The following is a 56510-nucleotide window of genomic DNA, read 5'->3' as shown; positions in this document are numbered from 1 at the left end:
TACGGCCGCCGGGTCGAGGTCCACCTCGCCCGCACCCCGCACCACATCGGCGTGATCCTGGACGGCAACCGCCGCTGGGCGAAGGCCGCCGGCGGCTCCACCGCGTACGGCCACCAGCGCGGCGCCGACAAGATCACCGAGTTCCTCGGCTGGTGCGACGAGACCCACGTCAAGGTCGTCACCCTGTGGATGCTCTCCACCGACAACCTGGACCGCCCCGCCGACGAACTCGTCCCGCTGCTCGGGATCATCGAGGACGCCGTCACCGGTCTCGCCGCCGCCCGGCGCTGGAAGGTGCACCCGGTCGGCGCGCTCGACCTGCTCCCGCAGCACACCGCCGACGTCCTCAAGCGCGCCGCCGAGGAGACCGCCGACATCGACGGCATCACCGTCAACGTCGCGGTCGGCTACGGCGGCCGGCACGAGATCGCCGACGCCGTCCGCTCGTTGCTCCAGGAGCACGCCGGGCGCGGCACCTCGATCGAGGAACTGGCCGAGATCCTCGACGTCGAGCACATCGCCGAACACCTCTACACCCGCAACCAGCCCGACCCGGACCTGATCATCCGTACCTCGGGCGAGCAGCGCCTCTCCGGCTTCCTGCTCTGGCAGAGCGCGCACAGCGAGTTCTACTTCTGCGAGGCGTACTGGCCGGCCTTCCGCAAGGTCGACTTCCTGCGGGCGCTGCGCGCGTTCGAGCAGCGGAACCGGCGGCTCGGTCTCTAGCCCGTCGGCGGCGGCCGGGGCTCCGGCCGCGGCGAAATGACCGCCGTAGGGCTGGCGTACCCGGGCGCCGGGTGAGGCCAAACGTTCACCGGCAATGATCCGTCAGTTCGCCGGGGGCGCGAATGCACCGCCCCTCGCCTGGGAATACTCCAGTCAGACCGGCCCCGAGGCCACCGGGGCAGCGGGGGCCGGCTTGCCGCGGATGACGCAGGGTCATCCGCTCTGGAGGCCTAGTGGTCAGTTCCAAGAGCCGCCGGACACCAGACCGGCGCACGTACGTTCTCGACACCAGCGTGCTCCTGGCGGACCCGCTCGCCATGACCCGCTTCGAGGAGCACGAGGTCGTCCTCCCGGTGGTGGTCGTCACCGAGTTGGAGGCCAAGCGGCACCACCCGGAGCTGGGCTACTTCGCCCGCCAGGCGCTGCGCCTGCTCGACGACTACCGCATCCGCCACGGCCGGCTCGACGAGCCGATCCCGGTCGGCGAGCTCGGCGGGACGATCCGGGTCGAGCTCAACCACTCCGACCTGTCGATACTGCCGGCCGGATACCGGGCCGGCGGCGGCGAGGCGGACACCCGGATCCTCGCGGTCGCCCGCAACCTTCAGGCCGAGGGCTACGACGTCACCGTCGTCTCCAAGGACCTGCCGTTGCGGATCAAGGCCAGCTCGGTGGGCCTGCTCGCGGAGGAGTACCGGGCCGAACTCGCCATCACCTCGGGCTGGACGGGGATGACCGAGCTGCACGTCCGGGCGGAGGAGGTGGACGCGCTGTTCGCGGCCGGCCACGACGCCGCGGTGGACGTCGAGGGGGTCGCCGAACTGCCGGTGCACACCGGGCTGGTGCTCACCTCGGAGCGCGGCCGGGCGCTCGGCCGGGTGACCGGCGACGGCCGGGTCAGGCTGGTGCGCGGCGAGCGGGAGGCGTTCGGGCTGCGCGGGCGCAGCGCCGAGCAGCGGGTGGCGCTGGACCTGCTGCTCGACCCGGACGTCGGCATCGTCTCGATGGGCGGCCGGGCCGGTACCGGCAAGTCCGCGCTGGCGCTGTGCGCGGGGCTGGAGGCGGTGCTGGAGCGGAGGCAGCATCGCAAGGTGATGGTCTTCCGGCCGCTGTACGCGGTCGGCGGCCAGGAGCTCGGCTACCTGCCGGGCTCCGAGACGGAGAAGATGAGCCCCTGGGCGCAGGCGGTCTTCGACACCCTCTCGGCCGTCACCACCCCGGACGTCATCGAGGAGGTCATCTCCCGCGGGATGCTGGAGGTGCTGCCGCTGACCCACATCCGGGGGCGTTCGCTGCACGACGCCTTCGTGATCGTGGACGAGGCCCAGTCGCTGGAGCGGAACGTCCTGCTGACGGTGCTGTCCCGGATCGGCCAGGGTTCGCGGGTGGTGCTCACCCACGACGTGGCGCAGCGGGACAACCTCCGGGTGGGCCGGTACGACGGTGTGGTGGCGGTGGTGGAGAAGCTGAAGGGGCATCCACTGTTCGCGCACATCACGCTCACGCGCTCGGAGCGTTCGCCGATCGCGGCGCTGGTCACGGAGATGCTGGAGGACATCCACCCGTGATTCGCCCCTAACGGGGACATAGTCGGACAATACTGTCAACTCTGGGCGTGGGGCCCGCTCCTGACGGGGCGGGCCCCTGCCCCTTTCATCACATCGAGTGCTTTCTGTCCGGAGAACTCCCGTGCGGTGAATGTGACATGCGCCACGCGGGCGGGAATTGCGTCGACAGCACCAGGTGCGGCATGGTGAGGGTTCTGTCAGGCCCCGCGTACGGCGCGGCAGGGCTTCCGGACCCCGGGAGCTCCGCTCGGATGGTCCGCCAACTCCGGTCGGTGGACGCACAATTGAAGACCGATGAGCCGTACGCCGCCCGATTCCAACGCCCGGTCGCCTCACCTCGACCGGACGCCGGGCCAGCACCTCCCGTGACCAGAGCACCGTGCGGAGGTCCGTGCCAAGGGGCATGTTGCGCCCGCACGGTCACGCGTGGGCGATGCTGGAAGGAATCCATGTGACTCGGATCTCGGTCCGGGGAGTTGCTGTGGCCTCCGCCACCGCCGTCACCGCCGTCGGTGCCGTCGTGGGCATGGCCTCGGGCAGCGAGGGCAAGACCATGCAGACGGTCGACGTCGCCGGCGCGACCCTGCTTGCCGAAGTCCCCTCTGGCGCCCAGGCGCAGACCATCAGTGACAACATCGGCCAGCAGGCGTCCGCCCAGCAGGCTTCCGCCGACGCCGCCGCCAAGGCCGCCGCGGAGCAGAAGGCCGCCGAGGAGGCCGCGCGCCAGAAGGCCGCCGCGGACGCCCAGGCGAAGGCCGACGCCCAGGCCAAGGCCGACGCGGCCAAGGCGGCCGAGGAGAAGCGGAAGGCCGACGAGGCCGCCGCCAACCGCTCCAAGGCCCGCTCGGCGATGGCCGCCACCGACAACACCGCGTCCGCCCCGGCGGTCTCGGTCAGCCCCGGGTCCGTCCAGGACATCGCCCGGCAGATCGTCGGCAGCGACACCCAGTTCCAGTGCTTCAGCCAGATCGTGAAGCGCGAGAGCGGCTGGGACTACACCGCCACCAACAAGAGCTCCGGCGCGTACGGCCTGGTCCAGGCGCTGCCCGGCTCCAAGATGGCCTCGGCGGGCGCCGACTGGCGCACCAACCCGGCCACCCAGATCCAGTGGGGTCTGAGCTACATGAACAGCCGCTACGGCAGCCCCTGTGGCGCCTGGTCGTTCTGGCAGGCCCACAGCTGGTACTAGGCCCTCGCTGGTCTGCGGAGTGACCGCCGCCCCGGCGGCGCACTCCACGGCCCCCGGCCGCTCGCCCGACGAGCGGCCGGGGGCCGTTCCGTTTCCGCCGTGCCGTTCCGCCGCGCCGAATCCGCGGCACCGCCCCGACGGAGGCGGGCCGCGCCGCCCGGGCTGCGCTGACCAGTGCGCCCGCGGGCGGTGCGGTCCTGGGTGCGGACGCGGGGCGCGGGAAGGGGTCCTGGTTGCTCCCCGCACCGGCCGGTCCGCCGACAGTTGGCTCTCGTGACGTCGGGTCTCGCCCGACTCCTCCCCAGCGCCCGGCGTCCGAAACCACGCGAAACCTTACGTTTGTCCCTTTTTGTTCAAGGGGGTCGATCAAGCCGAACCACCGGGTGCCCGGCCCCGGCGACCCCGCGCCCGGTAGCGTCATCCCTGACGGCCGTGGCGGGACCCACGGCGTACCGCCGGGCACGGCGGCCCAGCAGGGGAGCGGTGGTAGCGAGGATGGCGCGGGGCGGAAAGGCCTTCAAGGCCGTGGCCAAGGGCATCGCCGTGGTGGCGAGCGCGGCCGCCGTGATCGAACGACGCCGACGCGCCGCGATGGCGGCCGACCCGCACGAACTCTCCGACCCCGCGCTGACCGAGGCGCCCGACCTGGTCCCGGCCGCCGTTCCGGTGCCGCGGGCCGAACCGGCCCCGGCCCAGGCCCCCGCCCCGGCGGCCCCGACCACCCCCGCGCCGACCGTCCACGCCCATGCCGGCCTCGGCCGGGAGTACCACCCCGGCCGGCCGGCCACCCCTGCCGAGGCGGTGCCCTGGGGCCTGCGGGTGGCCGCCGAGTCGACCTGGCGGCTGCTGCTGCTGGGCGCCGCGCTCTACGTCGTCTTCAACATCGTCGACATGCTGCGGCTGGTCGCCTTCGCGGTGCTGGCCTCGCTGCTGATCTCCGCGCTGCTCGAACCCTCCGTCTCCTGGCTGCGCCGGCACGGGGTGCCGCGCTCGCTCGCCGCCGGCGGGGTGTTCCTCAGCGGCCTGGCCGGCATCGGCCTGGTCGGCTGGTTCGTGGTCTGGCAGGTGACCACCAACCTGACGGACGTCACCAACCAGGTCAAGAACGGTGTCAACCAGCTGAAGGACTGGCTGACCACCGGCCCGCTGCACCTGACCGACCAGCAGATCACCGGTTTCGCCGACCAGATCACCAAGGCGATCACCACCAACTCCGACCAGCTCACCTCGGCCTCGATAACCGGCGCACAGATCGCCGTCGAGGTGCTGACCGCGGTGATGATGACCTTCTTCACCACCTTCTTCTTCCTCCACGACGGCGAGCGGATCTGGAACTGGGCGCTGCGCGGCCTGCCCCGGCACTCCCGCTTCGCGATGGCCGGCGCCGGCCCGAAGGCCTGGGCGACGCTCACCGCCTATGTGCGCGGCACGGTCTGCGTGGCCTTCATCGACGCGGTCTGCATCGGCATCGGCATCGACCTGCTGGGCGTCCCGCTGGCGCTGCCGCTGGCCGTGATCATCTTCCTGGGCGCCTTCGTCCCGCTGGTCGGCGCGCTCGTCACCGGCACCGTCGCGGTGCTGATCGCCCTGGTCACCCAGGGGCCGTGGACGGCGCTGATGGTGCTGGTCGTGCTGGTCGCGGTGATGCAGATCGAGAGCCACATCCTCCAGCCGCTGATCCTCGGCCGCGCCGTCCGGGTCCACCCGCTGGGTGTCGTCCTCGGCGTCGCGGCCGGCGGCATCATCGGCGGCATCGGTGGCGCGGTCGTCGCCGTCCCCCTGATCGCCGTCACCAACACCGTGGTCACCCACCTGCGCCGCCGCAACGAGGCCGGCCAGGCCGTCTTCACCGCGCTCGAAGCCGCCCGCGAGGCCGCCGAACGCACCGCGGAACGTGCCGCCACCACCCCGGCGCCGAAACCCGCCCCGGCCGTGCCGGAGGACTGACGCCCGCTCGCGCCTAGAGGACGTCCGCGGCCGGGAGGAGCGCCTCGACCAGGGATCCGACGAACGGCATCGCCGCGATGCCCAGCAGGGTCGCCGAGCCGATCAACGTCGACTTCACCGGCTGCGCCCACGCGCGTGCGGGGGTGGCCGCGAGCACGGTCCAGCAGGCCAGGGCCGCGAGCAACGGCCCGGCCAGCGGGGACACGGCGAGCAGGACGTCGCCGAGGCCCGCGGTGCCGAATCCGGTCGCGAAGGCCGCGATCGGCAGCCACATGGCGAGGGCGATCACCACCAGGCCCCAGACGATCCACGCGAAGGTCGGCCAGGCCGAGCCCGGCGACGGCTTCCTCAGCTCGGCCACAATGCCCTCCCCCGGAGTTGGTCGTCCATCGTCTCGACGCCGTCCCCGGCCACCCGGTTCCGCGGACGCCGACGGGCCCCGCGCGGACGTGGTGTCCGGGCGGGGCCCGTCGGCATGTGCGGGGTGGTGCGGCGCGGGTCAGGCGTCGACGGTCGCGAGCGCGGCCTCGGCGTCCAGGACGCCGGCCACGGCCTGGAGGACGGCGGCGATCTTCATCGAGGCCTGGACGACCTCGCGGTCGACGCCGGCCTTGCGCAGGACGGCCTCGTGCGAGTCGAGGCACTGGCCGCAGCCGTTGATGGCCGAGACCGCGAAGCACCAGAGCTCGAAGTCGACCTTCTCGACGCCCGGGGTGCCGATGATGTTCATCCGCAGACCGGCCCGCATCGTGCTGTACTCCTTGTCGGAGAGCAGGTGCAGCGTCCGGTAGTAGACGTTGTTCATCCCCATGATCGCGGCCGCGCCCTTGGCGGCGTTGTACGCCTCGGGGGAGAGGTTGGCCTTGGCCTCGGGCTCCAGCTCGCGCAGCAGGCCGGCGCTACGGGTGGCCATCGCGCAGGACAGCACGGTGCCCCAGAGCTGCTGGGCGGGGAGGTCGGAGTTGCCGATGACCGAGCCCAGGTTGAGCTTGAGGTCCTTGGCGTACTCCGGGAGGGCGGCCTTCAGGTCGTCGAGAGCCATGGGTCAGCCCGCCAGCAGGGCCTGGGCGTCGAGGGTGTCCTCGCCCTTGTTCCAGTTGCACGGGCACAGCTCGTCGGTCTGCAGGGCGTCCAGCACCCGCAGGACCTCCTTGGGGTTACGGCCGACGGAGCCGGCGGTCACCATGACGAACTGGATCTCGTTGTTCGGGTCGACGATGAACACCGCGCGCTGGGCGGTGCCGTCGGCGGCCTCGACGCCGCAGGCGCGCATGAGGTCGTGCTTGACGTCGGCCAGCATCGGGAACGGCAGGTCGCGCAGGTCCTTGTGGTCCTTGCGCCAGGCGTGGTGCACGTACTCGGAGTCGCCCGAGACGCCGAGGATCTGGGCGTCGCGGTCGGCGAACTCGTCGTTCAGCTTGCCGAACGCGGCGATCTCGGTCGGGCAGACGAAGGTGAAGTCCATCGGCCAGAAGAAGACGATCTTCCACTTGCCCTCGTAGGACTTGTGGTTGATCTCGGCGAAGGCGTTCGCGGCGTCCAGGTCGACGCAGGCGTTGAGTTCGAACTCGGGGAACTTGTCACCGATCGTGAGCACGTTCGCTTCTCCTGAAATGAGACTGAGGGGAGTTTGTCCGGATTGCGGACACGTCCTACGTTTCCACATCGTGGACTGATCGGGGAAATAGCTACACTGGATGTGTCTGATCGGAGATGGCTATCAGTACCGAACCGCCCACGTCCCGGCCCCGCGCGCGTCGCAGCGCCGCCGCCAAGATCGACGCGATTGTGGCGAGCGCCACAGTCCGCGCCCCCCGGACGCCGACCGTCGCCCAGCTCAAGGCCTTCGTCGCGGTGGCCGAGCACCGGCACTTCCGGGAGGCCGCCGCCGCCACCGGGACCAGCCAGCCGGCCCTGTCGGGGGCGGTCGCCGCGCTGGAGGAGGCGTTGGGCGCGCAGCTGGTCGAGCGTACGACGCGCAAGGTGATTGTCACCCCACTGGGGGAGCGCGTGCACGAACACGCGCGCCGGGTGCTCGCCTCGCTCCAGGCCCTCACCGAGGAGGTCGAGGCCGCCCGCCGCCCGTTCACCGGGCCGCTGCACCTCGGCGTCATCCCGACCGTCGCGCCCTACCTGCTGCCCACCGTGCTGCGGCTGGTCCGGGACGGCTTCCCGGAGCTGGAGCTGCACGTCCACGAGGAGCGCACGCCCTCGCTGCTGGAGGGGCTGGCCGCCGGGCGCCTCGACGTCCTGCTGCTCGCGCTGCCGGCCGGCGGGACGGCGCCGACCCGGGACATCCCGCTGTTCGACGAGGACTTCGTGCTGGTCACCCCGCCCGACCACCCGCTCGCCGGCCGGGTCGACGTCCCGCGCGACGTCCTGCTCGACCTGGACGTCCTGCTGCTGGAGGAGGGCCACTGCCTGCGCGACCAGGCCCTGGACATCTGCCGCGAGGTCGGCGCCGATCCGTCCGGCTCCACCACCCGGGCGGCCGGCCTGTCCACCCTGGTCCAGCTGGTCGCCGGCGGCCTCGGGGTGACCCTGCTGCCCGCCACCGCCCTGGACGTCGAGGCCGGCCGCACCGACCGGCTCGCCGCCGTCCGCTTCGCCGCCCCCGCGCCCGGCCGCCGGATCGGCCTGGCCGCCCGCGCGGGCTCGGCCCGCAGCGCCGAGTACGACCGCTTCGCCGCCTCGCTGCGCGAGGTGCTGGCCGAACTCCCGGTCCGGATCGTCTCGTAGCGCCTCAGGACCTGTCCGTCGCTGGAGTCGCCGGCTCTTACCGGGTGGCCGCCGGGGCGCCCAGGCAGAGCCCGACGGTCGTGGCGACCAGCAGGTCCAGCCCGCGCAGGGTGTCCGCGTCGGGCCGTTCGCCGCGTGCCTGGAGCGCCAGGTAACGGTCGGTCAGGCCGTCGAAGCCGGTGAGGAAGTGGACGGAGATCTCGCGCGCGGGCAGCGCCAGGGTGATCCCGTGGGTGGCGGCCAGCGCGGTGAGCATCTCGGCGGCGGTGTTCTCGACCTCGTGCTGGAGCGCGCCCATGATCTCCTGGAGGTCCGGCTCGCGCATCGCCAGCGCCGCGAACTCGCTCAGCAGGATGCACCGCCCGTCCACGCCGGTGGCGGCCTCCCACAGGGCGTGCACCAGGGTGGCGACCTGCTCGCCGAAGGTGCCGTCGCCGGGGGAGACGCCGCGCACCTGGCCGATGAACTCGGCGGTCAGCTGTTCGACGACGGCCCGGTAGAGGTCCTTCTTGGTGCCGAAGGTGTAGTGCACCGTCGCCTGCGCCACGCCCAGTTCGGCCGCGATCGCCCGGGTGCTGCCGGCCGCGATCCCCTCCCGGGTCATCAGGTCGAGGGCGGCCTGGACCAGCTGGGGGCGGCGTTCGGAGGCGGGGACATGAGCCATCCAGCCAGGGTATCGCCATGGTCGGATAACTGTGTCGAACGATCCTGTCACTCGCACCTGTCGGTCGACTTTGTCACCTGACAAGGTTGCGCGTACGGTGGGATCGCGAGCTGTTCGGCACCCGCCCGCCCGCCTACCTGCCTGCGTGCCGACGACGGACCGACCGAGGGGTCACCCATGGCGACGTACCTGTACCGACTGGGCCACTACTGCTTCCGCAGACGGCGGGCCGTGCTCGCCGTCTGGATCGCCGTGCTGATCGCGATCGGCGGCGCCGCCGGGGCCTTCGCCGGCAAGACCAGCGAGGAGTTCAAGGTCCCCGGCACCGAGGCCCAGACCACGCTGGACCGGATCAAGGACACCTTCCCGCAGCAGGGCCACGGCTCCGCCCAGGTCGTCTTCGCGGCCCCGGCGCCCGGCGGCGCCAAGGCGCCCGAGGCCGCTCGGGCGGTCAGCGCGGCGGTCGCCCGGATCGCCGCCGTCCCGGGCGTCGCCGCCGTGCCCGACCCCTACGCCACTGGCGCCCTCTCCCCGGACGGCCGGGTCGCGATCGCCCTGGTCTCCTTCGACCACAAGCTCGCCGACGTCACCGACCGGCAGCGCGAGGCCGTCAAGGCCGCCGCCGAACCCGCCCGTGCGGCCGGGCTGGACGTCGCCTTCGGCGGCGACGCCTACAACCGGATGGCCCAGGTGGACGGCGGCGAGGCGGTCGGCCTGGCGGTCGCCGGGGTGGTCCTGGTGATCACCCTCGGCTCCCTGGTCGCCGCCGGACTGCCGCTGCTGACCGCACTGGTCGGGGTCGGCGTGGCGATGGCCGGGATCCTGGCCCTGTCCGGTTCGTTCGAGATCATCACCACCGCGCCGGTACTGGCCCTGATGGTCGGCCTCGCGGTCGGCATCGACTACGCGCTGTTCATCCTCTCCCGGCACCGCCGCCACCTGGCCGAGGGCCTGGAGGTGGACGAGGCCGCCGCCCGCGCCACCGCGACCGCCGGCAGCGCGGTGGTCTTCGCCGGCCTGACCGTGGTCGTCGCGCTCGCCGGCCTCGCCGTCGCGGGCGTCCCCTTCCTCACCGTCATGGGCCTGGCCGCCTCCGGCGCCGTCGTGGTGGCCGTCCTGGTGGCGATCACCCTGCTGCCCGCGCTGCTCGGCTTCGCCGGTCGCGCCGTCGACCGGCTGCCGGTCTGGAAGCGGGCGCTGCGCACCGGCGGTCGGACCACCCTCGGCGAGCGCTGGGCCCGCTTCGTGGTCCGCCGGCCGCTGACCGTGCTGCTCACCGGGCTGGCCGCGCTGGGTCTGCTCGCGGTGCCCGCCGCCGGCCTCGACCTCGGCCTGCCGGGCGGTGGTTCCCAGGCCGTCGGGACGGACGCGCGCAAGGCGTACGACCTGGTCGGCGAGAGCTTCGGGCCGGGCTTCAACGCGCCGCTGGTGGTGGTCGTCGACGCCCACGGCGCGCCGCAGCCGGAGCAGGCGGTCCAGGGCGTCGCGGCGAAGCTCGGCACCCTGAACGGGGTGCAGACGCTGCTGCCGCCCACCGTCGACCAGCCCAGCCGGACCGCGCTGCTGCCCGTCATCCCGAAGACCGGCCCCGACCACGCCGACACCAGGGCGCTGGTCAACGCGATCCGCGACCAGCACGACAGCCTGCGGGCCGCCACCGGCGCGGACATCGCCGTCACCGGCACCACCGCGGCCAACATCGACGTCTCCACCAAGCTCGGCCAGGCGCTGCCGCCCTTCCTCGCGGTGATCGTCGGCATCGCGGTGGTGCTGCTGGCGCTGGCGTTCCGCTCGGTGCTCGTCCCGCTCAAGGCGGTGGCCGGCTTCCTGCTCAGCATCACCGCCTCGCTCGGCGCGGTCGTCGCGGTCTACCAGTGGGGCTGGCTGGACGGCCTGATCGACGTGCCCAAGGTCGGGCCGGTGGTCAGCTTCGTGCCGATCCTGCTGATCGGGGTGCTGTTCGGGCTGGCGATGGACTACGAGCTGTTCCTGGTCTCCGGGATGAAGGAGCAGTACGTCCACGGCGCGGCGCCGCGCGAGGCGGTGGTGGCCGGGGTGAGGAACGGCGCCCGGGTGGTCACCGCGGCCGCGCTGATCATGGTCTCGGTGTTCGGCTCGTTCGTCTTCGGCCACGACCCGATCGTCCAGCCGATCGGCTTCGCCCTCGCGGTGGGCGTGCTGGTGGACGCCTTCGTGGTGCGGATGGCGCTGGTGCCGGCCGCGATGACGCTGTTCGGACGGGCGGCCTGGTGGTTCCCGAAGCGGCTGGAGAAGGTCGTGCCGCGGGTGGACATGGAGGGCGAGCAGCTGATCGCCCGGCTGGCGGAGCAGCCTGCGGCCAGGGAGCCGGTCGGGGTCTGAGCGGCCGCCCGGGGAGCCCGGGGTGCTCGGCGGGTCCGCCCCGCCGGGCGCCCCTTGCCGCTGTCGGGCACCCGTTACGTCTGGGCGGGCAGCCTCTGCTCGAACCAGACCACCTTGCCGGTGCCCAGCCGGGTCGCGCCCCAGCGGTCCGCGCACCTGGCCACTATCTGCAGCCCGCGCCCGCGTTCGTCCTCCGGCCCGGTCCGGCGCGGGCGCGGCAGCAGCGGGCTGTCGTCGCCGACCTCGCAGCGCAGCCGGGTGGTGCGCACCAGGCTCAGGGTGACCGGACGGGTCGCGTGCTGGACGGCGTTGGTGACCAGCTCGCTGACCATCAGCTCGGTCGCCTCGCTGAGCTCGTCCAGCCCCCAGCGGCGCAGCGTGTGCGCGGCCAGCCGGCGGGCCCGGCCGGGCGTCTCGTTGCGAGGTTGCAGGTACCAGTGGGCGACGTCCCCGGCCGGGATGCCGTCGAAGCAGGCGCCGAGCAGGGCGATGTCGTCGCCGCGGTCGCCGGGCGGCAGGATCCGCAGCGCCTCCTGGCAGAGCTGCTCGGGGGACTGCCAGCGGGCGGAGGCGATCCGGGTGCGGAGCAGCTCCAGGCCGTCGCTGAGCGGGCGGTTGCGGGTCTCCACCAGGCCGTCGGTGAACAGCAGCAGGGCCGAGCCGGGCGGCGCGGGCAGTTCCACGGAGTTGAAGTCCACCCCGCCGACCCCGATCGGCGCCCCGGAGTCCAGCTCGACCAGCTCGGCCGTCCCGTCCGGCCGGACCAGGACCGGCGGGACGTGCCCGGCGTTGGCCAGCACCACCCGGTTGGCGATCGGGTCGTACACCGCGTACACGCAGGTGGCCAGGTGCTGCTCGCGGCCGAGCCGCTGGGCCTGCTCGTCCAGGTGGTACAGCACCTCGTGCGGCGGCAGGTCGAGGGCGGCCAAGGTCTGGGCGCTGGTGCGGAGTTGGCCCATGATGGCGGCCGAGGTGAGCGAGTGGCCCATCACGTCGCCGACGATCAGGGCGACCCGGTTGCCGGGCAGCGGCACGGCGTCGTACCAGTCCCCGCCGACCTGCGCGCCGCGCTCGCCCGGCAGGTAGCGCTGGGCGAGCCGGACACCGTGCGGCTGCGGCAGGCGCAACGGCAGCATGCTGCGCTGGAGTTCGTTGGCTATCTCCCACTCGCGGGCGTACCGCAGCGCGGTGTCCACGGCCAGCCCGACCTGGGTGGCCAGGTGCGCGGCGGTCGCGGTGTCCGCGGCGTCGAAGCACGGCCGGCCGGTGCGTTCAGGAGGGCGGCGGATCAGCACCAGCAGCCCGAGGACGGCCTTGCGGCCGCGCAGTGGCAGGGCGAGCACCGAGGTGCCCGCCGCCAGCCGGGCCAGCCCGCGGGTGCCGTACAGCTCGCGCAGCAGCGTCTCGGTGCGCTCGGCGGCCGGCGTGCCGAGCACGGCCGGCTCGGCGGGGCGGCGGCTCAGCAGGGCGTGCGCGAGCGCCCCGCCGCGGGTGACCGGGGTGGCGGGCCCGGTGTCGGCGGTGGAACGGGAGCCGTACCGGGAGCGGTGCCGGTCGTCCGCCCCGCTCGGCCGGCCCCGGCGCCCGATCCGGGTGCCGGTGCTGTGGTGGATCCGCAGCTCGTCCGGGAAGCCGGGCTGCTGCTCGACGCTGGGCAGCGGATCGCGCAGGTGGATCACGGCGGCGTCGGCCAGGGTCGGGACCAGCACCCGGCCGATGTTGCGCAGCGTCGCCGAGAGGTCCAGGGCGCTGTTGATCCGCCGGGTCGCCGCGTCGAGGTAGGCGAGCCGGCCCGCCACGTCGTCGTGGTCCGGCTGTTGCTGTGGCCGCTGCGCCGGTGCCGGCTGCTGGTGGCGCTGGCCCGGGACGGCAGGCGGCTGTCCGGCCTCGGTCTTGAGCTGGTCGCGCACGGCTGCCTGTCCTGGATTCGGTGTGGTGGGTGAGCTGTTCTGTTCGCTGTCTCTTCTGTTGTCCGGTCCGCTGGTCCGCCGACCTGAGGGTTCCGGCCCGATCAGCCGACGCGTCGACAGCACAGGAACAGCTGTTCCTCCGGCGGCAGCGAGGTACTGGCCGGCGCGTACGGGTGTCCCGAGCACTCCTCGACGGTGAAGCCCGCCGCCACCAGAACCCGCTCCAGATCCTCCCTCAGATACCCACTGATCCGCAGCTCTCTGCCAAGGAACGGAAGCGGAACGTGATCCAGGTCCGCCTCGACCATGCCGAGCGCCAGCAGTCCGCCCGGACGCAGCAGTTCGCGCAGCCGGCCGAGCACGGTCGGGACCTCGTCCTGCGGCAGCAGGATCAGTGAGAAGAACGCGGTGACGGCGGCGAACCCGCCGGCGCCCGCCGGCCCCAGCCGCGGCACGTTCCAGGCCCGGCCGGCCCGCTCGGTGGCCAGATCGAAGAGGTCGATGCGGTGGAACTCCGGCGGGTACTCGCCCGGGAACCGGGCCTGCCGGGCCAGCGTGAGCATCACGTCCGAGAGGTCCACCCCGGTCACCCGCATCCCACTGGCGACCAGCTGCCGTACCGTCGGCTCCCCGGTGCCGCAGCCCACGTCCAGCACCCGCGCCCCGGGCTCCAGCTCGGCCAGCAGCCGCCGCCCGCAGGCCGACTGCCCGTCCTTGGCGGGGAACGCCTCGCCGTACCCGGTGCCGATGGTGTCGAAGGCGACCGCCTGGAGGGCGCGCGCCGCCCGGCGCCGCCGCACCTCGGGCTCGTCGTCCCCCGCGTCCTCACCGACGGGGAACGGGTCCGATATCTGTCCGGTCGTCACGATAGAGAGGCACCCTTCCACCCGTGGCCTCCGCCCGCACTGCGCACTGCCTCGTCTCGCCTGGACGAGCCGGTGGCGGTGCGTCACGCTCCCCGCATCACACAGACGGACTGCGTCATGACACGTTGCCGGCAGACACTTGTGTGTGTACCGGCATCTGAGAATATGCGTGATCACACGGTCATGGGGTCCCTTTCCGGCCAACTCGTCATACTTGGGCCGATGTGGCCCGGGTTGCGGAAGCACATCGGTGCGGGCCGGGGTGGTGCGAGCGGGCCCCGCACGCCGCACGGCGCGCCGGGGTGGCGCCGCTGACCTGCGGTTTCACCACTCCGCAGGCTGACAATAGGACGTTTATCAAACGTCAATCGCCCCGGTGCACAGTGGAGTCCAGCGCCGGGGAAGCGTTGAGGGCGCTCCCGCAGCCGGGGGGCTGCGGGAGCGCCGACGCGCAGAACGGGGGAGGTCGTCCGCTGGGGGGCGGAGGCCTACGGCGCGGGGGGAGAGGAAGGGAGAGGCTCGGTGTGCTGCTGAGCGATGAGGTCCGCCACGGGGGAGGCCTCAGGCACACCGAGCCGCGTGAAGATCGCGTGCGCCTCGCGCAGACACGCGAGCCCACGGGCCGGCTGCGCGAGCGCGAGCAGCGCCTCACCTAGCGCGGCGTTGGCGAGGCCCTGGCAGTAGGCCCCGTCGATCTCCTGGGCGATGGCCAGCGACTCACCGGCGGCCTCGACCGCCTCCGCCTGCTGCCCGGCGGCCAGGAGGGCCGAGGACAGGCGGGCCAATGAATAGCCCTCGCGGAGACGGTTCTGCTGGGAGTTGTAGAGCCCGTACGCCTCGCGCAGGTGGCCCGCTGCCTCGGCTGCGGAGCCGGTGGACGAGAGCACCACACCGAGCTGGTAGAGCGTGTCGGCGAGACACGGACCATTCGCCGATCGGCGCGCCGTGACGGTGGCTTCCTCGACCGACCGAACCGCGGCCGCACTCTGCCCGGCGTTGAGCTGTGCGCGGGCGATGTTGCCGAGCAACCGGGCCTCACCGATGGGGAACCCGATGACCCGGCTGATGGCCAGGGCCTGTTCGAAGAAGGGAAGCGCCTCGGCAGCACGGTTGGAGAGGCTGAGGACGATCCCGAGGAAGTTGGCGACCATCGAACGAAGGACCGTGACGTCTTCCGCACCCTGGAAATCGAGGCTTTGCCGGAGCGAGTGCTCCGCACCCTGGAAGTTGTTGGCGAAGTACTCGAGGGTCCCGAGAGCGCAGTGCACGCGGGCCAGAGCCTGGGTGTCCTCATGGGCCTCTGCGTTGGCGCCCGCGATCTCCAACATCCTGCGCGTCCGCGGGCCGTGCGTCGGGTCCTCGACGATGCTGTTCATCGCGATCAGCAGGTCCAGTGCCGGCCGGATCAGCGCGGGCGGTCCGGCGACGGCGGCATCCACCATGCTCAGCAGCACGCCGATCTCCGTGCGCAGCCACTGGTGGGCTGCCGCACTCGTGGCCATCGTGAGCCCGGGATTCGTCACACTGTTGAGCGGCTCCGGCAACTGGTCGTCGGGCTCGATCACCTGTGCGGCGTTGCGGATAGTCGGCAGGGAACGGTCCAGCAGGCGCAACACCGCGGCTTGCTGCTCGGCCACGTCCGCCAGCTTCTCGTTCTGGCGCTGCGCAAACAGGCGCAGCAGGTCGTGGTAGCGGTAGCGACCCGGCGTGAAGCACTCCATCATGTTGGCCTCGACCAACGACTCGGCCAACTGCTCGGCATGCTCCTGGCTCTCGCCGAGCAACGCGGCCACCGCGTCAAGCGGCAGATCCGAGGAGTCGACCAGCGAGAGCAGCCGGAACGCGCGTGCCTCGTCGGGCCGCAGTTGGCCGTAGCCCAGCCCGATGGTGGTTTCGACAGCAAGATTGCCCAGCTGCAGCTCGTCGAGCCGCCGCCGTTGGTCCGCTAACCGCCGAGCCAGGTCGGACACGCTCCACCGCGGACGGCTGGCAAGCCGGGCCGCGGCGATGCGGACGGCGAGCGGAAGGAAACCGCAGGAGGTGACCACCGCGAGCGCTGCCTCCGGCTCGGCGGCGACCCGTTGTTCGCCGACGATGGCCGAGAAGAGCGCCAGAGCTTCCCGGGGCGTGAGCTCCTCGACATCGACCAGATGCGCGCCGGGGATTCCGGCCAGCCGTGAGCGGCTCGTGGCGAGCACCGCACAACCGGACACGCCGGGGATGAGGGGTAGCAACTGGTCCGCGTCCTGGGCGTTGTCCAGAAGGATCAGCATGCGTCGGCCGGCGAGCAGCGAGCGGTACAGCGCCGCTCGCTGGTCCAGGGACTCGGGCAACTCGCCGACGCCCAGTGCGTGCAGGAAGTCACCGAGCACCACGGCCGGGTCTGCGGGCGAGGCGCCCGCACCCCGCAGGTCGACGTAGAGCTGGCCGTCCGGGTAGTCCGATCGCACACTGTGGGCGACGTGCACGGCGAGCGTGGTCTTGCCGACGCCGCCGATTCCGGCGAGTGAGGTCACGATGACCGCCTGCCCGGTGTCGTTCTGCAGGATCTCCTGCAACTCGGCGACCAGAGCGGCGCGCCCACTGAAGTCCGACACGTCCGCCGGGAGTTGAGCGGGGGCCGGCGCCGACGCTGAGGAGTCGTCCGAGGTCCGGCCAGGAGGTCGTTCAAGCGGATCCGGAGTGAGCGTCGGGTCCCCGGCGAGAATCCGCGTGTGCATGGTGGACAGCCCGGCGCCGGGCTCGACTCCGAGCTCGTCGATCAGAAGCTTCCGGGTGTCCGTGTAGACACCGAGGGCCTCGGCCTGACGGCCACAACGGTAGAGCGCGAGCATCAGAAGCTCGCGAAGCCGTTCCCTGAGCGGGTGTTCGGCGGTCAACGAGCTCAGCTCGGAGACGACCTCGGCGTGCAGGCCGATGTCGAGCGCAGCGGCGCAACGCTCCTCCCACACCGACACGTGGCGCTCGGCCAGACGCGTCCGCTGGGCTTCGGCATGGGGGCCGGGGACTCCGGCCAGTGCTCGGCCCTTCCACAGAGCGAGCGAGGAGACGAGCAAGCGGTGCGCCTCGGCCAGGTCACCGTTCGACCTCGCCGTGGCCGCCTGCGAAACGGTGCTCTCGAACACGGAGAGGTCGACCGAATCAGCCGGGATGCGCATGGCGTACCCGTCGCTGACGGATACGAGGATCTCCGCCGGTGCCCGGACCTCGCGATGCGGCTCGATGACCGCTCGCAGCCGGGACACATAGGTACGCAGCGCAGCGATGGCCTGGGGCGGAGGTCGATCGCCCCAGAGGTCATCGACAAGATCCGGCGTGGAGACCGGCCTGCCCTGTTGGAGGAGGAGAGAGGTGAGTACCGCCTGCTGCTGGGGAGAACCCAGCGACAGCGGCTGAGTGCCGCTCCATGCCTGTACCGGACCGAGCACCTGGAAGCGCAGCGCTGAACTGTGCGGCGTTTCCTGAGGCTCCATGAATTCCCCCGATGACCTGTGGCGGTGCCCTGCACATACAGGGCGTTCGGCGGTCCCGCTGCGGTCGCATCAGCTTAGGCGGACGTTCGCAAACGCCGGCAATCAGGACCGGCGTCTCGATGTTTATAGGACATTTAACGGTCCCTACCATACTGTCCGGGCGCCTGGGTCGAACCGGTCGGGCGCGAGTAGATCCGGATGACCTGAAAGGCAACCAGCCATGGCCGAGATTCAGCCCACCAGCGCCGCGACCCCGAAGGCCGACGCGAAGACCCCCGAGGCCTCGGCACCGACGGTGACTGTGGCCGACACGAAGGTTGTCGCCGACGGTGCGTCCACGGTGGCCGGGTACATAGTTCCGGCGGACGAGAAGCACCAGGACCCGCAGGAGCTCTTCGGTGGAGAGGTCACCGAGCCGGAGCACGCGGAAGACAAGCCCGGGGAGACCGTCCCGCTCGGTGCCATCAACGCCCACCCGTAAGCCATATGCGGTCACCTGCCTTGCGGTGTACTGGTTGCGGGGCAGGTGCAGAGCCGTCCTGAGGGTCAGCTAACCGGTGTGCTGTCGAACAAATGTTCACCTCTGGGTGGTGGACTGGTGAGTAGGGAGGATGGCATGACCAAGCTTCGCCGTGCTGCCGTGGTGGCGGTTTCGACGGTTGTGGTAACCGTGGGCTACGTGGCGACTGCCGCGGGGGCGTTCGCGGGCGTGATCACCAGCCATCCATAGGTGCTGCGGGAATGGCCCCCAAGCCTGCTGGTGGCAGCCACCGGGGGTCGCGAGTGTGCGCCCGATTCGGTCTCGCGCCTTGGTTCCTGACGGGATGTAGAATCGAGCACAGGTTCACTCGCGGGGGTGAACGTGTGAAAGGGGAGGGTGATATGACCATGCTTCGCCGTGCTGCCGTGGTGGCGGTTTCGACGGTTGTGGTGACTGCGGGTTACGTGGCGACTGCCACGGGCGCGTTCGCGGGCATCATCTCCGCCTACCCGTAAACCGGCTCGGTCGATGCCCCCGCCCCCGGAGTGCTCGGGGTGGGGGCATCTGCCGTTTTGGCAGAGCGAATAGCCTGCCCGGTCGTCAGGTGGCTGATTCGGGCCCGTCCGGCACGCGTGGTGACCGGTGATATCCGTAACGTGCCCGGCGGTCGGACGCCGACTGTTCCGGAATTTGAGATTCAGTCGGCGCATTGGCGGGTCCGAAATGTGGTTCTTTGTGCTGATGGTGAGTATTCACCGGGATTGATCGCATTCAGGTGAACCGTTCCGCCCTCGACCGCACTCCCGGAGTTGACTCCGGCTTGGGCTGTTCGATACCCGCCCGCGGTGGTGGTCGGGCGTGCCGGTTCTCGCCGGGTCGGGGTCGTCGTCGGCGGCGGGGCCGACGTGGCCGGGCTCCGCGGTCCATTCGCGGCCGCCGCCCGCGGGGCGCAGGTAGTGCTCTCCGCCGATGGTGTCCATGTAGATGCCGGTGCGTCCGGTCCTGCGGTCGAGGACGAGTTCACCCACGTGTGGCCGGTAGGGGGCGGCTCTGTGATGGCGAGGGCTCACCGCACTGCTCCTTGCTCTGGTGCGGGCGCGGCGCCGGTGGGGCCGTGCCCTGGTCGCTGTCCGTGCGTGTGTGGTGCTGCTCGGCGACTACCCAGCATCTCTAGAGAAGCTAATATCTCTAGAGATGTCAACGGTCGTATCTGCTTACCGGCGACCGCGGGCGCGCCTACGATTTGTCCGAGGGAGAGGGAGCGGCGATGACCGGCAGCAGTGGCGAGAAGCAGCCCAAGTACCAGCGGATCGCCGACACGCTCAGGGCGGCCATCGACGCCGGCGAGTACCGCGCGGGTGACCGGCTGCCGGGTGAGAACGACCTCATGGACGAGTTCGGCGTGGCCCGGATGACCGCCCGCCAGGCACTCGGCGTGCTGCAGAGCGAGGGGATCGCCGAGGCGCGCCGGGGCAGCGGGGTGTTCGTCCGGGACTTCCGGCCGCTGCGGCGGCGCGGGATCCAGCGGCTGGCGCAGGGGCAGTGGGGGTCGGGCCGGTCGATATGGTCGGCGGACATCGACAACCGCACGCTGGTGGTGGACCAGGTGTCGGTCACCGAACTGGGGGCGCCGGAACACGTCGCCAGGGTGCTGGGGGTGGATCCGGGCGCGCCGATGTGCGTGCGGCACCGCCGGTTCGTGCTGGACGGCAAGCCGGTGCTGCTGTCGACCTCGTACCTGCCGGCCGGCCTGGTCGCCGGAACGGCCATCACCCGCGAGGACACCGGCCCGGGTGGCACCTACGCCCGTCTGGCGGAGATCGGCGCGAAGCCCGTCCACTTCCGCGAGGAGGTCCGCTCCCGGATGCCGAGCACCGAGGAGGCCGCCCGCCTGGAACTCTCGGCCGGCACGCCCGTCATCCTGATCTGCCGCACGGCCTTCGCGGACGAGGGCCAGGTGGTCGAGCTGAACGAGATGATCCTCGACGCCGCCTCCTACGTCCTGGAGTACGACTTCGACGCCTGAGGCACGCCCGCCCGACGTGGCGCTACTGGTAGTGGTAGCGGGCCTTGAGGATCTTCACTTCCTTCTCGTCGGCCCGGTAGACCAGGCGGTGTTCGTCGTCGATCCGGCGCGACCAGTAGCCCGCCAGGTCGCCCTTCAGCGGTTCGGGCTTCCCGATGCCGTCGAACGGGTCGCGCTGGATCTCGCCGATCAGGCGGGTGATGCGCTGGGCCATCTTCCGGTTCGATCCGAGCCAGAACAGGAAGTCCTCCCAGGCGTCCGGGTCGAAGTGGACGCTCCTCACACCTCACCCGCCAGGTCTTCCAGCTCCTCCATGGTCCTGGTGAGGCCGGGGTCGCCGGCCTTGTCGCGGGCGACGGCCGCCATGAGCCGCTGGGCGTTGGCCGGCGAGCGGAGGAGGTAGATCGTCTCCTGCCACGAGTCGTAGTCCTCGGCGGACATGAGGACCGCGTCCCCGTTCTTGGAAGTGATTCTGATCGGGGCGTGGTCGTCGTTGACCTTCTTGATCAGGGGGAAGAGCTGGGTGCGTGCCTCGCTCGCGCTGATCGCCATGACGTGCCCTTCGGATCGGTACCAAGGCTCGGTACTGAAACGGTACGAGTTTCCGGTACCGGATGCCACGCCGATGCGCCCGAACGACACCGCCCCGGCCGCGTGGGTGCGGCCGGGGCGGACAGGAGGCATGCGGGACTACTCCTTGGAGCGGATCCGCAGGTTGGTGATCAGCGGGCCCTCGGTGGTCTCGCGGAAGAAGTCGTTGCCCTTGTCGTCGACGACGATGAACGCCGGGAAGTCCTCGACCTCGATGCGCCAGACGGCCTCCATGCCGAGCTCGGCGTACTCCAGGACCTCGACCTTCTTGATGCAGTCCTGGGCGAGGCGGGCGGCCGGGCCGCCGATGGAGCCGAGGTAGAAACCGCCGTGCTGGGCGCACGCCTCGGTGACCTGCTTGCTGCGGTTGCCCTTGGCGAGCATCACCATGGAGCCGCCGGCGGCCTGGAACTGGTCGACGTAGGAGTCCATCCGGCCGGCCGTGGTGGGGCCGAAGGAGCCGGAGGCGTAGCCCTCGGGGGTCTTGGCGGGGCCGGCGTAGTAGACCGGGTGGTCCTGGAGGTACTTGGGCATGCCCTCGCCGGCGTCCAGGCGCTCCTTGATCTTGGCGTGCGCGATGTCGCGGGCGACGACGAGCGTGCCGGTGAGCGAGAGCCGGGTCTTCACCGGGTACTTGGAGAGCTCGGCGCGGATCGCGGACATCGGCTGGTTGAGGTCGACGCGCACGACGTCGTCGTCGAGGTGCTCGTCCGTGGTGTCCGGCAGGTACTTGGCCGGGTCGGTCTCCAGCTGCTCCAGGAAGACGCCCTCAGCGGTGATCTTGCCGAGCGCCTGGCGGTCGGCGGAGCAGGAGACGGCCATGGCGACCGGCAGCGAGGCGCCGTGGCGGGGCAGGCGCACCACGCGCACGTCGTGGCAGAAGTACTTGCCGCCGAACTGGGCGCCGATGCCGATCTTCTGGGTCAGCTCGGTGACCTTGGCCTCCAGCTCCAGGTCGCGGAAACCGTGCCCGGTCTTGGCGTTGCCCTCGGTCGGCAGGTGGTCCAGGTAGTGCGCGGAGGCGTACTTGGCGGTCTTGAGCGCGAACTCGGCGCTGGTGCCGCCGATCACGATGGCCAGGTGGTACGGCGGGCAGGCGGCGGTGCCGAGCGAGCGGATCTTCTGCTCCAGGAACGAGAGCATGCTCGCCTCGTTCAGGATCGCCTTGGTCTCCTGGTACAGGTACGACTTGTTGGCGGAGCCGCCGCCCTTGGCCATGAAGAGGAACTTGTACGCGTCGCCGTCGGTGGCGTACAGCTCGATCTGGGCCGGCAGGTTGTTGCCGGTGTTCTTCTCGTCCCACATGGTCACCGGGGCCATCTGGGAGTAGCGCAGGTTGAGCTTGGTGTACGCGTCGTAGACACCGCGCGCGATGGCGGCCTCGTCGCCGCCGGAGGTCAGCACGTTCTGGCCGCGCTTGCCCATGACGATGGCGGTGCCGGTGTCCTGGCACATCGGGAGGATGCCGCCGGCCGAGATGTTGACGTTCTTCAGCAGGTCGAGCGCGACGAAGCGGTCGTTGGGGCTGGCCTCCGGGTCGTCCAGGATGCGGCGCAGCTGGGCGAGGTGGGCGGGGCGCAGGTAGTGCGAGATGTCGTGCATCGCCTCGGCGGTGAGCAGCCGGAGCGCCTCGGGCTCGACCTGGAGGAAGGTGCGACCGCCGGCCTCGAAGGTGGAGACACCCTCGGAGGTCAGCTTGCGGTACGGGGTCGGGTCAGCGCCCAGGGGGAGCAGGTCGCTGTACTCGAAGTCTGGCGTGGGAGCCATGGGGGCGGTCCTTAGGTATCCAGTGATCCGGCTGCGTCGGCGAAGCACCCTCAAGGGTAGGACCCGGGATTGCGTCGCACGCGGACAGGGCAGCCTGCGTGACCGGGCTCACTCGGCCCGGAGGGCGAGCGACTAGTCTGATCCCGTGGACAACTCGCCGTCGCAGGACGATCCGGGGCAGCCGCCGGTGCCGGCGCCCGTACCGATGAACAAGCCGGAGATCCAGCCCGAGACCCGACCCGAAGCCCACCCCGAACCGACGCCCGCACCCCACCCGGCGCCCGAGCCCCCCGCGCCCGCACACGCCCCCGTGGCCCAGGCCGAACTGCGGGTCTCGGACGCCGACCGCGAGCGCATCGCGGAACTGCTGCGGGACGCCTACGCCGAGGGCCGGCTGGACGCGGAGGAGCACGCGGAGCGGATCGGGGCCGCGTACGCCGCGAAGACCTTCGGCGATCTGGCCCCGCTGACCCGTGACCTGCCGAGCCACCCGCACCGCCCGCTCTCGTTCGAGAAGCCGCCGCTGGACGCCCCGGCGCCGGGCCCGGTGGCGCCGATGCTGCCGCCCGCCCGCCAGGAGTCGCCGTCGGTGGTGGCGATCTTCGGCGGTGCGTCCCGCAAGGGCCGCTGGCGGGTGGGTTCGCACCTGAGGGCGTTCGCGGCCTTCGGCGGCGTGGAGATCGACCTGACCGACGCGGTGTTCGAGTCGCCGGAGGTGGAGATCGAGGTGACCGCGCTGTTCGGCGGGGTCGAGATCCGGGTGCCGGAGAACGTCAGCCTGCACGGTGGCGGGGTCGGCATCTTCGGTGGTTTCGACGTCCGGGAGCAGACGGCGGCGGACCCGTACGCGCCGCTGGTCCGGGTCAAGGGCGTGGCGATGTTCGGCGGTTGTGACGCCAAGCCGCGCCGCGGGAAGAAGCTCAAGGAGTGGGCGCGCAAGCAACTCGGCACCGAATAGCCGGATTTGGCGAACTCGGCGGCGATCTGCCCGAGTTGACCGGTCGAGCGCCCGGTCGGGGATCAACTCCCGGCCGGGCGTTCGGCGTTGCGACCGGTGCACTCCGTAGTCGATTGCGTGCAGTGTGCATGAATCGCGGCCGGGCGGGGTAGTTCCTTCCGCACATCGCTTCTTGTACGGCTGCGCACCGGAGGCGGCCCAGCGGCCGGCCCGGGGGGTTGGACAGCGGGGGCTCGCAGCCGGGCAGGGGAGCGAGCTTCCCCGTGTCCGAGAGTCTCGTCAGGAGTACGGCCGTGCTGCATCCGATCGAGTCCCGCACCACCTCGCCCGTCGCCGCCGCGCAGCTGCTGGAGCGCCCGTCGGCCACCCGGCCGCAGCCCCGGCCGCAGGGCGCCGCGCAGGCCACCCCGCAGGGCGAGGACAACCCCTGGCACACCGGCGCGGCGTGTCGGCGGGACGAGGTGGGGCTGTTCTTCGCGCCCTCGAAGGAGCCGACGGCGGCCCGGCTGTCGCGGGAGGAGCAGGCGAAGCAGGTGTGCGCCCGCTGCCCGGTGCTGCTGGAGTGCCGGGAGCACGCGCTGGCGCAGCCGGAGCCGTACGGGGTCTGGGGCGGTCTGACGGCCGCCGAGCGCCGGGTGGTGCTGGCCCGGCGCCGTCGCCGGGAGGCGGAGCTGCGCGAGGCGGCCCGGGTGTCGGCGGCGCCGCGGCGGATAGCGGGTTGACGGCGGGGCGCGCCGCCGGCCGAAGACCGGGGCCGTCGCGGCGCCTCGAACGAGGACCGGGGTCGTCGCGGCACGTCCAGCACCGTGCGGCGCAGGTGGCCGGACGCACCGCGGCCTCGGCGGAGGGGGATTCCGCCGAGGCCGCGTTCCGCGCCGTGCCCTGGGGGCGTGCGACAGGGTGTGCTCAGTTGGCGCGGTCGAAGTCGATCGCGCTGTAGGCCCGCAGCTTCGACAGCTTGTGGGTCGAGTTGATCTCGCGGATCGTGCCGCTCTTGGAGCGCATCACCAGCGAGCTGGTGGTGGCGGTCTCCGAGCGGTAGTGCACGCCGCGCAGCAGCTCGCCGTCGGTGATGCCGGTGGCGACGAAGAACACGTTCTCGCCGCTGACCAGGTCGTTGGTGGTGAGCACCCGGTCCAGGTCGTGGCCGGCGTCGATGGCCTTCTGCCGCTCGGCGTCGTCCTTGGGCCACAGCCGGCCCTGGATCACGCCGCCCATGCACTTCATGGCGCAGGCCGCGATGATGCCCTCGGGGGTGCCGCCGACGCCCATGAGCAGGTCGACGCCGGTGCCCTCGCGGGCGGCCATGATGGCGCCGGCGACGTCGCCGTCGGAGATGAACTTGATCCGGGCGCCCGCCTCGCGGATCTCCCGGACCAGGCCGTCGTGGCGCGGGCGGTCGAGCACGACCACGGTGACGTCCTCGACGGCGCTGCCCTTGGCCTTGGCGACCCGGCGGATGTTGACGGCGGCCGGGGCGGTGATGTCGACGAACTCGGCGGCCTCGGGGCCGGCCACCAGCTTGTCCATGTAGAACACGGCGCTGGGGTCGAACATGGTGCCGCGGTCGGCCACGGCCAGGACGGCCACGGCGTTGTTCATGCCCTTGGCGGTGAGGGTGGTGCCGTCGACCGGGTCGACCGCGACGTCGCACTCGGCGCCGGTGCCGTCGCCGACCCGCTCGCCGTTGTACAGCATCGGGGCCTCGTCCTTCTCGCCCTCGCCGATGACGACCACGCCGTTCATCGAGACGGTCGAGACGAGGGTGCGCATGGCCTTCACGGCGGCACCGTCCGCGCCGTTCTTGTCGCCGCGGCCGACCCACCGGCCGGCGGCCATCGCGGCCGCCTCGGTGACCCGGACGAGTTCCAGCGCGAGGTTGCGGTCCGGGGCCTCCGGCGCGACCTCCAGGGCGCTGGGAAGGTGGTGCGGGTACTGCGTGGTCATCGTCGTTACCTCTCTGTACGCGACGGCCAGTGAGCGCCCGACTACTGCCTGGTCGAACGCCGTGGTGAGGGTTCTGCGATCGTATCTGCCCACGAGATGACTGTCTGTGGCGCGGGTCCCCACCCCGTCGCGGAAAGCACCGGTTCGTCCCGCTTCACCCGTACGCGGGACCCCGGGTGACCAGGTCGGAGGAGGGATGAGTCACCATGTGGGGGTGGCTGGAGAGAGCAAGGGCATGAGGGGTCGGCAGACCGTACGGGACATGGTCCTGTCGATGCTGGCGGTCGGTGTCGTGGTCTGGATCGGGTACCTGTTCCTGCCGCACGACGCGAACGGCGACGGGGTTCACGTGGTCGAGTACCGGGTGGCGGCGGCCTCTGCGAAGCGCGCCGCGCCGTACCCGCTGGTCGTTCCGGAGGGGCTGTCCGACAAGTGGCGGGCCACCTCGGTCAGCTACGAGCCCGCCGCGACCGGCAAGGGCAACGCCTGGCACCTGGGCTTCGTCACGCCGTCCGGGCAGTACGCGGCGGTGGAGCAGAGCGACGCGCCGCGCGACGCGCTGGTCGCGGACAAGGTCAAGGGCGCCGCCCCGGACGGTGCCTCCCAGGTGGCCGGTGCGACCTGGGATCGGCTGCAGGGCCCCAAGGCCCGCGCCCTGGCCGTGCAGAACGGCGGCGCGACCACGCTGGTCGCCGGCACCGCCTCCTACGAGGAGCTGGCCGAGCTGGCGCAGGCGCTCAAGTAGCGCGCCCGCGCCTGCCGGGAACGAACGCGAGGGCCCGCACCGGACGAACCGGTGCGGGCCCTCGTGCGTGACCGACCGCGTGACGGCCTGCGTGACCGACCGCGTGGCGGCCTGTGTCAGACCGTGGTGACGACCTGGTCGTACGCCAGTCGCGGCGAACGCGGGTACCAGGCGTTCTCGCCCGGCTTGCCGATGTTGACCACGGCCAGCACCGAGTGCTCGCCGTCGGCGAAGAACTCCTTGTTGATGCCCTCGGCGTCGTAGCCGGTCATCGGGCCGGCGGCCAGGCCGGCGGCGCGCACGCCGATGATGAAGTAGCCGGCCTGGAGGGCGCCGTTCATCTGGGCGGACGCCTCGCGGGCCGGGCGCTCCGAGAAGAACGCGTCCTTGGCCTGCGGGAAGTGCGGGAAGAGAGTCGGCAGCTCCTCGTGGAACTCGTTGTCCACGGCCAGGATGGCGGTCAGCGGCGCGGCGGCGGTCTTCGCCTTGTTGCCGTCCGACAGGTGCTGGACGAGGCGCTCGCGGGCCTCGGCCGAGCGGACCAGGACCACGCGCAGCGGCTGCTGGTTCAGCGCGGTCGGGCCGAACTTGACCAGTTCGTAGATGGCCTGGATCTGCTCGTCGCTGACCGGCTCCTCGGTGAAGGTGTTCGCGGTGCGGGCCTCGCGGAACAGCAGGTCCTGAGCGGCGGTGTCGAGGACCAGGGCGTCGGTGGTCATGTCTGTCTGCACCTCATGCGGGAGGGGGTTCGTCGGGTTGACCGGCCGCGGCCGATCACCCCTTCCAACATGGGTGAACTTTCAACGATTCCTGGGTCTGCTGTGAGCTGTGTCACTCGCCGCCGGAGGTCGCCCCCTCCTCGGCCGCCAGCGCGGCGTCCAGCCGGGCCCGGGCGCCGTCCAGCCAGCGCTGGCAGACCTTCGCCAGCTGCTCGCCGCGCTCCCACAGGGCCAGCGACTCCTCCAGCGACGTCCCGCCGTTCTCCAGCTGCCGGACGACCTCCAGCAGCGCGTCCCGGGCGTGCTCGTAGCCCAGTGCGTCGTCCGGGGTCTGCGGGACGCTGTGCGGTTCCTGCTGCTCTGCCATGCGGGCCAGCCTAGGGGCTGACACCGACACCGCGGTCGCACCGGAGGGCCGGCGGGCAATTCGGATGCACCCGACCGGTTCCCGGGGCTAGCCTCCGCCGCATGATCGAGGTCCGACCCGCGCTCCCCACCGACGCGCCCGAGCTCGTCCGGCTGCGCAACCTGATGTTCGAGGCGATGCCCGGCATGGCCGCGCTGGCCGGGCCCGGGCCCTGGCAGGCCACCGCCGAGCGGGTGCTGCGCGAGCGCCTCGCCGTCCCGGCCGGGGCGCTGACCATGCCGTCCTTCGTCGTCGACGACCCGGGGCGGCCCGGCCGGCTCGCGGCCTGCGCGGTCGGCACGCTGGAGCACCGGCTGCCCGCGCCGGGCAACCCGGACGGCCTGTTCGGCTTCGTCTTCAACATCTGCACCGACCCGGACCACCGGCTGCGCGGCTACGGCCGGGCCTGCACCGAGGCGCTGCTGGCCTGGTTCGACGAACGCCGGGTCGGCCGGATCGACCTGCACGCCAGCAGCGGCGGCGAGGCGCTGTACCGCAGCCTGGGCTTCGGCGAGCACTCCACCGCGCTCTCCCGCCAGCGCTCCTACTCCTGAGCCGCCTCGGCCACGGTGACCTCGAAGGCCCCGCCCGCCACCCGGGCGTGCAGCCCCTCGCCGGCCGCGACCTGCGCCGGGTCGGTCACCACCGCGCCGTCCGCCCGCTGGAGCACCGCGTAGCCGCGCTCCAGGGTGGCCGCCGGGGAGAGCGCGACCACCCGGGCCAGGGTGTGCCCGAGGTCGCTCTGCGCGTGGTCCAGCCGGTGCCGCAGGGTGCGCCGGGCCCGGTCCAGCAGCGCGGACACCTCCTGGCCGCGGCCGTCCAGCATCCGGTGCGGCGCGGCCAGCGACGGGCGGCTGCGCAGGCCGTCCAGCCCGTGCTGCTCGCGCTCGACCCGGCCGAGGACGTGCCGGCGGGCCCGGTCCCGCAGGTGCAGCACCTTGGCGAGCTCCTCGCCGACGTCCGGAACCACCCGTTTGGCGGCATCGGTCGGGGTGGAGGCGCGCAGGTCGGCGACGAAGTCCAGCAGCGGCTGGTCCGGCTCGTGCCCGATCGCGCTGACCACCGGCGTCCGCGCGGCCGCGACCAGCCGCACCAGCCCCTCGTCCGAGAACGGCAGCAGGTCCTCCACGCTGCCGCCGCCCCGGGCCACGATGATCACGTCCACCTCGGGGTGCTCGTCCAGCTCCCGGACGGCCGCGCTCACCCGCTCCACCGCGCTGACGCCCTGCACCGGGACGTTGCGGACCTCGAAGCGGACGGCGGGCCAGCGCCGTCGGGCGTTCTCCAGGACGTCCCGCTCGGCCGCCGAGCCGCGCCCGGTGACCAGCCCGACGCACTGCGGCAGGAAGGGCAGCGGCTTCTTCCGCTCGGCCGCGAACAGGCCCTCCCCGGCGAGCCGCCGCTTCAGCTGCTCCAACCGGGCCAGCAGCTCGCCGAGCCCGACCGGCCGGATCTCCGAGGCCCGCAGCGACAGCTGCCCGCGCGCCGCGTACCACTCCGGCTTGGCGTGCACGACGACCCGCGCGCCCTCCTGCACCACCTCCGCGACCTGGTCGAACACCGAGCGGAAGCAGGTCACCGTCAGGGACACGTCCGCCTGCGGGTCGCGCAGGGTCAGGAACACCACGCCGGCGCCGGGGCGGCGGCTGAGCTGGGTGATCTGCCCCTCCACCCACACCGCGCCGAGCCGGTCGATCCAGCCGCCGATCAGCGCGGAGACCTTGCCGACCGGGAGCGGGGCTTCGGGGGAGCTGGTGTTGGCCATGGGTACGAGGCTAGCGGCGCGGGCCGACACTTCCGGCGGAACCCGAACCCTGGACGCCCAGCACCACCAGGCCGACCGCCAGCCACACCAGGGCGACGATCTGCGCGGTCGTCGAGGCCTCGTAGACCACCGCGGCGATCACCGCGATCCCCAGCGCCGGGACCACCAGGTGCCGCAGCCGGTCCCGCGAGCCGTGCTGGACGGTGTACCAGCCGATCACCGAGGCGTGCAGCAGCACGAAGGCGGTCAGCGCGCCCACGTTCACCACCGAGGTCAGCCGGTCGAGCCCGTCGTCCCGGTTCGCCGCCCAGACCGCCGCGGCCATGGTGACCACCGCGGCCGCGAGCAGCGCCCGGCGCGGCACCGCGCTGGCCGGGTCGACCGCGCCGAGCGCGCGGGGCAGCCGCCCGTCCCGGCCCATCGCGTAGACCAGCCGCCCGGCCGCCGCCTGTCCGGCCAGCGCCGCGAAGGCCGCGCCGATCGCCTTGCTCGCCGCCACCAGGACGTGCAGCCAGTGCCCGACGCCGCTCTCGACGGTGTCGTAGAACGCCGGGCCCTGCGCCGCCGGATCGGCCGCCAGCTGCTGCGGGGTGGTCGGCGCCAGCAGCGCGGCCAGGTAGGTCTGGGCGACGAACAGCACCCCGGCCAGCGCCAGGCACCAGAGCACCGCCCGGGCCACCGCCGCCGAGGCGCCGACGGCCTCCTCGACGAAGGTCGCGATCGCGTCGAAGCCCAGGTAGGAGAGGACCGCGACGGACACCGCCGACAGCACCGCGGGGAGCGAGAAGTCGCCGACGGCGGTGAACGGGGTGTCCCAGCCGCGCCGCGCGCCGTCCTGGACCAGCGCCACCACGGCCGCGACCAGGAACGCGGCCAGCACCGCGAGCTCCAGGGCGAGCACCGCGAAGCCGGCCACCGCCGCCGTCCGCACCCCGGCCAGGTTGAGCGCCGTGGTCACCAGCACCGCGAGCACCGTCCACACCCAGCGCGACACCCCCGGCACCAGCGAGTGCAGCGCGATCCCGGAGAACAGGTAGGCGACGGCCGGGATCAGCAGGTAGTCGAGCATCGCCATCCACCCGGCGACGAACCCGGCGCCCTCGCCCAGCCCGGCCCGGGCGTACGCGAACACCGAGCCGGTCTGCGGCACCGCGCGCACCATCTGCGTGTACGAGAAGGCGGTGAAGCCCATCGCGACGGTCGCCGCGAGGTAGACGGTGGCGACCGCCCCGTGGCTCTTGGCGTCGAGCACGCCGAACACACCGACGGGGGCCATCGGGGCGATGAACAGCAGGCCGTAGACCATCAGGTCGCGGACACCCAGGCTGCGGCGCAGACCGCTCTGGACCACGTGGTCGCTCATAAGCACCACATTTGAGCACTGTCGACCGGGTCCGTCCGGAAAGCGCCTCGCGTCGGCGCGGCTCCCCGCCGCCCGTACGATGGAGCCATGTCCAACACCGCGCAGCGCCGTGTCCTGCTCGCCGCCCCCCGGGGCTACTGCGCGGGTGTCGACCGCGCCGTGATCGCCGTGGAGAAGGCCCTGGAGCAGTACGGGGCCCCCATCTACGTCCGCAAGCAGATCGTCCACAACAAGTACGTGGTGCAGACCCTGGAGAAGAAGGGCGCGGTCTTCGTCGACGAGACGGAGGAGGTGCCCGAGGGCTCGATCGTGGTCTTCTCCGCGCACGGCGTCGCGCCGTCCGTCCACGACGAGGCGAAGGCCGGCCGGCTCGCCACCATCGACGCCACCTGCCCGCTGGTCACCAAGGTGCACAAGGAGGCCGTGCGCTTCGCCGACGAGGGCTACGACATCCTGCTGGTCGGCCACGAGGGCCACGAGGAGGTCATCGGGACGATGGGCGAGGCCCCGGACCGGATCCACCTGGTGGACGGTGCCGAGGACGTCGCGGGCGTGCGGGTCCGGGACGAGTCCAAGGTCGTCTGGCTCTCCCAGACCACCCTGTCGGTGGACGAGACCATGGCCACCGTCGGCGAGCTGAAGAAGCGCTTCCCGCTGCTGGTCAGCCCGCCCAGCGACGACATCTGCTACGCGACCCAGAACCGCCAGGTCGCCGTCAAGCAGCTGGCCCCGGAGACCGACCTGCTGATCGTGGTCGGCTCCAAGAACTCCTCCAACTCGGTCCGCCTGGTCGAGGTCGGCCTGGAGTACGGCGCCAAGGCCGCCCACCTGGTGGACTTCGCCGAGGAGATCCAGGACGCCTGGCTGGAGGGCGTCACCACGGTCGGCCTGACCAGCGGCGCCTCGGTGCCGGAGATCCTGGTCGACGGCGTGCTGGAGTGGCTGGCCGCGCGCGGCTACGACACCGTCGAGACGGTCAAGACCGCCGAGGAGCACCTGACCTTCTCGCTGCCCAAGGAGCTGCGCCGCGACCTGCGCGCCGAGGCGGCCGGCAAGCTGTAACCCCTGCCACGGAGAACCCGGCACCCCGTGCGGGTGCCGGGTTTTCCGCTGTGCGCGCCCGCACCCGCTCTCGTAGCTTTGTGCACAGGCTGTGGACAACGGGGTCCGCGGCCGACGGGTCAACGGCTCCGGCGGAGGGTGCTCGACATGGCGGCGGTTTTCGGTGTGGACATCGGCGGTTCGGGGATCAAGGGAGCCCCGGTCGACCTCGCCCGCGGCGCGCTCGCCCAGGAGCGCCACAAGGTGCTCACCCCGCAGCCGTCGGCCCCCGAGGCCGTGGTCGCCGCCGTCCGCGAGGTGGTCCGCCACTTCGACCACCAGGGCCCGGTCGGGCTGACCTTCCCCGGCGTGGTGGTCGGCGGCCGCACCAGAACCGCGGCCAACGTGGACAAGGGCTGGATCGGCCTGGACGCCGAGGGCCTGTTCCGCGAGGCGCTGGACCTGCCCGCGACCGTCCTCAACGACGCGGACGCGGCCGGGCTCGCCGAGACCACCCACGGCGCCGGGCACGCCCAGCCGGGCGTGGTCCTGGTGCTCACCTTCGGCACCGGCATCGGCAGCGCGCTCTTCGTGGACGGCGCGCTGGTGCCCAACACCGAGCTGGGCCACCTGGAACTGCGCGGCAAGGACGCCGAACGCCGGGCCTCCTCGGCCGCCAAGGAACGGCACGGGCTGAACTGGGAGCAGTGGTCGCGCCGCGTCGACGAGTACCTCGACCTGGTGGAGATGCTGTTCTCGCCGCAGCTGATCGTGATCGGCGGCGGGGTGAGCCGCAAGCACGAGAAGTTCCTGCCGCTGCTGCGCGAGCGCGAGGCCCGGGTGGTGCCGGCGGAGCTGCGCAACGACGCGGGCATCGTCGGTGCCGCCATGGCGGCGGCCCGGGCGGCGGGCTGACCCGCCCGCCCTCAGCGGGAGCGGTGGATCCGGCGCTGGGCCACGAACCGGGCGAGCACGATCAGCGCGGCCAGCCCGGTGCCGGCGAACAGCCAGCCCGCCCGTAGCGCCAGCCCGGTCGCCAGCGCCACCACCTGGGCGGTGACGCCCGCGGAGGAGACCGGGCCGAGCAGCAGCAGCGCCAGGGCGAAGGCGATCGGCCCGCTGATCGGCGCGGCCAGCAGGTCGGCGTAGCGCACCCGGACGGCGAGCTGGAAGCAGACCACCAGGTAGCCGACGCCGAACAGCCAGCCGAGACCGTCGAACAGCAGCCGGTCCAGGCCGGCCACCGCGAGCGTGGCCAGCACGGCGACCACGCCGGTGCCGACTGCCGTCAGCCGGGTCGGCCGCCCGGTCCGGCGCCGCCCGTACAGCGGCGCCCCGGAGCGCCCGCGCAGCGGCAGGCGCAGCCGCAGCCGGGGCGTGGCCGGGCGGCCGGCGGGGGGCGGGCCGGCCACCGGGCGCAGCCGGGAGGAGGGGGCGGCGGGGGCTCCGGTGGTCTCGGGAGCCCGGCCGGGCCCGGGGACGGCGGCCCCGGCCGCGCCGTTCGGCGGTCGGCGTCTGGGCCCTGGCGGCTGGGTACGGATGCTCTGCTCCACCCGCCCAACGTACGGTCCGATCATCGCCACACTGTGTAATGGACCGTTCAGGCCCTGCTCCGTGTCTCCGGACGGCGTACTGATGTGATCGTCTGCCAGGCGGCCGAGCCCCCGGTGGTCCGGAGGACAACCTGCCCGGTCACCGCCGGTTCCACGCCGCCGACGAGCCGGGCAACCGGCCGGTGTTCCCGGAGCCCCTCCGGCGGCGACCGGGGCGTGAGGCGCTGCCCGTAGACTTGGGGGTCGGCCCGCACGGTGCCGACCCAACTCCTCCAAGCCCACGGGACTGCGCTTCATGTCGCTCACGATCGGAATCGTCGGCCTGCCGAACGTCGGCAAGTCGACCCTGTTCAACGCCCTGACCAAGAACGACGTGCTGGCGGCCAACTACCCGTTCGCCACCATCGAGCCGAACGTGGGCGTCGTCGGCGTCCCGGACGAGCGTCTGACCAAGCTCGCCGAGATCTTCGGCTCCCAGCGCATCCTCCCGGCCACCGTCGACTTCGTCGACATCGCCGGCATCGTGCGCGGCGCCAGCGAGGGCGAGGGCCTCGGCAACAAGTTCCTCGCCAACATCCGCGAGTCGGACGCGATCTGCCAGGTCGTGCGCGCCTTCACCGACCCCGACGTGGTGCACGTGGACGGCAAGGTGTCGCCCAAGGACGACATCGAGACCATCCACACCGAGCTGATCCTGGCCGACCTCCAGACCATCGAGAAGGTGCTCCCGCGGCTCCAGAAGGAGGCGCGCCTCAAGAAGGACACCGCCCCCGTGCTGGCCGCCGCCGAGGCCGCGCAGGCGATCCTGGAGACCGGCAAGACCCTCTTCGAGGCCGGCTTCGACACCGCCCCGATCCGCGAGCTCCACCTGCTGACCGCCAAGCCCTTCCTCTACGTCTTCAACGTGGACGAGGCCGAGCTGGCCGACGAGGACTTCAAGAACGCCCAGCGCGAGCTGGTCGCCCCGGCCGAGGCGATCTTCCTCAACGCCAAGATCGAGTCCGAGCTGATCGAGCTCGACGACGCCGAGGCCCTCGAACTCCTCCAGTCCATGGGCCAGGAGGAGCCCGGCCTGGCCACCCTCGCCCGGGTCGGCTTCGACACCCTGGGCCTGCAGACCTACCTGACCGCCGGCCCCAAGGAAGCCCGCGCCTGGACCATCAAGAAGGGCGCCACCGCCCCCGAGGCCGCCGGTGTCATCCACACCGACTTCCAGAAGGGCTTCATCAAGGCCGAGGTGATCTCCTTCGCCGACCTCGTCGAGACCGGCTCCATCGCCGAGGCCCGCTCCAAGGGCAAGGCCCGCATCGAGGGCAAGGAGTACGTCATGCAGGACGGCGACGTGGTGGAGTTCCGCTTCAACGTCTGACCGGTCCCCCACCGCCCGCGAACTGCATCCGCCGGCGCCCAGGACAGCAGGGGTCGGCTCCTCCGGGAGCCGACCCCTCCGTCGTCACCGCGCCGGACGGGGGCCGGATCTTTCGGCGCCGGGTCGTCCGGTGTCAGGTGTCGTAGACCGTGGAGTGGTGTCCGACGTGGACGACCCACACCACGAGCTCTCCGTTGTCGATCGTGTAGACGACGCGGTAGTCGCCGACCCGGAGGCGTCGGCGTTCCGGCTGCGACACGAGTGCCGTGGTGTTGTACCCGAGGGGGTCGCTCTCCAGCTGGGTCAGCTTGGCCAGGATGCGCAGCGCCATGTCGCGGGGGATCTTACGAAGCTCGGCCTGCGCCTCGGGGCGGAAGACGGTCCGGTACTCACTCACCGCGCGCCAGCGTCTCCCTCATGATGTCCTCGATCGGGATGCCGGGCGCCGGGTTGGCCATGCGCTCGTCGATGATCCGGTTGATCTCGCGCTCTTCCCACTCCTGGTACTTGCGCAGGACCTCGATCGACACCACGGCGGCGACCTCCTTGCCGCGGCGGGTGATCACCGTGGGCAGGTCGTCGCGGTCGGCACGCTCCACGACCTCGGCGAGGTGTGCGCGCACATCGCGGATGGACTCTATGGGCAGCGGCTGTGTCATGGGTTCAACGGTACCGAGTGTCCCATGTGTACACAACGCTCATCGGGGGCGCTCAGCAGACGAAGCCCGGGGAGTTGGACCAGAAGGTCAGGAACGACCACGTCTGGGCGCCGATGACGCCGTCGACGATGATGCCGGCGCACTGCTGGAAGCGTCTCGTCGCGGCGTCGGTGATGGGGCCGAACTGGCCGTCCACGAGGAGTGCCGTTCCGGTCAGCGAGGAGTTGAGGTAGCACTGCGCCTGCTTGACCGCGTCTCCCGACGAGCCCTCCTTGAGCGTCGGGCGGGCGTTGGTGAAGTTGCAGCGCTGGGTCGGGGTGTCGGGCATCTCCGGGGTTCCTTTACGGTCGGGCCCGCACGGGTGGGTGGGCGTGCGTGGCGGGCCGTTTCAGGGAAGCACGGGCCCCCGGAGGGCGCGGGGCGGGCTGGTGCATTCGCGTGCAAACCAAGCGGTCGGGGGCGACCCGTTCCGCACCGCCCCCCGGCCTAGCCGAGCAGGTGGGCGTTGACCGTGCGGGCCTCCTCGGCGAGCTCCGGCAGCTCGACGACCTCCACCCCGGCCGCCTCCAGCAGGGCGGTGCCCTGGCAGTCGGCGACGAACAGGTCCGGCTCCCGCCAGGCCACCACCACCCGCGGGACGCCCGCCGCGATGATCAGCCGGGCGCACGGGACCGGCCGTGAGGCGCGCTGCCCGCACGGCTCCAGCGAGCTGTAGACGGTCGCCCCGCGCAGCCGTGGGTCGCCCGCCGGGAGCTTGCCGAGGGCCGCCTCCTCGGCGTGGTTGTGCGGGTCGACCTCACGGCTGTAGCCCTCCGCCAGCACCGTGCCGTCGGCGCCGACGATGACCGCGCCGACCGAGAAGGCCGTCTCGGAGGGCGGGCAGCGGCGGGAGAGCTCCACGGCCCGGCGCAGGTGGTCGAGGTCGGTGGTCACGGGGCGGGCTCCTTCGGGGCGTACCTGAGCAGGACGACGTCGTCCACGGTACGTGCCTCCAGCAGGCGCATCCGCCGGGCCGGGCCGCCGGGGAAGGCGGCCGGGCCGACGAACCGCGGCGCCCCCGCCTGGCCCACCAGCAACGGGGCGACGGCCAGCTGGAGTTCGTCCGCCAGGCCCTGGGCCAGGAACTGGGTGTGCACCCCGCTGCCACCCTCGACCATCAGCCGCCGCACGCCCCGGGCGCCCAGGTCGTCCAGCACCGCGCCGAGGTCCACTGCGGCGCCGAGCGCCACCACCTCGGCCAGCCCGGCCAGCCGGGGGCGCAGCGCCGCGGCGCCCGTGTCCGTGGTGTAGGCGAGCTTGGCGCCGCCGGTGTGCCAGAAGCGCAGGTCGGCGTCGAGCGCGCCGCTCGCGCTGAGGGTGACCTTCAGCGGGTACTCCGGGCGGCCGGCGGCGAGCCGGGCGGCCCGGCGCGCGGGGTCGTTGACCAGCAGGCGCGGGTTGTCGGCGCGCAAGGTGTTGCCGCCGACCAGGATCGCGTCGGCGGCGGCGCGTTCGGCGTCGACCCGGTCGAAGTCGGCCGGGTTGGAGAGCAGCAGGCGGTCGGGCGAGGCGTCGTCGAGGTGGCCGTCGAGCGACACGGCGGCGCTCAGCAGGACGAAGGGGCGCTGGCCGGGCATGGCGGGACCGTTCTGTCGGGGGCGCCTCCACGGTACGGCGGCCGGGGGTGGCGCGACCCTCCGACGGTCGAAATGTGAGACGAATCTTCTCGCCATGCGGGACGTCCGGTAGCGTCGGAGGCGTCGCGAAAAGCCGGCCGCACCGAGGGGGATCTCATGACCGGACCGCAGCCCGTCGTCTACACGCACGGCCACCAGGAGGCCGTGCTGCGCTCGCACCGCTCCCGGACGGCGGCCAACTCCGCCGGCTACCTGCTGTCCGAACTGCGGCCCGGCCAGGCCCTGTTGGACGTGGGCTGCGGGCCCGGCACGATCACCGCGGACCTGGCCGGACTGGTCGGCCCCGGCGGTCGGGTGGTGGCGGTGGACTCCTCGGCCGAGGTGCTGGAGCAGGCCGCGGCGTACGTCGCCGAACGGGGCCTGTCCAACGTGGTCTTCGAGGTCGCGGACGTTCACCAACTGAAGTACCGGGACGGCGAGTTCGACGTGGTGCACGCGCACCAGGTGCTGCAACACGTGGCCGACCCGGTGGCGGCGCTGCGCGAGATGCGCCGGGTGACGGCGCCCGGCGGCGTGGTCGCGGCCCGGGACGTCGACTTCGCATCGATGACCTGGTACCCCGAAGTGCCCGCGCTGGAGCGGTGGCTGGAGCTGTACCGGGGGATCGCCCGCGCCAACGGCGGCGAGCCGGATGCCGGCCGGCGGCTGCTGTCCTGGGCCCGCGCGGCCGGTTTCACCGAGGTCACCGCGGGCGCCGGCACCTGGACGTACGCGACGCCCGAGCAGCGCGCCTGGTGGGCCGGGATGTGGGCGGACCGGATGACGGGCACCGGCATCGCCCGGACGGCGGTGGAACGGGGCTTCGCCGACGCGGCCGAGTTGGACCGGGTGGCGGCCGGCTGGCGGGAGTGGAGCGCGGCCGGGGACGGCTGGTTCTCGATGCTGCACGGCGAGATCCTGGCGCGGGGCTGACCTGGGCCGGGGGCGGGTGCCGTGGTCGCGAGGGTGTTCGAGAGGATCGGGTAGAGTCCGCGCGACCGTCCGTGGCGGGCCCGCCACGGCCCGTCCGGCCCGCCCGTTCGGTGGCGGCGCCGACGAGTCGACGAGTCGAACAGCCGAGCTGATGCCCGTACCGGCGGGCCGGGGGAGTCCACGTGTCCAAGCCTGAGTCCGAGGTGCCCGTTCCGGGGCCGGAGTCGCCCGCGCGGACCGTCGTGGCGGATCCGGTGGATCCGAGGGAGGCGGTGGAGGCGGCCCGTCGGGTCGACCTCGACAAGCCGAAGACCCCGACAGGCGGCGCCCCGACGGACGCCGCCCCCGCAGGCACCGCCCCGGCCAACCCGTGGGCGGCCCCCGACCTCGCCGCCCCGCCCGCCGCCCCGGCCGGACCCGTCGGCCCGCCGGTGGCCCCGCCGCCGTCGCTGGCCCCGCCCGCGCCGCCGCACCCGCTGCCCGCCGGGGGCTGGGCCTCGGTGCCGCCCGCCGCGCAGTCCGGCTTCCAGCCCGGCCACCCGTACCCGCCGGGCCCGGCCCCCACCAACGGCTTCGCCGTCGGCTCCCTGGTGACCGGCCTGGTCCTGGTGGCGCCGGTGGCCCTGGTGTTCGGCATCGTCGCGCTGGTCCAGATCAACCGCCGCAAGGAGCGCGGTCTGGGCATGGCGGTGACCGGTCTGGTGCTCGGCGTGATCGGCTCGCTGCTGCTGGCCCTCGGTCTGATCGGCGCCGTCGTCGCCCCGTCCGCGAGCGACCGCCCCGGCCGCGCCCCCAAGGCCCCGGCCGGGTCCGTCGCGTGGTCCGCGCTGAAGTCCGGGGACTGCTACAACACCCCCGACGGCGGCAGCCGGACCGACCCGGAGGGCGGCGACGAGACGCTGTACTGGGTGCGCCGGGTGCCCTGCTCGGCCGCGCACCATGGCGAGGTGGCCGGCACCGCCCGGATCCCGGAGAGCGACGGCCCGTCCTACCCGGGCGAGACCCAGGTGCGCGAGCGCGCCGCCGAGCTGTGCCGCCGGGTGCTCGACGAGTACGCGCTCGACCAGTGGGCGATCCCGGACGGCATGGACGACGTCTACCTCTACCCGACCCCGGGCAACTGGAAGTCCGGCGAGCGGTACGTCACCTGCGCGTTCGAGGACCGCGACGCCCAGCACCGGGGGACTGTCCGCACCGACCGGGGCAGCCTGAACTCCGCCCAGCTGGCCTACCTGGAGGCCGTCCGGGGCTTCAACTCCGCCTACGCGAGCCAGCCGAAGAAGGAGTTCGCCGTCGCGCCGTCGCTCCACCGGGACTGGGCCCGGCAGATGGCGACCGCCTCGCACGCCGAGGCCGAGGCGCTGACCAAGGCCGCGAACCTCTGGCCGGCCGAGGTCGCGCCGAAGGTCGCCGAGCTGGCCGCCGCCCAGCAGGAGGCCGCCACCGCCTGGGACACCGCCGCGGCCGGCACCGACCTGGAGGCCGACATCCGGCGGGCCAGGGCGCTGGTGGGCAAGACCGGGCCGATGAGCGTGGAGATCCGCCGGGCGCTCAACCTCTCCACCGGGGAGCAGGTCCCGGACCTCCGGGTCTGAGCGGGTTACCCGTCGTTAACCGCGCCCGTACCTGCCGGTAGCGATTCGCGCGTAGCGTTCCCAGGACGTATCCCCGGCCCGACCCCCACGCCGGCCGGGGATACCCTCCCGCCATGGGCACCTTCCGGGTGATGCGACAGGACGACAACGGCAACCGCTACCTCGTCGCCAAGGGCCTCGACCGCCCCGAGGCCGAGCGTCTGGCGGCCGAGTACGAGGCACGCGGCCACAAGCAGCTGTACTGGGTCGAGGCCGAGGACAGCCCGGAGCGGTGACGCCGAGGACATAGGGTCGGGGCCATGGACAGGACCGTCGAGAACCCGACCGAGACCCGGATCGTCGTCGGCGGCGCGCTCATCCGCGCGGGCCGGGTGCTCGCCGCCCGCCGCAGCGCGCCCGCGGCGGTGGCCGGGCGCTGGGAGTTCCCGGGCGGCAAGGCCGAGCCCGGCGAGACCGAGGCGCGGGCGCTGGAGCGGGAGCTGCTGGAGGAGCTGGGCGTCCGGGCCCGGGCGCTGGTCCGGCTGCCGGGCACGTGGACCGTCCGGCCGGGCCTGGAGCTGCACTTCTGGGCGGCCGAGTTGCTGGCCGGCGAGCCGCGTCCGCTGGAGGACCACGACGAGCTGCGCTGGCTCGGCCCGGACGAGCTGGACTCCGTCGACTGGATCGAGCACGACCGGGACGTCCTCCCGCACGTCGCCCGGCTGCTGCACTCCTGAGGCCGTACGGGCCGGGCGGGCCGTGACGGCCGTGCGGGGCCGCCGACGCGCCCGGCCCCCGGGTAGGTCAATCGGACAAGACGCCCCGAATGCCGGGATAGCCTGGGCTGTGCTGGGTATGTCACTTTTCGGCACTATTCGTCACGATCGGTGAGCCGCCCCAGCCGGCGCCGCCGATCCCGACCAGAGCCGGAGGCCCCGTCGGTGTCGAGTACCGGGAGCGGCGGCGGGGGAGCACGGCGGACAGGCAGCGCGGGGGGCGCCGCCGCCCGCGCCCGGCTGCGCCGCGGTGCCCGCCCGACCGCCCCGCAGCCGCCGGCCGGCCGCCGTCGGCCGGGTGCCGCCGCCGCCCCCGAGGCCCCGCAGCCCGCCCAGCCGGCCCCCACCCTGAGCGTCCCCGGCCCGGGGGCGCAGCCCGCCCCGCGCAGCCGCCCCGGCCGCCCGTTCCCCGGCGGCCCCTCGGAGCCGCCGCGCGGGCCCGGCACGCCCGCGGAGGGCAGCCTGCTCGACATGCTCAAGGTGGCCATCGCGATCCTGGACACCGCCGGCCGGGTGGTGCTCTGGAGCCCGGCCGCCGAGGAACTGCTCGGCTGGCCGAACGAGCTGCTGGTCGGCCGCCGGATCGAGGAGCTGATCCCGGATCAGGAGCAGGTCGCCCGGATCCGCGCCGCGATCCAGGACACCCTGCGGCACGGCCGCTGGGCCGGGCACGCCGAACTGCGCGACCGGGACGGCGTGCCGGTCGCCGTGGACGCCCGGATCTCGCTGCTGGTGGACGGCGACGGCACCCCGTTCCTCCAGGCCAGCCTGGCCGAGGCGGCCGCCGTCCGGGCCGTCGAGCGGGACCTCGCCGTCCGCGACGCGCTGTTCGAGCAGTCCCCGCTGGGCATCGCCATCCTGGACACCGAGCTGCGCTACACCGCCGTCAACCAGACCCTCGCCGAGATGAACGGCGTCGCCCTGGAGGACCACGTCGGCCGGACCACCGGCGAGACCCTGCCCGAGCGGGCCGCCGACGAGATCACCACCATCCAGCGCCAGGTGCTGGCCACCGGCGAGCCGGTCATCGACGTCACCCTCGCCTCCCCGGTCACCGCGCGCTCCGGCTACCGCTCGATCTCCTACAGCCGGATGACCGACCGCTCCGGCCGGGTGCTCGGCATCTCCGGCACCGTGATGGACGTGACCGAGCGCTACCGGGCCGTCGCCAAGGTCGAGCACGCCCGCCGCCGGCTGTCGCTGCTCAACGAGTTCGGCTCCCGGGTCGGCGACCTGCTCGACGCCTCCCGGATCGCCCAGGAGCTGGCCGGCTCCGTCGTCCCCCGGCTCACCGACCACTCGGCGGTCATCCTGCTCCAGGCCGTCGCCCACGGCGACGACCTGCCCCGGCACGGCCACGACCGCCGCACCTCGCTGCTCCAGCTCGGCACCGCCTCCGTCCAGGACGGCCCCGAGGTCGAGGTGATGCTCCGCCGCGGCGCCCGGATCACCTTCGCCGAGGACTCCGCCTGCGGCCGGGTGCTGCGCACCGGCGTCCCCGAGCTGCTCTCCGGCGCCGATCAGCTCGACGACGTCACCTACCCCGGCGACCCGAAGATGCAGGCCGCCCACGACCTGGGCGTGCACTCGATGCTGGTCGTCCCGCTGCGCGCCCGCGGCATCGTGATCGGCCTGCTGCTGGTCAGCCGGGCCGGCTACCGGGAGGGCTTCGACCGGGACGACCTGGCCTTCACCGTCGAACTCGCCGACCGGGCCGGCAGCTCGCTCGACAACGCCCGCCTCTACGCCCGCGAGCGCACCGCCGCGCTCACCCTCCAGCGCACCCTGCTCCCGCAGCAGGTCCCGCAGCCCACCGGCGTCGAGGTCGCCTACCGGTACGTCCCCGGCAGCAGCGGCACCGAGGTCGGCGGCGACTGGTTCGACGTCATCCCGCTGCCCGGCGACCGGACCGCGCTGGTGGTCGGCGACGTCATGGGCCACGGCCTGCGCGCCGCCGCCACCATGGGCCGGCTGCGCACCGCCGTGCGCGTGCTGGCCGCCCTGGACCTGCCGCCGGACGTCCTGCTGCGGCACGTCCACGAGCTGGCCGACGACCTCGCCCAGGGCCCGGACGAGGCGCTGCTGGCCACCTGCGTCTACGCGGTGTTCGACCCCGGCACGGCGAAGCTGACCGTCGCCAAGGCCGGGCACATCCCGCCGGTGCTGGTGGTGCCGGGCGAGGAGGCCGAGGAGCCGACCCGGACCGGCGGCCCGCTGCCCGGCGGCAGCGGCCGGATCCTCGACCTGCCCTCCGGCGCCCCGCTCGGCGTCGGCGGCGTCCCGTTCGAGGCGGTCGAGCTGAAGATCCCCGAGGGCAGCCTGCTCGCGCTCTGCACCGACGGCCTGGTGGAGTCCCGGGACAAGGACCTCGACGTCGGTCTCGGCCGGCTGATCACCGTGCTCCAGGAGCCGTACGCCTCCATCCAGGCCGCCTGCGAGGCGGTGCTCGACACCATGGAACAGGGCCGCGAGCCGGACGACGTCGCGCTGCTGCTGGCCCGGCTCGGCCACGGCCAGGCCGGCACCCCGACGGCCGGCTGGACGCTGCCCGCCGAGCCCACCGCCGTCTCCCGGGCCCGCCGGCTGGTCCGCTCCACGCTCACCGAGTGGGGCGTCGAGGCGCTGACCGACACCGCCGAGCTGCTGGTCAGCGAGCTGGTCACGAACGCCGTCCGGTACGCCAGCGCCCCCATCGGCGTCCGGCTGACGCTCGGGGAGACCCTGCTGGTCGAGATCTCCGACCCGCTGCCCGACCCGCCCCGGGAGCGGCACGCGGCCGAGGCCGACGAGGGCGGCCGGGGCCTGGAGCTGGTCCGGCGGCTGGCGCTGCACTGGGGCGCCCGGGCCGAAGGGATCGGCAAGGTCGTCTGGTTCGAGCAGGCGCTGCCGGGTAATGAGCCCGTCGAGTCATGAGCGAAGCGGGACGCGAGTAGAACAGGGCCGCATATGCCATCGGAGGCCCGGGGGGAGCGCGCACGCCGGAAGGGGGCGCGGGCGTGGCATTGTGGTTGCGCGGGCGGTAGGACAAAAACCTTCGCCCGATCTGATGTTGTGATGTTGAGGGCGTGTGAACGTACCCCTCGATGATGAATACTCGGTCTTCTCGACATCCGGACGGTCGCGGGTTGGAGGGGTCGGTCCGTTGAACAGCACCCCGGCGCGGAACGCGCCGAGCAGCAGCGGTCATGCCGCTGTGCCTGGGCAGGCCGGCTCCCCGCACCTGCCCACCCCGGCGACCCCGCCGGGCGCAGGGGCCGCGGGTCAGAGCCGAGCCGCCCACCTGGTCGACGCCCACCCCTGGGGCGCCGGGGACCCGGGATCGATCTACGACTACATCAGGGTCGCCACCTTCGCGATCGGCCCCGACGGCCGGATCAGCCAGTGGAGCGAGCGCGCCGCCGACTTCTTCGGCGTCGCCGCCGCCGAGGCCGTCGGCGCCGACCCGATCACCACCTTCGTCCCGCGCGAACTCTGGCAGCGCGGCCGCGCCCGGCTGGAACGCACCCTGGCCGGCGAGGAGTGGGTCGGCACCACCCCCTACCGGGACGCCGCCGGCGGCGAGGGCCTCGCCGAGCTCTACCTGATGCCCGACAGCGCCCTGCCCACCGCCGGGGCCACCTGCCTGGCCGTCGACCTCGGCCGACTGCGCCGGGTGGAGACCGACCTCGCCGCGTCCGAGGCCGTCTTCGGGCAGACGCCCACCGGCTTCATCCTGTTCGACGACCGGCTGCGCCTCCAGCGGGTCAACGACGCCTTCGCCTCCGGGATGGGCCTGGCCCCCACCGACCTCGAAGGCCTCACCCCGCACGACCTCTTCCCGCACTCCGAGGCCGACCGCCTCACCGCCGCCCTGCGCAAGGTCCTCGCCACCGGTGAGGCCGTCTTCGACCTGCGCTTCCACGGCGCCGTACCGACCCGCGAGGGCAACCGGCTCTGGGCCGTCTCGCTGTACCGCCTCAACGGCGCCGCCGGACAGCCGATCGGCGTCGCCGGCCAGGTCTCCGACGTCACCAGCCGGCACGTCGCCGAGCGCGAGGCCGACGGCGTGCGCCGCAACCTCGCCCTGCTCAACGAGGCCAGCGCGCACATCGGCTCCACCCTCGACCTGGAGACCACCGCCAAGGAACTGCTGGACGTCGTCGTCCCGCCGTTCTGCGACCTCGCCACCGTCGACCTCTACACCGCGCTGCTGTCCGGCGAGACCGTCCCCAGCGCCGGCCGGCTCGGCGACACCGTGCTCACCGACGGCAGCGGCGAACTGCGCCGGGTCGCCGTCTCCAGCGTCGTCGGCGGCGCCTCCTCGGTGCTCGGCTCGGTCACCGGCCTGCCGATCGCCGAAGCCGGCGGCACCCTCTGTTACCCGCGCCGCTCCCCGCACGCGCGGGCGCTGCGCACCGGCCGCAGCGTCGTCCCCGAGCCCGGGCCCGACCCGCTGCTGCGCTCCACCCTGATCGTCCCGCTGGTCGCCCGCGACCAGGTGCTCGGACTGGTCCAGCTCTCCCGCGCGATCGGCAGCGAGCCCTTCGACGCCCGCGACGTCGCGATCGCCGAGGAACTGGTCGCCCGCGCCGCCGTCTGCATCGACAACGCCCGGCTCTACCGCCGCGAGCACGAGCGCGCCCTGATCCTCCAGCGCAGCCTGCTGCCCCCGGGCAAGCCGGCTGCCAGCGGACTGGAGATCGCCTGCCGCTACCTGCCGAGCAACAACAACACCGAGGTCGGCGGCGACTGGTTCGACGTCATCCCGCTGCCCGGCAACCGCACCGCCCTGGTCATCGGCGACGTCATGGGGCGCGGCCTGCGCGCCGCCGTCGCCATGGGCCAGCTGCGCACCGCCGTCCGCACCCTCGCGATGCTCGACCTGGAGCCGGGCGAGGTGCTCACCGCCCTGGACGAGATCGCCCGCGGCCTCGGCGACGACTCCGCGCCGGCCGGCCCGCCCACCCCGTACGGCCGGCTCACCTCGACGGCGGACGAGGAGGCCCGCGAGGTCTACCTGGCGACCTGCGTCTACGCGGTCTACGACGCCGTCACCCGGCGCTGCTGGATCGCCAACGCCGGCCACCTGCCGCCCGTCCTGCTCAGCCCCGGCGAGGGCGCCCGGATGCTCGACGTGCCACCCGGCCTGCCGCTCGGCGTCGGCGGCGAGCCCTTCGAGGAGGTCGAGCTGACCCTCCCGGACGGCGCCGTCCTCGGCCTCTACACCGACGGCCTGGTGGAGAGCCGCAAGCACCAGCTGGACGAGGGGCTGCGCGCCTTCCGGGCCGCCCTCTCCGCCGAGGGCAAGGGCCTCGAAGACCTCTGCGACCACGTCCTCGGCGAGCTCAATCCGCACCACGGCGAGGACGACATCGCCCTGCTGATGGCCAAGGTGCACGCCTTCCCCGAGGACGCCGTCGGCAACTGGGACCTGCCGCCCGAGCCCACCTCCGTCGCCAAGGCCCGCGAGTACGCGTGCAGCTGGCTGCTGGCCCGGGGCCTGGAGGAGCTGGTCGACACCACCGAGCTGCTGGTCAGCGAGCTGGTGACGAACGCGCTCAAGCACGGCCGGGGCGAGATCCGGCTGCGGCTGCTGCGCGAGCGCAGCGTCGTCTGCGAGGTCTGGGACGACGGCTACGCCCAGCCGCGGCAACGGCGCGCCCAGGAGACCGACGAGGGCGGGCGCGGCCTGCAACTGGTCAGCCTGCTGGCCGAGCGCTGGGGCAGTCGGCGCACCCCCAAGGGCAAGATCGTCTGGTTCGAGCTGGCGCTGTAGCGGCTCCGGCGGGGGATCGGCCGTCCGGGTGCAGTCACCGGGCGGCCCGCCGTGTCGGCGCGGGCCCGCGCGCCCGGGCGGCGTTCGATGGCCGCCATGCGCGTCCGCCAGCTCACCGCCGCAGCCGCCGCGCTGCTGCTCGCCGCCGGTCTCGGCGGCTGCTCCGACGACCCGGCCCCCGGCCGCACCCCCGCCGCCGCCCCAGCCTCGGCCGACCCCACCACCGCCACCGGCGACGTCCGGCCCGCCGACCGCACCGCCGCCCGGGACGGCGGCACGCTGCGCTGGGCCGTCGACGGCGTCCCGGCCACGCTCAACGTCTACCAGCGCGCGGCGACCGCCGACTCGGCGCTGCTCGCCCACGCGCTGTACCCCTCGCTGTTCCGCCCCCAAGAGCACGGCCGGCTCGCCCCCGACCCGGACTACCTGACCGCCGCCGAATCCACCCCGCCCGGGCAGCAGCCCCAGGTCGTCACCTACCGGCTCAACCCGCACGCCGTCTGGAGCGACGGCACCCCCGTCTCGGCCGCCGACCTCAGCGCCCAGCGGGCCGCCCTCTCCGGCCTGGACCCGGCCTACCGGGGCGCCCACCCGGCCGGGTACGACGCCATCGACTCGATCACCCCGGGCACCGACCCGGGGGAGGTCCGGGTGACCTTCCGGCGCCCGTACGCCGAGTGGCGCTCGCTGTTCGGCCCGCTCTACCCGGCGGCCGAGACCGGCACGCCGGCCGCCTTCAACCGCGCGCTGGCGGGCGGGCCCCACCTGACCGCCGGGCCGTACGCGGTGTCCCGGTACGACACGGAGGGCGGGCGGGTCTCGGTGGTGCGCAATCCGCTCTGGTGGGGCGAACCGCCGAAGACCGACCGGATCGACTTCCTCGCCATGGCGCCCGAGCGCCGGCTGGACGCGCTCGACCAGGACCAGCTGGACATCGCGCCGCTCACCACGGCGGTCGACCGGGCGGCACCGGCCCCGGCGGCCGGCACCGCCACGGCGCCCGCCGCCGCGCCGCCGGCCGTCGTGCCTGAGGCCGCGCCCGAGGCGGCGGCGCTCGCCCTGCGGCGGGCCGAGTCGCTGCCCGGCGTCACCGTGCACCGGGCCGCCGCCGCCTCGCTCACCCAGCTCACCCTCAACGCCGCCCGCCCGCTGCTCACCGACCCGGCCCTGCGGCTCGCCCTCACCCGCGCCGTCGACCGGCGGCGGATCGCCGAGGCCGCACTCACCCCACTCGGCCTGCCCGGCGCCCCGCTCGGCAGCCACCTGCTCGCCGGGGACCAAGAGGGCTATCGCGACAACAGCGCCGCCACCGGCCCGGCCGAGGCCGACCGGCTGCTCGACCAGGTGGGCTGGAAGCGGCGCCCCGGCCGCCCCCGGACCAAGGGCGGAAAGGAGCTCGCCCTCACCCTGCTCGTCCCGGCCGGTTCCACCACCGCCCGGCGGACGGCGGACGCGCTTACCGCCAACCTCGCCGACCACGGCATCGCGGTGGCGACCACGACCGCGCCCGCCGACGGCTTCGTCAAGGACCACCTGGCCGTCGGCGACTACGACCTCGCCCTCTTCTCCTGGCCCGCCGTCACCAGCCCGGCCGGCGAGCAACGGCCCGCCTACGCCAAACCCCGGCCCGACGCCAACGGCGCGCTCGACCCCGGCACCAACTACGCCCGCAGCGGCACCGAGGAGATCGACCGCCTCTTCGACCGCGCCACCGCCGAACTCGACCCGGCCGCCCGCCTCGACCTCCTCCAGGAGGCCGACGCCCGGATCTGGCAGCTCGGTCACTCCGTCCCGCTCTACCAGCGCCCCGAACTGGTCGGCGTCCGCGAGGGCGTCGCCGGCGCCGGAGCCTGGGGCTTCGGCTGGCCCCGCTTCCAGGACATCGGCTGGGGCGGCTAGACCTCGCGGGCGAAGCGGCGGACGGCGTCGGTGAAGGCGGCCGGGTCGTCGAGGTTGGCGAGGTGGCGGGCCCGGGGGATCAGCTCGATCCGGGCCCGGCCGTCCGGGTGGGCGGCGGCGTAGGCCCGCTCCCCGGAGCGGAACGCGGTGTCCTTCTCCCCGTTCAGGATCAGCACCGGCGCCGCCACCCGCCGCAGCGCCCCCGCGTCGAAACGCCCGAGCACCGAGGCCCACGCGGCGGGCAGGGCCTCGAAGCCGTACCCGGTCCGGATCGTCTCCGCCACCACCTGCGGCGGGTAGAGCCGCCGCAGCAGCCGGTCGTTCCACCGGGCCAGCCGCGCGGCCGGGATCCGGGGCACCAGCGAAGCGACCGCCCGGTAGGGGAGCGCCCACGGCCCCTTGGTGTCGACGCTCGCGCCCGCCAGCACCAGCCCGCGCAACCGCTCCGGTTCCCGCAGCGCGAACTCCAGCGCGACGAACCCGCCGAGCGAATGGCCGACCACCAGCGCGGGCCCCCGGCCCAGCCCGTCCACCGCCTCGGCGACCACCGCACAGGCGGCCGTCAGGCTCCACGGCTCGCCCCGCCGCACGCCGTGCCCCGGCAGGTCGACGGCGGCGACCGGGAACTCCTCCCGCAGCGCCGCCAGCTGCGGACTCCACTGCCCGGCACTGAACCGGGTGCCGTGCACGAGGACGATCGGGGTACTCATCGGACGGCCTCCACGGGCTGCTCCAGCATGCGTTCGACACGGGCGATCCGGGCCGTGCCGGCGGACTCCCGGCGGGCCCGGGCGATTGCCTTGCGCGCCTCCTCCGGCCGACCGGCCGCGACGAGGGCGAGGCCGATGCCGAGGAGGGCGGAGGCGAGTTGTCGGAAGACGCGTTGGATCACACCGCGAAGCCTGGCGGAGGGGGGTGGTGGGGGGAGGGCGATGTGATCCAGCTGTGATCTTGATCCCGCCCGACCTGGTCGTTTCTGCTCACCTGGGCGGTTCCCCGTACGATAGGAGGAAGCCGAGGCATGTCCATATGCCCGGCGGGTGGACCGGTAGTAGCAGGCGGAACGGGCGGCGGCGATCAACAGGGATCGCTGGTCGGCGTCTCGCGGCCGGGCGCCGCAACCCACGATTCCGGGAGAATCAGCTAGGCATGCCCACGCGCAACGACATCCGTAACGTCGCCATCGTCGCCCACGTCGACCACGGCAAGACCACCCTGGTCGACGCCATGCTGAAGCAGGCCGGCGCCTTCGCCGCCCACCAGCAGCTCGACGACCGGATGATGGACTCGAACGACCTGGAGCGCGAGAAGGGCATCACCATTCTCGCGAAGAACACGGCGGTCAAGTACCACCCCAAGGACGGCGGCGCGCCGATCACCATCAACATCATCGACACCCCGGGCCACGCCGACTTCGGTGGCGAGGTCGAGCGCGGTCTGTCGATGGTGGACGCGGTCGTCCTCCTCGTGGACGCCTCCGAGGGCCCGCTGCCGCAGACCCGCTTCGTGCTGCGCAAGGCGCTGAGCGCCCGCCTGCCCGTCATCCTCTGCATCAACAAGACCGACCGTCCGGACTCCCGGATCGACGAGGTCATCAACGAGACCTACGACCTGTTCCTGGACCTGGACGCGGACGAGGACCAGATCGAGTTCCCGATCGTCTACGCCTGTGCCCGTGACGGCGTCGCCTCGCTGACCAAGCCGGAGAACGGCACCGTTCCCGCTGACAGCACCAGCCTGGAGCCGTTCTTCTCCACCATCCTGGAGCACGTCCCGGCCCCGACGTACGAGGAGGACGCGCCGCTCCAGGCCCACGTCACCAACCTCGACGCCGACAACTTCCTCGGCCGCATCGCGCTGCTCCGCGTCGAGCAGGGCGAGCTGCGCAAGGGCCAGACGGTGGCCTGGATCAAGCGTGACGGCTCGATCCAGAACGTCCGCATCTCCGAGCTGCTGATGACCGAGGCGCTCACCCGCAAGCCGGCCGAGGTGGCGGGCCCGGGTGACATCTGCGCCGTCGCCGGCATCGCCGACATCATGATCGGCGAGACCCTGGCCGACCCGGAGAACCCGGTCGCGCTGCCGCTGATCACGGTCGACGAGCCGGCCATCTCGATGACCATCGGCACCAACACCTCGCCGCTGGTCGGCCGTGGTGGCTCCGGCAAGGGCGCGGACGCCAAGTCCGGCGCCAAGGTGGACCGCAAGGTCACCGCCCGCCAGGTGAAGGACCGCCTGGACCGCGAGCTGATCGGTAACGTCTCGCTGCGCGTCCTGGACACCGAGCGTCCGGACGCCTGGGAGGTGCAGGGCCGCGGTGAGCTGGCGCTGGCCATCCTGATCGAGACCATGCGCCGCGAGGGCTTCGAGCTGACCGTCGGCAAGCCGCAGGTGGTCACCAAGGAGGTCAACGGCAAGACCCACGAGCCGGTCGAGCGCCTCACGGTGGACGTCCCCGAGGAGCACATGGGCGCGGTCACGCAGCTCATGGGTATCCGCAAGGGCCGGATGGACAACATGTCCAACCACGGCTCGGGCTGGGTCCGGATGGAGTTCGTCGTGCCGTCCCGCGGCCTGATCGGCTTCCGGACCGAGTTCCTCACCAACACCCGCGGCACCGGTATCGCGCACTCGATCCACGAGGGCCACGAGCCGTGGTTCGGCGCCCTGACGACCCGTAACAACGGCTCGCTGGTGGCCGACCGGGCCGGTGTGGTCACCGCCTTCGCGATGACCAACCTCCAGGAGCGCGGCGTGCTCTTCTGCGAGCCGGGCACCGAGGTGTACGAGGGCATGATCGTCGGCGAGAACTCGCGTTCCGACGACATGGACGTGAACATCACCAAGGAGAAGAAGCTCACCAACATGCGGTCCTCGACCGCCGACGTGGCCGAGTCGATCGTCCCGCCGCGCAAGCTCTCGCTGGAGCAGTCGCTGGAGTTCTGCCGCGAGGACGAGTGCATCGAGGTGACCCCGGAGACGGTTCGCATCCGTAAGGTCGTCCTGGACCAGAAGGACCGCGGACGCACCGCCTCGCGCGCCAAGAAGGCGTGATCCAGTCGCTTTGAACGGCCTTTGGCCGAAAGTTCGCCCCCCTTTCCGATGGAGAGGGGGGCGAACTTTTTCAACTACTCCAAGTTGTCGACGCGCGTATAAACGGAATAGCGCTTACCGCAGTCGGGTGTCCGCTGAGCGGACGTGACCGTCCGTCATTCATGACGACTGTCCGTTTAGTGCCTGTCTGGCTATGTCTCATATGTCCGGTTTTCGAAACTTACCGACCGTTCATGTGACCTAATTGAGATCGGCATTGGTCACTTTCGTGTCCGTGGGTGACACATAGTGGGTGACGTCAGGCTCGGGTCAAGGGTTAACGCGCAGGGGTGCGCGCCGAAACCACGAGCGCGGACGGCACGGCGGATCCGGTATCACCCTCCCGCAGTGTCTTCCTCGTTGGATAGTCGATTTCAGGAGGCATCCCCCATGCGCGGTGCAACCACGACCAAGTGGCTTGTCGCGGCTACCGCGATCGCCCTTGCGGCGACCGCTTGCAGCACCAGCTCGAAGAGCAGCGACGACAAGGCCGCGTCCGGCGGCGGCAGCATCGCCGTCCAGCTCGGCGAGCCGCAGCACGGTCTGGTTGGCCAGAACACCGCGGAGTCCGAGGGCAACCAGGTCCTCTACGCGCTGTTCACCGGTCTGGTCGACTACGACCGCAAGACCAACGCGCCGCGTCTGCAGGTCGCCGAGTCGATCGAGACCACGGACTCCAAGGTCTGGACGATCAAGCTCAAGGACGGCTACACCTTCCACAACGGTGAGAAGGTCACCTCCAAGTCCTTCGTGGACGCCTGGAACTGGGGCGCCAACCAGGACAACGCCGCCGAGGGCATGCCCTTCTTCGACAAGATCGAGGGCTCCGACGAGCTGGCCCCGGGCAAGGACAAGAAGCCCACCGTCAAGGAGCTCAAGGGCCTGAAGGTCGTCGACGACAAGACCTTCACCGTCACCCTCAAGGCGCCGTTCTCGCAGTTCAAGACGATGCTGGGCTACAGCGCGTTCTACCCGCTGCCCACCGCCTTCTTCACCGACCCGAAGGCCTTCGGCGACAACCCGATCGGCAACGGCCCGTTCCAGATGGACGGCGCCTGGGAGCACAACAAGCAGATCAAGATCAAGCGGTACGACAACTACGGCGGCACCAAGGCCAAGCTGCAGAACGTCACCTTCAAGATCTACGACAACCTGGACACCGCGTACAACGACCTGCGCGCCGACAACATCCAGGCCACCAACAAGCTCCCGATCTCCGCCATGTCCTCCGTGGCCAGCGAGTTCGGTGACCGCTACATCAACAAGCCGGAGTCGGGCGTCGGTTACATCGGCTTCCCGATCGCCTACAACCCGGCCTACGCCAAGCCCGAGATCCGCAAGGCGATCTCGATGGCGATCGACCGGGAGCAGATCACCAAGACGATCTTCGCCGGCACCCGCGTCCCGGCCTCGGACTTCATCAGCCCGCTGATCAACGGCTACCGCAAGGGCGCCTGCGGCGACGCCTGCAAGTACGACCCGGCCAAGGCCAAGGACCTCTTCACCCAGGCCGGCGGTCTGCCGAACAACACCCTGGAGCTCGGCTACAACGCCGACGGTGGCCACAAGGAGTGGATCGAGGCCGTCGGCAACCAGCTGAAGAAGAACCTCGGCGTCGAGGTCACCTTCAAGCCGTTCGAGAAGTTCGGCAAGATCCTGGACGCCCTGCAGGGCAAGCAGTACCAGGGTGCCTTCCGCATGGCGTGGTCGATGGACTACCCGTCCATCGAGAACTACCTGCGCCCGATCTTCTCGAAGGTCGCCATCGAGAGCGGCTCGAACTACGGCGGTTACGTCAACGACAAGTTCGAGGACCTGCTGAACCAGGCCGACCAGGCGAAGACCGAGGACGAGGGCATCAAGCTCTACCAGCAGGCGGACGACGTCCTGATCCAGGACATGCCGTACATCCCGGTCTACACCTACCAGGCGTCCGCGGCGTACTCGAAGAAGATCAAGAACTTCGACACCGACGCCCAGTCGCGTTACAACCTGGCCGAAGTCGAGCTGGCCGGCTGATCCGGTAGTCAGACGAACGGGGGCGGGCGGGCCGGACCACAGTCCGGTTCCTCCCGCCTCCCTTCCTTGTCCGAAAGTATGGAGGTCTGATGGGCCGCTATGTGATCCGCCGCTTGATACAGGCGATCCCTGTTCTCATCGGTGCGACTCTGCTGATCTACGCACTCGTCCACTACCTGCCCGGTGACCCGGTGCAGGCGCTGGCGGGCGAGAAGCGCGCCGACCCGATCGTGGCGGAGATGATCCGTCAGAGGTACCACCTGAACGACCCGTTCATCGTTCAGTACTGGAACTACATCTCGGGCGTCTTCCAGGGCGACCTGGGCGAGAGCCTGCAGGGTCGCGCGGTGAGCGACCTGATCGGCGACGCGTTCCCCTACACCGTCAACCTCGCCCTGGTGGCCTTCGTCATCGAGGCGGTCGTCGGTGTGGCGGCGGGTGTCATGGCGGCCCTGCGCAAGGGCAAGTTCCTCGACCAGCTGATCCTGATCAGCACGCTGCTGGTCATCTCGATCCCGGTCTTCGTCACCGGCTTCATCCTCCAGCTGGTGCTCGGCGTCCAGCTGAAGAACGACTACGGCATCGACTTCTTCTCGGTCTCGTTCAACGAGGACGACGGTCTGCGCGCCTACCTGCTGCCGGCCTTCGTGCTGGCCTCGCTGTCGCTGGCGTACGTCGCCCGTCTGACCCGCACCAGCCTGATGGAGACCATGCGCGCGGACTACGTCCGCACCGCGGTCGCCAAGGGTCTGAAGCGTCGTCGGGTGATCGGCCGTCACGCCCTGCGCAACGCGCTGATCCCGATCGTCACCTTCCTCGGTGCCGACCTCGGTGGCCTGATGGGCGGTGCGGTGATCACGGAGAAGATCTTCAACATCCACGGCATCGGCGGTCTGCTCGCCCAGGCCGTGTACCAGAAGCAGGGGACGATCATCGTCGGCGTCGTCACGCTGCTGGTGATGATCTACCTCGTGACCACCCTGCTCGTGGACATGCTGTACGCCGTGCTCGACCCGAGGATTCGCTATGAGTGACACCATCACCAAGGACGCCTCGGCCCCGGCCGGGGACAACACCCCGAAGACCGAGCCGGCGAAGAACCAGAAGCCGGAGCGCGTCGCCAGCCTGTGGTCGGACGCGGTCCGCGACCTGCGGCGCAACCCGCTGTTCATCATCGGCGGTGTGCTGGTGCTCGCCCTGATCGTGATCTCGATCGTCCCGGGGTGGTTCACCGACGGCAGCCCGTTCGCCAACGGCGCGTGCGACCTGTCGCACTCGCTGGAGCGTCCGAGCGCCGAGCACTGGTTCGGTTACGACGTCCAGGGTTGCGACAACTACACCCGCACCATCTGGGGCGCCCGCAACTCGATCATCGTCGGCATCCTGACCACCACGCTGGTCACCGTGGTCGGCTCCCTGCTCGGCCTGCTGGCCGGCTGGAAGGGCGGGGTCATCGACTCGATCCTGTCCCGCTTCACCGAGATCTTCTTCTCGATCCCGACCCTGCTCGGCGGCATGCTGATCATGTCGATGCTCGGCAAGGGCAACGCCTACACCGTCTCGCTGGTGATGGCCGTCCTCGGCTGGCCGCAGATCTACCGCATCATGCGCGCCTCGGTGCTGGCCAACAAGAACAACGACTACGTGATGGCCGCCCGCGCCCTGGGCGCCGGCGCGGGCCGGATCACCTTCCGGCACATCCTGCCGAACGCCATCGCGCCGGTCATCGTCGTCGCCGCGATCAGCCTGGGTGTCTACATCGGCGCCGAGTCGGCCCTGTCCTATCTGGGCATCGGCGTCCAGTCCCCGGAGATCTCCTGGGGCCTGATGATCAGTGACGCCCAGGTCCGCTTCCTGGCGGCCCCGCACGTGCTGCTCTTCCCCGCAGCGGTCCTGAGCGTCACCGTGCTGGCCTTCATCATGCTCGGCGACGCGGTCCGCGACGCCCTCGACCCGAAGCTCCGCTGAGAGAAGAGGTGACGACCCGATGACCACCGTGATCGAGAAGAACCAGAAGAGCGGCCGGCTCGAAATCGGCACCCCGCTGCTGGAGGTCAAGGACCTCCACGTGGAGTTCCACACCCGGGACGGCGTCGCGAAGGCCGTGAACGGCGTCAACTACTCCGTGGCCGCCGGTGAGACCCTGGCGGTGCTCGGCGAGTCCGGCTCCGGCAAGTCGGTGACCGCCCAGACCATCATGGGCATCCTGGACATGCCGCCCGGCAAGATCAGCCAGGGCCAGATCCTCTTCCGCGGCCAGGACATGCTGGCCATGAAGGAGGAGGAGCGCCGGCTGATCCGCGGCCAGAAGATCGCGATGATCTTCCAGGACGCGCTGTCCTCGCTCAACCCCGTCATGACCGTCGGCGCCCAGCTGGGCGAGATGTTCCGGGTGCACCGCGGCGCCTCCAAGAAGGAGGCCCGGGAGAAGGCCATCGAGCTGATGGAGCGGGTGCGCATCCCCGCCGCCAGGCAGCGCGTGGGCGACTACCCGCACCAGTTCTCCGGCGGTATGCGCCAGCGCATCATGATCGCGATGGCGCTCTCCATGGAGCCCGACCTGATCATCGCGGACGAGCCCACCACCGCGCTGGACGTGACCGTCCAGGCCCAGGTGATGGACCTGCTCGCGGAGCTCCAGGCCGAGTACAACATGGGCCTGATCCTGATCACCCACGACCTCGGCGTGGTCGCCGACGTCGCGGACAAGATCGCCGTCATGTACGCCGGCCGGATCGTCGAGACGGCCCCGGTGCGCGAGCTGTACGCCAACCCGGCGCACCCGTACACCAAGGGTCTGCTCCGCTCCATCCCGCGCCTGGACCAGAAGGGCCAGGAGCTGTACGCGATCAAGGGTCTGCCCCCGAACCTGCTGAAGGTTCCGGCCGGCTGCGCGTTCAACCCCCGCTGTGACGTCGCCACCGACCTGTGCCGCACGGAGATCCCGAAGCTGCACCAGGTGACCGACAAGGACGGCAAGGAGCTCACGGGCCGCCGCAGCGCGTGCCACCTCTGGAAGGAGACCCTCCATGGCTGAGCCCATCCTGGAGGTCAAGAACCTGGTCAAGCACTACCCGCTGACCCAGGGCATCCTCTTCAAGAAGCAGGTCGGCGCGGTCAAGGCGGTCGACGGCGTCTCCTTCGAGCTGGCGAAGGGCGAGACGCTCGGCATCGTCGGCGAGTCCGGCTGTGGCAAGTCCACGCTGGCCAAGGTGCTGATGAACCTGGAGCGGGCCACCTCCGGCGAGGTGCTGTTCAAGGGCGAGGACATCTCCAAGCTGTCCGGCGCGGCCCTCAAGGCCGTCCGCCGGAACATCCAGATGGTGTTCCAGGACCCGTACACCTCGCTGAACCCGCGCATGACGGTCGGCGACATCATCGGTGAGCCGTTCGAGATCCACCCCGAGGTGGCGCCGAAGGGCGACCGCCGCAAGGCCGTCCAGGACCTGCTGGACGTCGTGGGTCTGAACCCGGAGTACATCAACCGGTACCCGCACCAGTTCTCCGGCGGTCAGCGCCAGCGCATCGGCATCGCCCGCGGCCTCGCGCTCAAGCCCGAGATCATCATCTGTGACGAGCCGGTCTCCGCGCTGGACGTGTCCGTCCAGGCCCAGGTGATCAACCTGCTGGAGCAGCTGCAGAGCGAGTTCGAGCTCTCCTACATGTTCATCGCGCACGACCTCTCCATCGTCCGGCACATCTCCGACCGCGTCGGCGTGATGTACCTCGGCAAGATGGTCGAGATCGGCACCGATGAGGAGATCTACGACAACGCCACCCACCCGTACACCCAGGCGCTGCTCTCCGCGGTGCCGGTGCCGGACCCGGCGGCGCGCGAGAGCCGCGACCGGATCATCCTGAGCGGTGACATCCCCTCGCCGGCCAACCCGCCGTCCGGCTGCCGCTTCCGCACCCGCTGCTGGAAGGCGGAGGAGCGCTGCTCGACCGAGGTCCCGCTGCTGGCGGTGCCCGA

49 protein-coding genes and 1 pseudogene (1 of these 50 running past the window's edge) are annotated in these 56510 nt (G+C 72.1%); 28 read left to right on the top strand and 22 right to left on the bottom strand.

The features are described from left to right. The 4 genes from ABTY15_RS21720 to ABTY15_RS21705 all read left to right on the top strand — a co-directional run. Positions 1-726, top strand: partial view of an isoprenyl transferase gene (locus tag ABTY15_RS21720; RefSeq protein ID WP_350596104.1) — the 3' portion only. The gene continues 69 nt to the left of window position 1, outside the view; 726 of the gene's 795 nt are visible here — the last part of the coding sequence; its start codon lies off the left edge, out of view; it ends in the stop codon at positions 724-726. Positions 727-959: 233 nt separating this feature from the next. Continuing rightward, positions 960-2294 (top strand): RNA 5'-3' helicase PhoH2, encoded by a 1335-nt coding sequence (gene phoH2 / locus ABTY15_RS21715; RefSeq protein WP_350596102.1) that lies wholly within the window; start codon positions 960-962, stop codon positions 2292-2294. A gap of 451 nt (positions 2295-2745) precedes the next feature. After that, positions 2746-3483, top strand: a complete 738-nt coding sequence (locus ABTY15_RS21710; protein WP_350596099.1) for an aggregation-promoting factor C-terminal-like domain-containing protein — start codon at positions 2746-2748, stop codon at positions 3481-3483. Between the two features lie 495 nt (positions 3484-3978). After that, entirely contained in the window at positions 3979-5430 is a 1452-nt protein-coding gene (locus ABTY15_RS21705) for an AI-2E family transporter (protein WP_350596093.1), read from the top strand. A gap of 13 nt (positions 5431-5443) precedes the next feature. Here the strand turns inward: ABTY15_RS21705 and ABTY15_RS21700 are convergent, their stop codons facing one another. The 3 genes from ABTY15_RS21700 to ABTY15_RS21690 all read right to left on the bottom strand — a co-directional run bounded on the left by ABTY15_RS21700 (position 5444) and on the right by ABTY15_RS21690 (position 7027). Next, on the bottom strand, positions 5444-5791 hold the full coding sequence (locus tag ABTY15_RS21700) for a hypothetical protein (protein WP_350596089.1): 348 nt from the start codon (positions 5789-5791) through the stop codon (positions 5444-5446). A 138-nt stretch (positions 5792-5929) separates the two neighbouring features. Next, the gene (locus ABTY15_RS21695; RefSeq protein WP_350596086.1) at positions 5930-6472 is read right to left on the bottom strand and encodes an alkyl hydroperoxide reductase; all 543 of its coding nucleotides are present in this window, start codon (positions 6470-6472) and stop codon (positions 5930-5932) included. Positions 6473-6475: 3 nt separating this feature from the next. After that, a complete protein-coding gene (locus ABTY15_RS21690; RefSeq protein ID WP_350596083.1) occupies positions 6476-7027 on the bottom strand; it encodes a peroxiredoxin in 552 nt (183 codons plus the stop codon). Between the two features lie 116 nt (positions 7028-7143). Here ABTY15_RS21690 and ABTY15_RS21685 point away from each other — a divergent pair, with 116 nt between their 5' ends. Continuing rightward, positions 7144-8169: a LysR substrate-binding domain-containing protein gene (locus ABTY15_RS21685; RefSeq protein WP_350596077.1), complete on the top strand. Its 1026-nt coding sequence runs from the start codon at positions 7144-7146 to the stop codon at positions 8167-8169. A gap of 37 nt (positions 8170-8206) precedes the next feature. Here ABTY15_RS21685 and ABTY15_RS21680 read toward each other — a convergent pair whose 3' ends face one another. Further along, on the bottom strand, positions 8207-8833 hold the full coding sequence (locus ABTY15_RS21680) for a TetR/AcrR family transcriptional regulator (protein ID WP_350596073.1): 627 nt from the start codon (positions 8831-8833) through the stop codon (positions 8207-8209). A 177-nt stretch (positions 8834-9010) separates the two neighbouring features. On the opposite strand from ABTY15_RS21680, the gene ABTY15_RS21675 reads away from it, so the two are divergent. After that, positions 9011-11194, top strand: coding sequence for an MMPL family transporter (locus tag ABTY15_RS21675; protein ID WP_350596070.1), 2184 nt, complete (start codon positions 9011-9013; stop codon positions 11192-11194). 74 nt (positions 11195-11268) lie between these two features. Here the strand turns inward: ABTY15_RS21675 and ABTY15_RS21670 are convergent, their stop codons facing one another. The 3 genes from ABTY15_RS21670 to ABTY15_RS21660 form a co-directional block, all read right to left on the bottom strand. Continuing rightward, on the bottom strand, positions 11269-13104 hold the full coding sequence (locus ABTY15_RS21670) for an ATP-binding SpoIIE family protein phosphatase (protein ID WP_350596067.1): 1836 nt from the start codon (positions 13102-13104) through the stop codon (positions 11269-11271). 101 nt (positions 13105-13205) lie between these two features. Then, entirely contained in the window at positions 13206-13904 is a 699-nt protein-coding gene (locus ABTY15_RS21665) for a class I SAM-dependent DNA methyltransferase (RefSeq protein WP_502893559.1), read from the bottom strand. A 554-nt stretch (positions 13905-14458) separates the two neighbouring features. Continuing rightward, on the bottom strand, positions 14459-17443 hold the full coding sequence (locus ABTY15_RS21660) for an AfsR/SARP family transcriptional regulator (protein WP_350596060.1): 2985 nt from the start codon (positions 17441-17443) through the stop codon (positions 14459-14461). Between the two features lie 220 nt (positions 17444-17663). On the opposite strand from ABTY15_RS21660, the gene ABTY15_RS21655 reads away from it, so the two are divergent. Then, positions 17664-17924: a hypothetical protein gene (locus ABTY15_RS21655; protein WP_350596057.1), complete on the top strand. Its 261-nt coding sequence runs from the start codon at positions 17664-17666 to the stop codon at positions 17922-17924. 1267 nt (positions 17925-19191) lie between these two features. Beyond that, positions 19192-19950 (top strand): GntR family transcriptional regulator, encoded by a 759-nt coding sequence (locus ABTY15_RS21650; protein ID WP_350596053.1) that lies wholly within the window; start codon positions 19192-19194, stop codon positions 19948-19950. A 22-nt stretch (positions 19951-19972) separates the two neighbouring features. On the opposite strand, the gene ABTY15_RS21645 is transcribed toward ABTY15_RS21650, so the two are convergent. From ABTY15_RS21645 to ABTY15_RS21635, 3 genes are all read right to left on the bottom strand, one after another. Next, complete coding sequence (locus ABTY15_RS21645; protein WP_350596048.1) at positions 19973-20233, bottom strand: Txe/YoeB family addiction module toxin; 261 nt, start codon at positions 20231-20233, stop codon at positions 19973-19975. Next, positions 20230-20502, bottom strand: a complete 273-nt coding sequence (locus ABTY15_RS21640; protein WP_350596044.1) for a type II toxin-antitoxin system Phd/YefM family antitoxin — start codon at positions 20500-20502, stop codon at positions 20230-20232. Before ABTY15_RS21640 ends, ABTY15_RS21645 begins: the two co-directional genes overlap by 4 nt. Before the next feature lie 138 nt (positions 20503-20640). Next, positions 20641-22308, bottom strand: coding sequence for a fumarate hydratase (locus ABTY15_RS21635; RefSeq protein ID WP_350596039.1), 1668 nt, complete (start codon positions 22306-22308; stop codon positions 20641-20643). Between the two features lie 205 nt (positions 22309-22513). Here ABTY15_RS21635 and ABTY15_RS21630 point away from each other — a divergent pair, with 205 nt between their 5' ends. Together ABTY15_RS21630 and ABTY15_RS21625 are read left to right on the top strand one after the other, a co-directional pair. Beyond that, entirely contained in the window at positions 22514-23266 is a 753-nt protein-coding gene (locus ABTY15_RS21630; protein WP_502893558.1) for a DUF1707 SHOCT-like domain-containing protein, read from the top strand. 293 nt (positions 23267-23559) lie between these two features. Next, entirely contained in the window at positions 23560-23988 is a 429-nt protein-coding gene (locus ABTY15_RS21625; protein ID WP_502893557.1) for a WhiB family transcriptional regulator, read from the top strand. A gap of 184 nt (positions 23989-24172) precedes the next feature. On the opposite strand, the gene glpX is transcribed toward ABTY15_RS21625, so the two are convergent. After that, positions 24173-25213 (bottom strand): class II fructose-bisphosphatase, encoded by a 1041-nt coding sequence (gene glpX, locus ABTY15_RS21620; protein WP_350596029.1) that lies wholly within the window; start codon positions 25211-25213, stop codon positions 24173-24175. Between the two features lie 235 nt (positions 25214-25448). Here glpX and ABTY15_RS21615 point away from each other — a divergent pair, with 235 nt between their 5' ends. Next, on the top strand, positions 25449-25958 hold the full coding sequence (locus tag ABTY15_RS21615; protein WP_350596024.1) for a DUF4245 domain-containing protein: 510 nt from the start codon (positions 25449-25451) through the stop codon (positions 25956-25958). A gap of 116 nt (positions 25959-26074) precedes the next feature. Here the strand turns inward: ABTY15_RS21615 and ABTY15_RS21610 are convergent, their stop codons facing one another. Together ABTY15_RS21610 and ABTY15_RS21605 are read right to left on the bottom strand one after the other, a co-directional pair. Further along, positions 26075-26677 carry a malonic semialdehyde reductase gene (locus tag ABTY15_RS21610; RefSeq protein WP_350596022.1) on the bottom strand — a complete coding sequence of 201 codons (603 nt, stop codon included), beginning with the start codon at positions 26675-26677 and terminating at the stop codon, positions 26075-26077. Between the two features lie 112 nt (positions 26678-26789). Then, positions 26790-27044 (bottom strand): exodeoxyribonuclease VII small subunit, encoded by a 255-nt coding sequence (locus ABTY15_RS21605; RefSeq protein WP_350596018.1) that lies wholly within the window; start codon positions 27042-27044, stop codon positions 26790-26792. A 101-nt stretch (positions 27045-27145) separates the two neighbouring features. Here ABTY15_RS21605 and ABTY15_RS21600 point away from each other — a divergent pair, with 101 nt between their 5' ends. Continuing rightward, positions 27146-27637, top strand: a complete 492-nt coding sequence (locus tag ABTY15_RS21600; protein WP_350596015.1) for a GNAT family N-acetyltransferase — start codon at positions 27146-27148, stop codon at positions 27635-27637. Here the strand turns inward: ABTY15_RS21600 and xseA are convergent. Next, positions 27628-28848, bottom strand: coding sequence for an exodeoxyribonuclease VII large subunit (gene xseA / locus ABTY15_RS21595; protein WP_350596012.1), 1221 nt, complete (start codon positions 28846-28848; stop codon positions 27628-27630). The two genes, ABTY15_RS21600 and xseA, sit on opposite strands and share 10 nt — an antisense overlap. A 10-nt stretch (positions 28849-28858) precedes the next feature. Further along, positions 28859-30211, bottom strand: a complete 1353-nt coding sequence (locus ABTY15_RS21590) for an APC family permease (RefSeq protein WP_350596007.1) — start codon at positions 30209-30211, stop codon at positions 28859-28861. A gap of 87 nt (positions 30212-30298) precedes the next feature. Between ABTY15_RS21590 and ABTY15_RS21585 the strand changes: the two genes are divergently transcribed. Further along, a complete protein-coding gene (locus ABTY15_RS21585; protein WP_350596003.1) occupies positions 30299-31273 on the top strand; it encodes a 4-hydroxy-3-methylbut-2-enyl diphosphate reductase in 975 nt (324 codons plus the stop codon). 147 nt (positions 31274-31420) lie between these two features. Continuing rightward, positions 31421-32167 carry a polyphosphate--glucose phosphotransferase gene (gene ppgK / locus ABTY15_RS21580; RefSeq protein WP_350595998.1) on the top strand — a complete coding sequence of 249 codons (747 nt, stop codon included), beginning with the start codon at positions 31421-31423 and terminating at the stop codon, positions 32165-32167. An 11-nt stretch (positions 32168-32178) separates the two neighbouring features. Here the strand turns inward: ppgK and ABTY15_RS21575 are convergent, their stop codons facing one another. After that, on the bottom strand, positions 32179-32805 hold the full coding sequence (locus ABTY15_RS21575) for a DUF6542 domain-containing protein (RefSeq protein ID WP_350595992.1): 627 nt from the start codon (positions 32803-32805) through the stop codon (positions 32179-32181). 295 nt (positions 32806-33100) lie between these two features. On the opposite strand from ABTY15_RS21575, the gene ychF reads away from it, so the two are divergent. Further along, a complete protein-coding gene (ychF, locus tag ABTY15_RS21570; RefSeq protein ID WP_350595990.1) occupies positions 33101-34174 on the top strand; it encodes a redox-regulated ATPase YchF in 1074 nt (357 codons plus the stop codon). 133 nt (positions 34175-34307) lie between these two features. Here ychF and ABTY15_RS21565 read toward each other — a convergent pair whose 3' ends face one another. From ABTY15_RS21565 to ABTY15_RS21550, 4 genes and pseudogenes are all read right to left on the bottom strand, one after another. Continuing rightward, the gene (locus ABTY15_RS21565) at positions 34308-34571 is read right to left on the bottom strand and encodes a type II toxin-antitoxin system RelE family toxin (protein ID WP_350595985.1); all 264 of its coding nucleotides are present in this window, start codon (positions 34569-34571) and stop codon (positions 34308-34310) included. Beyond that, positions 34564-34833 carry a type II toxin-antitoxin system Phd/YefM family antitoxin gene (locus ABTY15_RS21560; protein WP_327133413.1) on the bottom strand — a complete coding sequence of 90 codons (270 nt, stop codon included), beginning with the start codon at positions 34831-34833 and terminating at the stop codon, positions 34564-34566. Before ABTY15_RS21560 ends, ABTY15_RS21565 begins: the two co-directional genes overlap by 8 nt. A 52-nt stretch (positions 34834-34885) precedes the next feature. Beyond that, entirely contained in the window at positions 34886-35161 is a 276-nt protein-coding gene (locus tag ABTY15_RS21555) for a peptidoglycan-binding domain-containing protein (protein WP_350595968.1), read from the bottom strand. A gap of 158 nt (positions 35162-35319) precedes the next feature. Next, positions 35320-36449: pseudogene (locus tag ABTY15_RS21550) on the bottom strand (dihydrofolate reductase family protein). Positions 36450-36605: 156 nt separating this feature from the next. Here ABTY15_RS21550 and ABTY15_RS21545 point away from each other — a divergent pair. The 7 genes from ABTY15_RS21545 (at position 36606) to ABTY15_RS21515 (ending at position 47425) form a co-directional block, all read left to right on the top strand. Beyond that, entirely contained in the window at positions 36606-37421 is an 816-nt protein-coding gene (locus tag ABTY15_RS21545) for a methyltransferase domain-containing protein (protein ID WP_350595960.1), read from the top strand. A gap of 182 nt (positions 37422-37603) precedes the next feature. Further along, positions 37604-39016, top strand: coding sequence for a DUF4190 domain-containing protein (locus ABTY15_RS21540; RefSeq protein WP_350595955.1), 1413 nt, complete (start codon positions 37604-37606; stop codon positions 39014-39016). Positions 39017-39129: 113 nt separating this feature from the next. Next, positions 39130-39291: an SPOR domain-containing protein gene (locus ABTY15_RS21535; RefSeq protein WP_350595949.1), complete on the top strand. Its 162-nt coding sequence runs from the start codon at positions 39130-39132 to the stop codon at positions 39289-39291. 24 nt (positions 39292-39315) lie between these two features. After that, entirely contained in the window at positions 39316-39732 is a 417-nt protein-coding gene (locus ABTY15_RS21530; protein ID WP_350595942.1) for an NUDIX domain-containing protein, read from the top strand. A 204-nt stretch (positions 39733-39936) separates the two neighbouring features. Beyond that, a complete protein-coding gene (locus ABTY15_RS21525; RefSeq protein WP_350595935.1) occupies positions 39937-42684 on the top strand; it encodes a SpoIIE family protein phosphatase in 2748 nt (915 codons plus the stop codon). Between the two features lie 280 nt (positions 42685-42964). Beyond that, positions 42965-45526, top strand: a complete 2562-nt coding sequence (locus tag ABTY15_RS21520) for a SpoIIE family protein phosphatase (RefSeq protein WP_502893556.1) — start codon at positions 42965-42967, stop codon at positions 45524-45526. Positions 45527-45622: 96 nt separating this feature from the next. Then, on the top strand, positions 45623-47425 hold the full coding sequence (locus ABTY15_RS21515) for an ABC transporter family substrate-binding protein (RefSeq protein WP_350595927.1): 1803 nt from the start codon (positions 45623-45625) through the stop codon (positions 47423-47425). Here ABTY15_RS21515 and ABTY15_RS21510 read toward each other — a convergent pair. Both ABTY15_RS21510 and ABTY15_RS21505 read right to left on the bottom strand, forming a co-directional pair. Continuing rightward, complete coding sequence (locus tag ABTY15_RS21510; RefSeq protein WP_350595920.1) at positions 47422-48135, bottom strand: alpha/beta fold hydrolase; 714 nt, start codon at positions 48133-48135, stop codon at positions 47422-47424. The two genes, ABTY15_RS21515 and ABTY15_RS21510, sit on opposite strands and share 4 nt — an antisense overlap. Beyond that, positions 48132-48317 (bottom strand): hypothetical protein, encoded by a 186-nt coding sequence (locus ABTY15_RS21505; protein WP_350595912.1) that lies wholly within the window; start codon positions 48315-48317, stop codon positions 48132-48134. The genes ABTY15_RS21510 and ABTY15_RS21505 overlap by 4 nt, the downstream gene beginning before the upstream one ends. Before the next feature lie 257 nt (positions 48318-48574). On the opposite strand from ABTY15_RS21505, the gene typA reads away from it, so the two are divergent. From typA to ABTY15_RS21475, 6 genes are all read left to right on the top strand, one after another. Continuing rightward, a complete protein-coding gene (gene typA / locus ABTY15_RS21500) occupies positions 48575-50479 on the top strand; it encodes a translational GTPase TypA (protein WP_350595907.1) in 1905 nt (634 codons plus the stop codon). 429 nt (positions 50480-50908) lie between these two features. Continuing rightward, positions 50909-52537 (top strand): peptide ABC transporter substrate-binding protein, encoded by a 1629-nt coding sequence (locus ABTY15_RS21495; RefSeq protein WP_350595898.1) that lies wholly within the window; start codon positions 50909-50911, stop codon positions 52535-52537. 89 nt (positions 52538-52626) lie between these two features. Next, complete coding sequence (locus ABTY15_RS21490; protein WP_350595889.1) at positions 52627-53571, top strand: ABC transporter permease; 945 nt, start codon at positions 52627-52629, stop codon at positions 53569-53571. Continuing rightward, positions 53564-54505 carry an ABC transporter permease gene (locus ABTY15_RS21485; protein ID WP_350595882.1) on the top strand — a complete coding sequence of 314 codons (942 nt, stop codon included), beginning with the start codon at positions 53564-53566 and terminating at the stop codon, positions 54503-54505. The genes ABTY15_RS21490 and ABTY15_RS21485 overlap by 8 nt, the downstream gene beginning before the upstream one ends. Positions 54506-54524: 19 nt before the next feature. Continuing rightward, positions 54525-55574, top strand: a complete 1050-nt coding sequence (locus ABTY15_RS21480; RefSeq protein WP_350595870.1) for an ABC transporter ATP-binding protein — start codon at positions 54525-54527, stop codon at positions 55572-55574. Then, positions 55567-56510, top strand: a 944-nt coding sequence (locus tag ABTY15_RS21475; protein WP_350595864.1) for an ABC transporter ATP-binding protein, incomplete at its 3' end; no start/stop codon positions are given. The genes ABTY15_RS21480 and ABTY15_RS21475, both read left to right, overlap by 8 nt.

Source organism: Kitasatospora sp. NPDC097643, from assembly GCF_040302625.1.
Classification (GTDB): Bacteria; Actinomycetota; Actinomycetes; order Streptomycetales; family Streptomycetaceae; genus Kitasatospora.
Note: the sequence above shows the minus strand (reverse complement) of the source record. Positions and strands in the feature narration are given on the sequence as shown.

What these genes read in the sequence shown, in the direction of transcription:
- ABTY15_RS21695 (WP_350596086.1), bottom strand. Translation starts at nt 6,472, where the DNA reads ATGGCTCTCGACGACCTGAAGGCCGCCCTCCCGGAGTACGCCAAGGAC.
- ABTY15_RS21655 (WP_350596057.1), top strand. Translation starts at nt 17,664, where the DNA reads ATGGCCGAGATTCAGCCCACCAGCGCCGCGACCCCGAAGGCCGACGCG.
- ABTY15_RS21545 (WP_350595960.1), top strand. Translation starts at nt 36,606, where the DNA reads ATGACCGGACCGCAGCCCGTCGTCTACACGCACGGCCACCAGGAGGCC.
- ABTY15_RS21650 (WP_350596053.1), top strand. Translation starts at nt 19,192, where the DNA reads ATGACCGGCAGCAGTGGCGAGAAGCAGCCCAAGTACCAGCGGATCGCC.
- ABTY15_RS21640 (WP_350596044.1), bottom strand. Translation starts at nt 20,502, where the DNA reads ATGGCGATCAGCGCGAGCGAGGCACGCACCCAGCTCTTCCCCCTGATC.
- ABTY15_RS21590 (WP_350596007.1), bottom strand. Translation starts at nt 30,211, where the DNA reads ATGAGCGACCACGTGGTCCAGAGCGGTCTGCGCCGCAGCCTGGGTGTC.
- ABTY15_RS21560 (WP_327133413.1), bottom strand. Translation starts at nt 34,833, where the DNA reads ATGACACAGCCGCTGCCCATAGAGTCCATCCGCGATGTGCGCGCACAC.
- ABTY15_RS21660 (WP_350596060.1), bottom strand. Translation starts at nt 17,443, where the DNA reads ATGGAGCCTCAGGAAACGCCGCACAGTTCAGCGCTGCGCTTCCAGGTG.
- ABTY15_RS21510 (WP_350595920.1), bottom strand. Translation starts at nt 48,135, where the DNA reads ATGAGTACCCCGATCGTCCTCGTGCACGGCACCCGGTTCAGTGCCGGG.
- ABTY15_RS21535 (WP_350595949.1), top strand. Translation starts at nt 39,130, where the DNA reads ATGGGCACCTTCCGGGTGATGCGACAGGACGACAACGGCAACCGCTAC.
- ABTY15_RS21635 (WP_350596039.1), bottom strand. Translation starts at nt 22,308, where the DNA reads ATGGCTCCCACGCCAGACTTCGAGTACAGCGACCTGCTCCCCCTGGGC.
- ABTY15_RS21485 (WP_350595882.1), top strand. Translation starts at nt 53,564, where the DNA reads ATGAGTGACACCATCACCAAGGACGCCTCGGCCCCGGCCGGGGACAAC.
- ABTY15_RS21490 (WP_350595889.1), top strand. Translation starts at nt 52,627, where the DNA reads ATGGGCCGCTATGTGATCCGCCGCTTGATACAGGCGATCCCTGTTCTC.
- ychF (WP_350595990.1), top strand. Translation starts at nt 33,101, where the DNA reads ATGTCGCTCACGATCGGAATCGTCGGCCTGCCGAACGTCGGCAAGTCG.
- ABTY15_RS21630 (WP_502893558.1), top strand. Translation starts at nt 22,514, where the DNA reads ATGAACAAGCCGGAGATCCAGCCCGAGACCCGACCCGAAGCCCACCCC.
- ABTY15_RS21615 (WP_350596024.1), top strand. Translation starts at nt 25,449, where the DNA reads ATGAGGGGTCGGCAGACCGTACGGGACATGGTCCTGTCGATGCTGGCG.
- xseA (WP_350596012.1), bottom strand. Translation starts at nt 28,848, where the DNA reads ATGGCCAACACCAGCTCCCCCGAAGCCCCGCTCCCGGTCGGCAAGGTC.
- ABTY15_RS21495 (WP_350595898.1), top strand. Translation starts at nt 50,909, where the DNA reads ATGCGCGGTGCAACCACGACCAAGTGGCTTGTCGCGGCTACCGCGATC.
- typA (WP_350595907.1), top strand. Translation starts at nt 48,575, where the DNA reads ATGCCCACGCGCAACGACATCCGTAACGTCGCCATCGTCGCCCACGTC.
- ABTY15_RS21480 (WP_350595870.1), top strand. Translation starts at nt 54,525, where the DNA reads ATGACCACCGTGATCGAGAAGAACCAGAAGAGCGGCCGGCTCGAAATC.
- ABTY15_RS21515 (WP_350595927.1), top strand. Translation starts at nt 45,623, where the DNA reads ATGCGCGTCCGCCAGCTCACCGCCGCAGCCGCCGCGCTGCTGCTCGCC.
- ABTY15_RS21675 (WP_350596070.1), top strand. Translation starts at nt 9,011, where the DNA reads ATGGCGACGTACCTGTACCGACTGGGCCACTACTGCTTCCGCAGACGG.
- ABTY15_RS21680 (WP_350596073.1), bottom strand. Translation starts at nt 8,833, where the DNA reads ATGGCTCATGTCCCCGCCTCCGAACGCCGCCCCCAGCTGGTCCAGGCC.
- ABTY15_RS21555 (WP_350595968.1), bottom strand. Translation starts at nt 35,161, where the DNA reads ATGCCCGACACCCCGACCCAGCGCTGCAACTTCACCAACGCCCGCCCG.
- ABTY15_RS21705 (WP_350596093.1), top strand. Translation starts at nt 3,979, where the DNA reads ATGGCGCGGGGCGGAAAGGCCTTCAAGGCCGTGGCCAAGGGCATCGCC.
- ABTY15_RS21605 (WP_350596018.1), bottom strand. Translation starts at nt 27,044, where the DNA reads ATGGCAGAGCAGCAGGAACCGCACAGCGTCCCGCAGACCCCGGACGAC.
- ABTY15_RS21685 (WP_350596077.1), top strand. Translation starts at nt 7,144, where the DNA reads ATGGCTATCAGTACCGAACCGCCCACGTCCCGGCCCCGCGCGCGTCGC.
- ABTY15_RS21585 (WP_350596003.1), top strand. Translation starts at nt 30,299, where the DNA reads ATGTCCAACACCGCGCAGCGCCGTGTCCTGCTCGCCGCCCCCCGGGGC.
- ABTY15_RS21600 (WP_350596015.1), top strand. Translation starts at nt 27,146, where the DNA reads ATGATCGAGGTCCGACCCGCGCTCCCCACCGACGCGCCCGAGCTCGTC.
- ABTY15_RS21530 (WP_350595942.1), top strand. Translation starts at nt 39,316, where the DNA reads ATGGACAGGACCGTCGAGAACCCGACCGAGACCCGGATCGTCGTCGGC.
- ABTY15_RS21610 (WP_350596022.1), bottom strand. Translation starts at nt 26,677, where the DNA reads ATGACCACCGACGCCCTGGTCCTCGACACCGCCGCTCAGGACCTGCTG.
- glpX (WP_350596029.1), bottom strand. Translation starts at nt 25,213, where the DNA reads ATGACCACGCAGTACCCGCACCACCTTCCCAGCGCCCTGGAGGTCGCG.
- ppgK (WP_350595998.1), top strand. Translation starts at nt 31,421, where the DNA reads ATGGCGGCGGTTTTCGGTGTGGACATCGGCGGTTCGGGGATCAAGGGA.